Consider the following 54,816-nt stretch of genomic DNA (forward strand, 5'->3'; position numbering starts at 1 on the left):
TAAAAAGGAATCGCTATGAACCCATCAACAACCGGATTGCCAGATAATATGGCTAAATGTTTAGCCTATGTGTTTGGCTGGATTTCAGGTCTGGCGATTTTCTTTATCGAGAAACAGGATCACTCGGTGCGCTTCCATGGCGCCCAAGCCATTGTATTATTCGGTTCACTAACAATACTGAATATCTTTTTGCCCATTATCCCCGCGCTGGGTCCATTGATTATGATGGTGCTACCGCCGGTATCGTTGATTTTATGGCTGGTATTGATGGTGATGTCACTGGTGGGCAATGCACCCCGGCTACCGGTTATAGCCAATTTTGCTGACCAGTTATTAGCTAAAAGTCATCATAAGATTGATCAGCATGATCAAAACAATAATCAGTAAATAGGCGCTGTTAGATTGCTGACAGGCTAAAGTGAAATTGAATACTAGCGGGTGCCAAATACCACCATGGTTTTACCTTTGGCTTCTACCAGACCCTGTTCCTCAAGGGTGCGAAGTACGCGGCCGACCACTTCTCGCGAACAGCCCACGATTCGACCAATTTCTTGGCGGGTGATTTTAATCTGCATGCCATCGGGATGGGTCATGGCATCGGGTTGTTTGCTAAGGTCCAGAAGCGTGCGTGCAACACGGCCAGTCACATCTAAAAAAGCCAAATCACTGACTTTGCGCGTGGTGGCGCGCAAGTTTTTCGCCATTTGAGTGCTGACGGCAAAGAGAAATTCGGGGTTGGTTTTGCTTACCTCAAGAAATTTGGTATAGCTAATTTCGGCGATCTCGCAGGCGGTTTTGGCTTTAACTTGAGCGCTGCGTAACGGTTGATCATCAAACAGGCCCATTTCACCGAAGAAATCGCCCTTGTTTAAATAGGCGACAATAATTTCTTTGCCATCATCGTCTTCAATCACTACGGTGACCGAGCCCTCAATAATATAATACAGCGAGTCACTACTATCACCGGCATGGATAAGGGTGCTTTTTGCCGGGAAACGATGGTGATCACAATGCGTTAAAAACGCGTCTACATTTTCGATATGTGGACTTAAAGCGGGGCTAACCATCGAACTTTCCTCTTTATTAGGCGGTTATTTTTTATTCTGATCGATCAGAGGCGGTGTAGTGACTAATCAGTATGGCTTAAATATATCGTTTCGCTAGCTTTATGGGGGCAGGCTTAGCTATTTGGCAGGCACTGGGGATATGCTAAGCTTGCTGCCCTTGTCGATGATATGTGGCAATGATTAATAAATAGAACAAGTGAAATAATCAATGAAAGCAACTGTTGAATGGGCAGATGGCGTCAGTTTTGTCGCCAAATCAGAAACTGGTCACCGTGTGGTGATGGATGGTCCGCCGGATTTGGGTGGCCATAATCTGGGCCCACGTCCTATGGAAATGTTATTAATGGGTATGGGTGGCTGTGCGTCTTTTGACGTGCTCAGTATGCTAAAAAAATCCCGTCAGGATGTCGAAAGCTGTGTTGCTGAACTCAGTGCAGAGCGGGCTGATGCAGTGCCGGCCGTGTTTACCAAGATTCATTTAAAATTTATTGTTAGCGGTCGAAACCTTAAAGAGGCTCATGTAAAACGTGCGGTCAGTTTATCCGCTGAGAAGTACTGTTCGGCTTCTATTATGATGGAAGCTGCCGGGGTAGAAGTGACTCATAGTTATGAGTTGGTGGCATTAACGGCTTGATCCGGTTATAACGTGTTTACTAAAGGATATTGTTATGACAATTGATGAAAGTAATCGCCCGGCGCCCACGGCAGGTCTGCGGCATATTGCATTGTTTGTGGAAAGCTTTGAAGAAACGGTGATGTTTTATACCAAGCTGTTAGGTATGAAGATTGAGTGGGAGCCCGATGCCGATAATGTTTATCTGACTTCAGGCAATGACAATGTTGCGCTACATCGTTTTACCGGTGCCGAGCGCCCGCCTGCTCAGCAGCGTCTGGATCATATCGGTTTTATAATTGATAAAATAGATCAGGTTGATCAGTGGTATGAGTTTTTAAAGTCTCACGGTGTGCGGATAAAAAGTGAGCCGCGCACTCATCGCGATGGTGCCCGGAGTTTTTATTGTTTAGATCCTGATGGCACTGTTGTGCAGATGATCTTTCATCCACCGATCAGTGCCGGTTCAGCCGATAGCACGGCATAAACCAAGCCGGTTTAGGTCGCCGGCTTCCAGTCTATGATGTTTAATCACTAGAGCGCGGCAAGAACCGCATCAGCTGCACTGGCTTCAATCCCTTTAGCATCAACACCAAGATAAGTGATTTCGCCGTTATCGACGATCATGGCATAACGCTGGCTGCGTTCGCCCATGCCAAAGTTGCTGGCGTCTAATACCAGACCTAAGGCTTTGGTGTAATCGCCACTACCATCAGCGGCCATAATCAGCGCTTCAGCATTTTGTGCTTTGCCCCAAGCACTCATTACAAAGGCATCATTAACCGACAGGCAAATAATGCTATCAACCCCGTTGGCTTTGATTTTGTCAGCATTGACCACAAAACCGGGAAGGTGAGTCATGGAGCAGCCAGGCGTGAATGCACCGGGTACCGCAAACATAACGACTTTTTTGCCGTCGAATAATTCGCTAATGGTAGCCTGTTGAGGGCCCTCTGCGCCCATCACATTTAAGCTGCCTGCAGGAAGTTTGTCGCCCACTTGTACCGTCATTGTTACTCTCCTTAGAAGTTAGGAAGGGATAAAAAACAAGTGGGTGAATTTTATCAGACTCAGTCGTAAAGACACAGGCCGTCTGACCTTAAGACCGCCAACTCTATTTGTTGATTATTGCCGGGCAAAAAAAAGGGACCGCATTTAAACAGCGGTCCCTTTTTACCATTGCGGTCTGGTCTATCAGGCTTTAGGGCCTGCATTAACAATATCTTCAGACACCTCAAACTTTTTAATATTATCCTGAAACAGCTTGGCCAGTTTAGTGGCTTGCTCGTCATAGCCGGCGTCATTGCCCCAAGCTTTGCGTGGGTTGATATATTTTTCATCAACACCGGGGATGGCGACAGGAATATCCAGATTCAATGCATCGAGGTGCTCGGTTTCAGTATTCAATAGAGAACCGTTTTGAGCAGCTGATACTACAGCCCGTGTCACAGGGATTGGGAAGCGTGAGCCGCTGCCGCCTTCACCGCCAGAGCCGCCGGTCCAGCCGGTATTGATCAGGTAAACTTGTGAATCAAAATCTTCAATACGCTTCATCAATAACTCAGCGTAGTCACCAGCAGGGCGTGGCATAAATGGCGCGCCGAAGCAGGTTGAGAAAGTTGGGTGGATGCCGGCTTCTGCGCCAACTTCGGTAGAACCGACACGAGCGGTGTAACCGGAGAGAAAGTGAAAGGCCGCGGCTTCTTTAGACAAGATAGAGACTGGAGGTAATACCCCTGAAACATCACAAGTCAGGAAGATAACCGTTTTAGGCTCGCCAGCTGCATTTTCAATAACGCGCTTTTCAACATGTTCCAAAGGATAGGAGCAGCGACCGTTTTCACTCAATGTCAGATCGTCATAATCAGCGGTGCGCTGTTCATTCAGTACGACGTTTTCAACGATAGCGCCAAAACGTATTGCATCCCAAATAATGGGTTCGTTTTTCTGGCTAAGGTTGATGGTTTTTGCATAGCAACCACCTTCGATATTAAATACAGCGCCTTTTGCCCAGCCGTGTTCATCATCACCAATCAGGTAGCAAGCTGGGTCGGCCGATAAGGTGGTTTTGCCGGTGCCAGACAAGCCGAAGAATAAAGTGGTGTTGCCTTGTTCATCAACGTTGGCTGAACAGTGCATTGGCATCACGTCTTTTTCTGGCAACAGGAAGTTCTGTACCGAGAACATCGCTTTTTTCATTTCACCGGCATAGCGCATACCTGCCAGTAATACTTTGCGTTGAGCAAAGTTAACTAAAACCACGCCGTCAGAATTTGTGCCGTCACGCTCGGGGTCACACTCGAAGCTGGCTACATTAAGAATGGTCCACTCTTCTTTGGATTTGGGGTTGTACTTGCCGGCTTCAGGGCGAACAAACATATTGTAACCAAACAGACCTTGCCATGCGGTCTCGGTATTAACTACAACCGGGATATAGTGCTCGTCGTGAGCGGCAACATGCAGGGTAGAAACAAAGCGATCTTTCTGCGCCAGATAGTCTTCAACACGATTCCACAGCGCATCAAATTTATCCGCATCGAAAGGGCGGTTAACCGAACCCCAATCAATCGCATCCGCAGTCGACGGTTCTTGCACTACGAAGCGATCTGCCGGAGAGCGGCCGGTGCGCTTGCCGGTGGTGATATAAAGCGCGCCGGTATCAGTCAGTTGACCTTCGCCGCGGAGCAGTGCCTGTTCGATTAACTCGGAGGCAGATAAATTTGTATGTGTGGTCATGCTAATTCTCTTTTCCTGTCTGTTGGCCTTGTGTCCGGGCTGGTTTGGTTCCAGTAATTTGTTGTCAGGGTGCAACATAAGATAGCTGCCTACCGGTACCTGCCTTTTGAGGCGCGCCATTATGGCAAAAAACTTTGGCTGACGCTAACCCCTGAGGCGGGTTTTTATGGCTCTTTTTGAGTAATAAAACTACAGAGATGGTCGCGGCTAGGGCCAGAAAAATGGGGATTTATTTCCGCCAGCGGCGGGGGGTGTTGGCCAACTTATAAAATCCGTTGATTTTGATCTTTGTTGGCACGTAGTAAAACTACAAAAATGCCGCTTAGTGAATAATGTAAAAATTACCGGAGAAAAATTTTAGTGCAGGGTGGTGTCAAATAAATCTGAGATAGCGGCACGATCAAAGCGGTAATGCTGATGGCAGAACTCACAATTGATATCAATGGTGCCCGTTTCTGCAAGAATACGGTCCAATTCTTCTTTGCCCAGCGTGCGCAGTGCGTTTAGTGTGCGGGTCTCGGAGCAGCTACATTGAAAGGCCATTATGTCCGGCTCAAACAGCCGCACTTGCTCCTGGTGGTATAGCCGGTACAGCAGTTGATCAAAAGGCAGTGATAATAATTCTTCCGCGGTCAGGGTCTCCGCCAGTTTGGTGATATGCTGCCAATGCTGTTGCCGTTGTTCGGCGGTGATCGCTTCGCTGGCCGGCAGTTCCTGTAGCATCATCCCCACCGCTTGTTGGCCATTGCTGGCCAGCCAAACCCGGGTGGATAGCTGTTCACTTTGCAGAAAATAAGCTTCCAGACATTCGGATAGATTGTTGCCTTCAAGAGCGACGATACCCTGATAGCGCTGTCCCTGTTTGGGGTCAATGGTGATAATCAGCTGGCCGTTGGCGAGTAATTGGGTGAAATCATGGCTGCTGGCAGCGTCCGCTTCGCGAGCAATCGCCCGAAGCTTATGATCAGAACTGGCCTCGGCCATGATTAGAGGAATTTCACCTTCGCTGCGTGCTTGCAGGGTTAAGGTGCCGTCAAATTTTAGCGTGGCACTAAGCAGGGTAGCTGCAGCTAGGAACTCTCCAAGTAAGTGAGTAACCACTTCGGGGTAATTATGATGGCTAATAGTCTCCTGATAGCTGTTTTCTAGGCGCGTAATTTCACCGCGGATATCAGTATTATCGAAGATAAAGCGTTGTAATTGATCAGTCATGGGCGGGGATTATAGAGGTAGCAGCTTCCCGACACGAGCAGCTTTTTGGTTAGATGGCTATCAATCATGCTGTATTTGTTTAAACCGATGGATTTGGCGACGTTGTTTTTTATTAGGGCGCTGTTGGCTATTTAAACCCAAACCCTTAAAGGCTTTACGTTGGTCGGCCTCAGCGGCCCTGCGTGTTGTGCTGGCTTCGGTTTCGGTATAGAGCAATGCGGCCTCGGTGGCACCCCGGCGCTGTTCAGAGAGTGCGATTACTTCAACTTCTTTTTCATCCCAGCCGGTGCGGATGGTCAGTTTGGCACCGATATCGACATCTTTGCTGACTTTGCTGCGAGCGCCATTGTAGTGAACCTTGCCGCCCTCTATCGCCTGTTTGGCCAAGCTGCGGGTTTTAAAGAAGCGGGCTGCCCATAGCCATTTATCCAACCTGACCTTGGTGGCTGGAAAGGGGTGTTGTGGGTTTTTATCGTCAGTCATGATCCGGTGTTGTTAATGGGCATAATTTCGTCGAAATGCAAAATGGCTGGAAACTCGGTGTGCTCACGTTTGCGCTGCTGACTATCTGGCTGTAGCAGCGTTAACAGGTGTTGAATGCCATAGTCTTGCGCCGATCGCAGCACACTAAGCGTATCATCAATTAATAGGGTGGTTGCCGGATTATAAGGGTGGCGTATTTTTAGTCGCTGCCAAAATTCGCGCTGTTCTTTTGGTCGCTTGAAGTCATGGGAAACCACCAATTTATCGAATAATGGTCTCAGGCCGGTTTTATCCATCTTAATATCCAGACTGTGCTGATGGGCATTGGTCACTAGCATTACCTGCATGGAGCTTTGCTGCAGTTGCTGCAAAAAGCTGAGCACATGCGGCCGAATAGTAATCATATGTTCGACTTCACGCTTGAGGGCCGGAATATCCACTTGCAACTGCTCTGACCAGTAGTCCAGACAATACCAATTTAAGTTGCCGCGCTGTTGTTCAAACCGAGCGGTGAGGTCTATTCGGCATTGCTGTTCATCCTGTTGGTGGATATCGGCAAAGCGCTTGGGCAAATACTGCAGCCAGAAAAAATTGTCGAAATGCAGGTCCAGCAAGGTGCCGTCCATATCGAGCATGACTGTTTCTATTGATTGCCAGTTAATCATTGTGCTTCCTGTCTGTGGACGGCGAATTATGAAGGGGAGCAAGGATTTTGTTAAGTGTAATATCTTGCGGCATACGGTTATAGTGAAGCCAATAAAATAGCAGCAGGGTTAATCCATTGAATTTCGGGCAGAGCGACAAACAGCAAATGGCAGAGCGGTTGCTTGAATTGTGCCAACAGGCAGGGCAGGCGATAGTCGATATCTATCAATCGGCAGAGCCGGTACTTGTCGAGCAAAAACAAGATGGCTCGCCGCTTACTCGAGCGGATAAGACATCTCACGATATTATTAGCCAGGGTTTGGCGAGCCTGACACCGCAATGGCCGGTTTTATCGGAAGAGCAGGCGCTGCCGGATTTTGCCGAGCGCAGTCAGTGGTCACCTTACTGGTTGTTGGACCCGCTCGATGGTACCCGTGAATTTATCGCGCGCAGCGGCGAGTTTACAATCAATATTGCCTTGATTGAGCATCATCGTCCGGTGTTGGGTATGGTTTATATTCCGTTGCAACAGATGGCATACCTTGGCTTGGTTGAAGAAAAAAAAGCGCTGCGGATTGATAACACTGGGCGCAATAATATTGCCTGCAGTGATAAAACATCTGGTGATGTTATCAGGGTGTTAAGTAGTAGTCGCCATGCAGGGCCTGAACTTGAATCTTGTATCGATAAATTGTCCCGGCATTTTCAATCTGTTGACAGGGCCACGGCAGGAAGCGCACTTAAGTTTTGTCGTTTGGCAGAAGGTGCAGCGGATATTTATCCGCGCTTTGCTCCTTGCTGTGAGTGGGACACGGCAGCAGGGCAGGCGGTGCTGGAAGCGGCGGGAGGTTGTCTGGTTGATATGGATTTTAAACCGCTGCAGTACAATCGCAGGGCATCGATCATTAATCCGCATTTCTATGCGCTTGGCGGTGCGCGAAAATCATGGGCTGAAATTTTAAAGGAATAAACCAATCTGCCTAACTTTATAGTCTTAAAACATAAGCCTACTATGTCTTAAGGTTTTAAAAATATTTTCTCTTTCGGTATTATCGATTTTTTTATCAATACTACTTGTTTTTTTTCGTTATAAGGAGGATGTTGGTCGGCCTGAGGCGGTTGCTAAAAATAAAGAGTAATGCGTGGCAAGCCCTCGGCAAGCAAGCCAAAAGCTAACCATGGAATCATGATCCATTAATAATAGTGGACAGACTTGGAGGTGATGATAATGAAAAAGGTAGTTGACTATTTGGAGTTGGAGCTGAATCGCCCGGAAATACGCCACGGTATCCTCGGTAGTGTGGCTCTGCAAAATACAAAATCCGTCAAAGAAAAACTACTACAAGAACTGGTTGAATTGGAAAAACAGATGGAAGTGGTAGAAGCTAAAATAACCACTATTGATTTTTCAATATTGCAAACCTATAAAGAAATGATCCATAGTCGCCGTGTCTTTTTTAATGAGTTAAATCACTGACGGGTATCGGGTTGTAAAAAAATCATTATCACCACGATATCTCGCTGCCATCAAAACTATAAAATTTTCCTGTATCCGATGGCGTGGTGTTTTCTATCAATTGAATTAATTGATCGGCAACATACTCGGGTTTAAAGAGTTTATTTTCAGGCACGTTTTTTTGGTAGGGTTTGGAAAAGTTGGTGTCAGTTGTGCCTGGGTGAAATGCCAAAGCACAGCAGTTAGGATTTTTAAATTGCCATTCCAAACTGATGGTCTTGATCGCCATATTTAGCGCGGCCTTGGAGCAGCGATAGCTAATCCATCCACCGATTTTATTATCTTCGATACTGCCGACTCGTGCAGATAAAGCAACAAAGTGGCTTATACTACTCGATTTCAAAGGCCGGCAAAAATATTTGGCCAATAGTATGGATGCTGTGGTGTTAATCGAAATATTTTTTTGAAAAAAATCAGGGTCGAAATTATTGATGGTTTTTTCCGGATGGTTGCACTCATCGTGCAGTATTCCTATGGCGTTAATCAAAACATCAAGCTGCGGAATATTATCAGCTAAATCACGAATATCTTTTTCAGAAGTTATATCGACTTGATGCCACTTCACCTTGGGTGATTGAGTAATTTTTTGGCCGGTTAGGTAAGTCGCATAGATCGTGTTGGTTAATCTATGTGATAAAAATCGATCAACTAATGCAGCGCCAATACCACCCGAGCCACCAACGATAAGTATATTCAAAGATCTTCCTGTAAAATCCTGCAGTGACTAGCAATGACTCTGATAAAAACTTGGTCTAAAGGATTAAGCAAAATATAGATAATGCTTAAAGACTATTGCATTACAAATTAAGCAATGCTGATTATTGATATAAGTCCGGTTATCTTTACCGCAAGTTCTCATTTGTGAATTGATGTACTTACAAAACCTACGGCGAGCTTTTATATTTGGATTGGTGCTGCCGAATATTACCGTGTCTATTGTGGAAATGATTAGCGGTAGAAATTTTCAAACTATTTGAAAATATGGCGGTATAAAGCGCCTCTCAGGCGGATTGGCTATCGATTCAAGACGGTTATTGCGCTGAACCCCATTAATCAGCTTGGCTTTACATTTGGATTGATTGATGGCAGGATGGCTGTACAAAAAATAAACAACATAATAACAATTAAAAAGAGTATTCCCTCATGCTCAAGAAAACGCTGGCTCTGACGGCCTTAATCCTACCTTTAAATGCCACTGCTGCCATTGTCCCGATAAACTGGATTGGAGTAGTAAACAGTACCACCATTGCTGGAACGGTTGATATAGGCGATACCATAACGGGCCATTTTTCCTATGACGATTCATCATCGTATGGCTCCTATTCTGATGCAGTAACCCAACAGTATGATACTAATCATGACTCAAGCTTTAGTGTGAATGGCTTGAGTGGAACCATTGGTGGAAACGACATATGGGTTTACAACAACCATTCTTCTGTTGGCGACCAATTTGATTCAAGAGGCTTTAACGGCGGTTACACTGGCGATCTGTTGGCAGGGCAATCAGTGAGTCAAATCTTTGTGCGATTTAACGATTCAACGGCTAGCGTCTTTGCCGACACTTCTCTGTTGTCAGAGCTGGATAGTGCACAGTTCAACTTTTCCCATAACTCTCGATTGGATTTGGATAGTGGCAGCGTTGGCTTTTACGTCACTAGCTTTAGTTCCGTCACTGAAGTCCCAGTACCCGCCGCTGGTTGGTTATTTGGTTCGGCCGTTATCGGTTTGTTGCATACCCAAATCGCAAGGCGAGAAAGAGTCGGATCAGCCAAGCATTAAATTAGCGCGAGAAAAATTTCGCCAATCTTTATGTTGCTTATGTTGCATAGGGGCTATAGGGGCTATAGGGGCTATATTAACTTCTGGATATCACTGAAGAAAAAATGGTGCCCGGTCGCGGAATCGAACCACGGACACGGGGATTTTCAATCCCCTGCTCTACCGACTGAGCTAACCGGGCAAATCTGATACGTGAGTTGACCTCTATCTAAACAAATAGGCCAAGTCACAGAAGGCGCGTATTAAACTAGGAAGCAGCGCTTGAGTCAAGGGCGACTAATACCGTTATTTATCCTGCTCCGGCACATAGCCATCGGCTTTGGCATAGTCTTCTCCAGCCATAAATTTATCCATTTGTAGCTGGAGAAACTGGCGATCCTTGGCATCGATCATATTAAGCTGGCGCTCATTGATCAGCATGGTTTGGTGGGCCAGCCATTCTTGCCAGGCTTTTTTAGAGATGGTGGCAAAGATCTCTTGTCCTTTAGCGCCCGGGTAGGGTGGAGTATCTAAGCCCTCAAGCTGTTGTTGATACTTTTTGCAAAAAACCGTGCGTGACATGGCAATTCCGTTAGTTAGATAAATCGTTAGGCAATCTGGCGATCAGCTGTTTAATCGGTGCTGCAAGGCCAATAGTTGCGGGTTGATGCGGGTTATACCAGAGTTGCCGGTCGGCTTCCATGACTAACGACGGTGTGGATGCCAAGGTGATCACTGTAGGACTAATATCCAAATGATAATGGCTAAAGGTGTGGCGGTAGTTATCCCAGCGCTCTAGCCGTTTGGGTGTTTGGCCCAATATAGCCTGACAGTATTCACTGGCATCGTCGTGCTGGTTAATTTGGGGAAATATCCATAGCCCTCCCCAAATCCCGCTAGGCGGTCTTTTTTCCAGCAACAGTTCTCCTTCAGTATTTTTGATAATCAGCATTTGTGTGGTTTTGACCGGCAAGATTTTCTTCGGTTTTTTGCCGGGATACTGCGCCTGACTAGCTTGCTGATTGGCAATACAGTCTTGCTTGAGCGGGCATCGCGGGCAATCAGGTTTGGAGCGGGTGCAAAGCGTTGCCCCCAAATCCATCATCGCCTGACTATAGTCGGCAACACGTTGCTTGGGGGAGTGGGCTTCGGCAAGGTGCCAGAGGTTTTTCAATACCGCTGTTTGTCCGGGCCAGCCCTCAATGGCGTGGTAACGCGCCAGCACCCGTTTAACATTGCCATCAAGGATGGCGGCTGGTAATTGAAAGGCAATAGAGACAATAGCTCCAGCGGTGGAGCGGCCAATACCCGGCAGCTGGCAAAGTTGTTCCACCGTATTTGGAAATTTCCCCTGATATTCATCACAAATCAAAGCGGCTGTCTTGTGAAGATTGCGCGCCCGTGAGTAATAACCCAGCCCTGTCCACAGATGCAAAACCTGATCATCACTGGCCCTCGCCAAATCCTCTACCGTCGGTAGCTGCTGCATAAATTCAATAAAATAAGGGATAACGGTGCTGACTTGGGTCTGTTGCAGCATAATCTCCGACACCCAGACTCGATAGGGGTTGATATCGTGTTGCCAGGGTAGATTTTTACGGCCGGAGTGATCGAACCAGTGCAGTACTCGCTGACTGATATTGATCGAATCTCTGGATTTATTCATGGATGGCGGCCTGTGGACCTGATCTAACGACGATTTTGCGAAGTTCTGGCATGACTTATCGGTTTTATAGGCTATTTTTTACTTTATGGGAGCCACAATAGATGTAATGCTGGCATGCTTTTTTTATAATACTCAATTACTCGCAGAAAATCTGCGGCTCGCAAATACCTTTTGGAGACTCTTTCATGGCTGAGCGTAAAGCCACCGTTAGCCGGGACACCCTGGAAACCCAAATCACCGTATCGATCAATTTAGACGGTAGCGGTGAAGCTCGATTCGAAACTGGCCTGCCTTTTCTCGATCATATGATGGATCAGATTGCCCGCCATGGTTTGATTGATCTGGATATTCAGGCCAAAGGCGATTTACATATTGATGCTCATCACACGGTGGAAGATATCGGTATCACGCTGGGTCAGGCTTTCAACAAGGCCGTGGGCGATAAAAAGGGTATTGTCCGTTATGGCCACGCCTATGTGCCATTAGATGAAGCGCTGTCGCGGGTGGTGATCGATTTTTCTGGTCGCGCCGGTCTGGAATGGCATGTGCCCTTTACCCGTGGCTCGGTCGGTGGTTTTGATGTTGACCTGTTTATTGAGTTTTTTCAGGGCTTTATCAACCATGCCAAAGTGACGCTGCACGTTGATAATTTGCGGGGCAAAAATACCCACCATCAGGCGGAGACAATCTTTAAAGCGTTTGGTCGCGCTTTGCGCATGGCGCTGGCTGCCGATGAGCGTATGGCAGGTATTATGCCGTCCACCAAAGGCAGCTTATAAAAACTGATTGCCGCAACCGGCTGTTTTATCACTCTATACTCGTAAAAAATCAGGATTAGCACTATGGCTAAAAGTACCGTTGCTGTAATCGATTACGGCATGGGTAATTTGCATTCTGTTGCCAGTGCGTTGGCGCATGTGGCTGACAATGTAAAGGTGGTTGTTACTGCTGATGCCGAAACCATTATGCGTGCAGATCGGGTAATTTTCCCCGGCGTTGGTGCTATTCGCGATTGCATGGCCGAGATTGGTCGGCTCGGTGTTGATCAGGTGGTTGCCGAAGTGGCTGCCAGTAAACCGATGTTGGCCATCTGTGTGGGTATGCAGGCGTTAATGCATAGCAGTGAAGAAAATAATGGTGTCGCTTGCTTAGGTTTGTTGCCCGGTGAGGTCAAGTTTTTCGGTGATCCTTTAACGGGGGATAACGGCGAAAAATTAAAAGTACCGCATATGGGTTGGAATCAATTGCATCAAACGGTTGATCATCCTTTGTGGGCCGGTATCGAGCAAGATAGCCGATTTTATTTTGTGCACAGTTATTATGTGCAGACGACCGACTTATCCTTGATCGCGGCAACCGCTGATTACGGTGTCAATATTCATGCCGCACTTTACCGCGACAATGTGTTCGCGGCGCAATGTCATCCAGAAAAAAGCAGTACAGCAGGCTTACAATTGCTGGGCAATTTTTTGCGTTGGGATGGTCAAAGTTAATTTTATTGATTCGATGGTTTTTGAAGTATGTTAATTATTCCTGCAATTGATTTAAAAGATGGTGCCTGTGTTCGTTTGCGTCAGGGTCTAATGGACGATTCTACGGTTTATGGTGATGACCCTGTGCAGATGGCAAGTCGCTGGGTAGAGGCAGGTTGTCGTCGTTTGCATTTAGTCGATTTAAACGGTGCTTTTGATGGCAAGCCCATTAATGGTGAGGCGGTGACGTCAATCGCCCGAGCCTATCCTGATCTACCGATTCAGATTGGCGGCGGTATTCGCAATCTTGAAACCATCGAGCATTATCTTAATGCCGGAGTTAATTATTTAATTATTGGTACCAAGGCCGTTAAGGAGCCCGAGTTTGTGACGGCAGCCTGTAAAGCCTTTCCCGGTCATATTATTGTTGGCCTTGATGCCAAAGACGGTTTGGTCGCCACCGATGGTTGGGCCGAGGTTTCTGATATTAAAGCCACTGAATTAGCCAAGCGGTTTGAGCAAGACGGTGTTGAATCTATTGTTTATACCGATATCAGTCGCGATGGTATGATGCAAGGCGTTAATGTTGAGCAAACCGTGGCCATGGCACAGGCTTCCAGTATTAAAGTCATTGCCTCTGGTGGCGTGACCAATATGGACGATATTAAAGCACTGCAAAAAGTAGCCGGCGAAGGAATTTTGGGTGCCATTACCGGTCGTGCTATTTACGAAGGGACGCTGGATGTTGCTGCGGCACAAACTTATTGTGATCAGACTGAAGGCTTAGCTTAGTTCGGAAATATTATGGCTTTAGCAAAAAGAATTATTCCCTGTCTCGATGTTGATAATGGCCGCGTGGTCAAAGGCGTTAATTTTGTTGATATTCGCGATGCCGGCGATCCGGTAGAAATTGCCAGACGTTATAACGAGCAGGGCGCCGATGAAATTACCTTTTTGGATATTACCGCCACCCATGAAGGGCGTGATACCACTGTGCATACGGTTGAAAAAATTGCCGCGGAAGTGTTTATTCCTTTAACGGTTGGCGGTGGTATTCGCACGGTTGACGATATTCGCATGATGCTTAATGCCGGCGCTGATAAAGTCGGTATCAATTCAGCCGCGATTCACAATCCTGATTTTGTTAAACAGGCCGCTGAGCGTTTTGGTTCGCAGTGTATTGTTGTCGCTATCGATGCCAAGCAAGTCAGTGCAGTGGGTGAACCTTTGCGCTGGGAAATTTTCACTCATGGTGGTCGTAAACCTACCGGTATTGATGCCGTTGAGTGGGCGGTAAACATGGTTGCCAACGGCGCCGGTGAAATTTTGCTAACCAGTATGGATAGAGATGGCACCAAAAACGGATTTGATTTGCCACTTAATAAAGCCGTTAGTGATGCGGTATCGGTGCCGGTTATTGCCTCCGGCGGCGTAGGTGAGCTTCAGCATTTGGTTGATGGAGTAAAGCAGGGTGGTGCCGATGCGGTATTGGCGGCCAGTATCTTTCACTTTGCAGAACACACTGTGCCGGAAGCAAAGCGGTTTATGCAAGCACAGGGCATCGAAGTGAGGCTCTAAGCCTATAGAGCCTTTTGCTGCTGTTCTGCTTTGGTTATCTGTTCGTTAAGGCCAAGAATATGCAGCCCCTTAAGCAGGTTTAACGCTTCATAGAGCTGGTTGTCGTTATTAAATAAATAGTCTTGGCTTTTGTTCTCGCTTTTGTTCTGACGTTTTTTGGCGTTGTTTTCATCGCCATCGGCGCTACTTAGATGTCCCTGTAAATCCGCCTCTGTTACCCGCTCGCGGGTTTTGATGGTTTCAATTTTGGCTCGCTCTACTACGATATCCGGGATAATGCCCTGTGCTTGAATCGAGCGACCATTGGGTGTGAAGTAGCGTGCGGTGGTTAATTTTATCGCGTGTTTTTTCGATAAGGGCACTACCGCTTGCACTGAGCCTTTGCCAAAACTGTCGGTACCCATAATAACTGCGCGGTGATGGTCTTGCAGCGCTCCGGCGACAATTTCCGAGGCTGAGGCCGAGCCACCATTGATCAGTACTACAACCGGAGCACCGTGGGTTAAGTCGCCAGAAGTGGCCGAGTATTCGGAGTGGGAATCACTGAGCCGTCCTTCGGTATAAACAATCAGGCCGTTTTCCAATAGGCTATCGACGACTTCAACGGAGGCTTGCAAGATGCCGCCGGGGTTGTTGCGCAGATCAAGCACCAGACCCTTCATCGGTTTTTCATTTTCTTGTAGTGATTCAATCGCGGTGCGAAATTCGCTACCGGTTTTGCTTTGGAACTGGGCAATACGCACATAGCTAAACCCATCGTCCAATGTTTTGCTACGAACGCTAACCACTTTAATAATGTCGCGGGTAATGGTGACATCAAACGGTTGGCGGATACCTTCGCGAACGATGGTCAGTTCAATATCGCTGCCCTTTTCCCCGCGCATCAGTTTAACGGCTTCACTCAGTGAGATGCCTTTAACCGGTTTGTTATCCAGCTGGATAATCAGATCGCCACTTTCAATGCCGGCTTTTTCGGCAGGGGTATCATCAATCGGTGAAATCACTTTTAGGTAGCCATTTTCCATGCCCACTTCCAGACCCAGGCCGCCAAATTCGCCTGAGGTACTTGCCTGTAGGTCGTCAAAGGATTCGGCATCCAAGTAGCTAGAATGTGGGTCAAGGCCAGAAAGCATGCCACGAATAGCGTTTTCTAATAGCGTTTTATCGTCGATCTCTTCAACATAGCTAAACCGAATATGATTAAACACATCGGCAAAGGTTCTTAATTCATCCAGCGGTAGTTTGCCTTCGTTCTTGGCAGCAGTTTGTTGCGATGCTGGTGCTGGCTCAGTGGTATCGACGTCAGCAGACTCGGCATTAACGCTAAGCGAGCTACCAAGCAATAGGCTGGCTAGTAAGCTAACAGCGGCGTAATGGATAAAAGATGGCTTCATAATCATGCTCATTAAATAGCGTTACTGGTTCTCTACTCATTCTCTGATATTGATTCGATTGTACCTTGCTTTCAAGGGGGTGTGTTAGGCATTACCTGCGGTGATTATACCTGTTTACACCATTTGCGTGGATCTGTTGGCTTGCCGTGGTGGCGGATCTCGAAATACAGCCCCGCCCGTTGTTGGCCACCACTATTGCCCACCGTGGCAATGATATCACCGGGGTTTACCCAATCGCCCATCGCTTTTAGCAGACTTTGGTTATGCGCATATAAGCTCATATAGCCATCGCCGTGGTCAATAATAATTAGCAAACCGGAGCCACGTAACCAATCAGCAAAGACAACGCGACCAGAATGAATAGCCTGCACTTTGCTACCTTCAGCAACGGGAATGGCTAAGCCCTGCCAGTGCAATCCGGAGTTGTTACGCTTCACACCAAAACGATTGCTAGGTTTGCCAGCTACTGGCCAAGATAGTTTGCCTTTTAATTCACCAAAGGGACTGTAGTCACCGGGAATGGTGAGATTGGCGAGGCTTTGTTCAACCGCCGCTAAAATGCGTTCTAATTCGGCGCGATCTTTGGCAGCCTGCTTGAGTTGTTGATCATTATTTTTAATCGCCGAATTGATTTTGGCGAGGTTTTGTTGACGCGACAATTGGCTGGCAAGCAAACTCTGTCGGGCTTTATCGAGTTTTTGTCTGGCGGTGGTGAGTGTTTCTGTCTTTTTAACAATGCGTGACTCTAGCGTATTGAGCTCGCTGATAATATTGAGGTATTGGTTGATTTGCTCGCTGCGGGCCTGATTAAAATAATCATAGTAAGTCAGGGCGCGATGAATTTTATCCGGCTGTTGTTGATTAAGTAGCACTTTGATTTTTTTTTGTTGGCCAAGTTGATAAGCCGCGAGCACTTGTTGCTCAATCAATTTTTTCTGATTTTGTCGAGCGCTATCAAGCTGTTGACGTTTTCCTTGCAGTGATTGCAGTTCAGCTTGCTGCTGCTTTAATTGTTGCTGGGTACTGCGAATTTTCTTTTGTACCGCACCGATCGCTACTTCAGATTTTTGCAAAGCATTCTGCAAGTCTGAACGCTGTGCTTTAAACTCAGCTAGCAGCTTGCGCAGCGATGCCATTTCTTTATTCAGCTGCTGGATTTGTTGTCGGGCTTTAGCTTCATCGTCGGCACTGGTGGTTTGTAGCGGCAGCAACAGTGTCAGCACAACGACGAGAAAAAAGCGCGATAGTGCCGGCTTTTTTCTAAAGGTAAAACGCTGGCCCATTAAGGTTTATCCTGTTGCTAACTATCGGTCGGGATGACTATATCGCAAGTGTAGACTAATTGACGGTGAGCAGTGATTTTCCGGTCATTTCAGCGGGTTGTTCCAAGTTCATTAATGTCAACAAAGTCGGGGCAACATCGGCTAACTTACCACCTTGCTGTTGCATACTAACGGCTTTATTGCCGACATAAATAAACGGCACTAATTCGGTGGTGTGCTGGGTGTGGGCTTGGCCAGAATCATAGTCGAGCATTTGCTCGCAGTTACCGTGGTCAGCGGTGATAAGGCAGTCGCCATCTACGCTGAGTATCGCTTCACTTACTCTGCGGACACTTTCATCAATCGCTTCGGCGGCTTTTAGCGCTGCCTCGTAGCTACCGGTATGACCGACCATATCGCCATTGGCGTAGTTACAGATAATGGTGTCGTACTCGCCGCTGGTAATAGCCGCCACCAGTTTATCGGTCACTTCCGGTGCGCTCATCTCCGGTTGCAGATCATAGGTCGCCACATCGGGGGAGGGGACTAATATTCTATCTTCACCTTTATAAAGCGCTTCTCTGCCACCACTAAAGAAAAAAGTTACGTGGGCATATTTTTCAGTTTCCGCAATCCGCAGTTGTTTTTTGTGATGGATTTCCATTAGCTCGCCAAAACTATTGTTGATATGGGTTGGCGGAAAGGCAATGGCTGCGTCGATATCAGCGGCGTATTCGGTAGTGGTAACAAAGCTGGCCAGTGCAGGTGTTTGGTTGCGGCTAAAACCAGCAAAATCTGTTTCCACAAAGGCGCGGGTAATTTCTCTGGCTCGGTCGGCGCGAAAATTCATAAAGATAACCGAGTCGCCATCATTAATGGTGGCGCTTGGCTGATCATCTGATTGAATCAGGGTGGCGCTGACAAATTCATCGTTTTCGTCGCGCTGGTAAGCGGCGTTTAATCCATCGGTGACATTGTCGAAACGGTAATCGGCTTTGGCTTCGGTTAACATCTCATAGGCTTGCTGAACCCGATCCCAACGGTTATCTCTGTCCATTGCGTAATAGCGACCAATTAAAGAGGCGACACGGCCACAATCATATTCGGCAAATTTATGGCTTATCTGTTGCAGCGATGCCGCTGCGCTTCGGGGTGGGGTATCTCGGCCATCAAGAAAAGCATGCAAATAGACTTTGCGGGCGCCGCGTTTGGCCGCCATATCAATGATCGCCAAAATATGATTTTCATGGCTGTGTACGCCGCCCGGCGATGTCAGGCCAAACAAGTGTATAGCTTTGTCGTTGCTAATCGCCTTATCAATAGCATCTATATAGGTGCGGTTATCGAAAAAGTCGCCATCGGCAATGGCTTTGTCGATACGGCTTATATTCTGGTAAACAATCCGTCCTGCACCCAGGCTCATATGGCCGACTTCGGAGTTGCCCATTTGGCCATCGGGCAGGCCTACACTCATACCTGAGCTGGAAATCAGGGTTTTGGGCTGCTCATTCCACAATCTGTCCCAAGTAGGGGTGTTAGCATTATGGATGGCGTTATCTTCCGGTGCTTCTCGGTGGCCCCAGCCATCCAGAATTAATAAAACAACGGGCTTTTTGCCAGTAGGGTTTGCCATAGCTTTTTCTGTCTTGTTGTACAAATGTTTTAACGGGTGTTAATTCTACCGATTCCGGCGGCAGATCGCTATTGTGGTGCTCGTTACCGGCGATATTCGCACTGTCAACACGGCTAACCGATGTGTATACTTGCGGCCTTAATTGAGTAACTCGGTGCCAAGGGCGCTGGCAAAATTAGTGAGGTAAAGCAGGGCGATGGCTCTATTTTTTGAATTTTTGGCTGAGCAGTGGATAGTCGCTACAGCATTAATGGTCTGCATTGGTCTATTAATCCGCCATGAGTCAGCCAGGGGTGGACCAACCTTAACCCCGCAGCAGCTGATTACCGATGTTAACCAAAAGCAGGCATTGGTTGTTGATTTGCGCGATAGTAAAGAATTTGATCAGGGGCATATTGTCGATGCGATCAATATTCCCCATGCCAAGCTAGCTACCCGAAAGACCGAGCTTAAGTCTTCTAAAGACAAGCCCATTATTCTGGTTTGTAAAATGGGACAGCATTCAGGGGCTGCCGGCAAAACGTTAGTTGCTGACGGTTTTACTCAGGTGTCCCGTCTTAGCGGTGGTATGATGGAGTGGCAAAATATGCAGTTGCCACTAGTCACTAAGTAAGCCAGCCTTCTTATAGAGACCGATCAACAGTAGAAATTATGAGTTCTATATCAGATATTTATCTTTATACCACCCGTCTTTGCCCTTTTTGTTTACAGGCAAAGCAGCTATTAGATGCCAAAGGTTTGGTCTATAGTGAGATTTCAGTTGATGGCAATTCTGAATTGCGTATGGAAATGATAAATCTCAGTGGCCGTCGTACCGTGCCGCAAATTTGGGTCGGTGAAACTCATGTAGGTGGTTGTGATGATTTATGGGCGCTTGAGCGTTCCGGCCAATTAGACAGCCTGATAAAAGCAGAAGGCCTGAATCAGACTGGGTTGAAGCACTAAACCACAAGAATTTTTAAGTAGATATAACGTTGAGGAAAAATCATGGCTGAGAATGAAGCCGCACAACAGCGGTTTGGCATACAGAAAATTTACCTTAAAGATGCGTCTTTAGAAGCTCCGCTAGGTGCGGCCGCCTTTGCCAAAGATTGGCAGCCCAAAATTAATGTTGATATCAATACCAAAAATTCGAAGGTGAGCGATGACAACTTTGAGGTGGTTTTGACGATGACAGTCACTGCCACTCTGGGTGAGCAGACGGCTTTATTGATAGAGGTGCAGCAAGCAGGGCTATTTTTGGCTCAGGGTATAACCGGCGAAGCTTTAAGTCAGACCTTGGGTATTATGGCACCGAATTTATTGTTCCCTTATATTCGCGAAACTATTGATAGTCTGGCGATTAAGGGCGGTTTCCCTACCATTAACTTGCAGCCAATTAACTTTGAGGCGCTATATCGTCAAGCCGCGCAACAGGCGACTCAGCAAGCGGTTAATAAAATGAGTAAAGAAGCTCACTAGCGAGTACTTAATTTAAGCTGCAAAAAACCGCAACGGTTCGGCTGCTGCGGTTTTTTATTGTCCGCCTTTAAAGCCTAGCTGCCGCCAGGCCTCATAAACAAAAATAGCGACACTGTTAGAAAGGTTTAAGCTGCGACTCTGTGCTTGCATTGGCAGGCGCAATAATTGCTCCGCTGACATCTGATTTAAAATCTTATCGGGGATGCCACGGGTTTCCGGTCCAAATACCAACGCGTCACCTTCGACAAAATCGACTTGGGTATGATTTTTTGAGCCCTTGGTGGTACAGGCATAAACCTGCTTTGGTTGAACGGTTTCTATGAACTCGGACAGTGAGGAGTGACTTTTCACCGCCGCCCATTCGGAGTAATCCAGCCCTGCTCTGCGCAGTTTTTTATCATCCATATCAAAGCCTAGTGGCTCGATAAGATGCAGTTGAAAGCCGGTGTTGGCGCACAGGCGAATAATGTTGCCAGTGTTGGGTGGGATTTCGGGTTGGTAGAGCACAATATGTAGCATGGATGGTTAATTTTCCATTGATGGTAGAGCCTATTTTAATATGAAAAATAGACTGGCGCTCTATTTAAATTTAATCGTCTTCGCTGCTGCCATTCATTCTTAGTTCATTCATTTTTCTGGTCAAAGTGTTTCTCCCCCAGCCCAATAGACCGGCTGCATCGCGCTTTCTGCCATGAGTATGTTTTAGCGCTGTTTCAATCATAAGTTTTTCAAAAATAGGCACAGCCGTGTCGAGAATTTTTTTCTTACCCAGACTCAGTTCTTGATCAGCCCAGAGCTGCAAATTATCTTGCCAATTGACACTGTTGCCGATGGTTTCGCCACTACTGGGTATTTGGTTAAGGAGTTCTGGAGGTAAGTCTTCTAAATGAATCTCACGGCCGGCGGCCATAACGGTAATCCAGCGGCAGGTATTTTCCAGTTGTCTGACATTGCCGGCCCAATCGAGTTGGCATAAATAGTCTTCACTGTCTTTGGTGAGAACTTTACATTCACTATCCAATTCTTCAGCTGCTTTATTAAAAAAGAATTGTATTAACCGTGGTATATCTTCCCTGCGATCACGCAGGCTGGGGATATTAATGCGAATAACATTTAAACGGTGAAATAAATCTTCACGGAAGCGGCCATCCTTTACCAGCGTTTCTAGGTTTTGATGGGTTGCCGCAATAATACGCACATCCACTTTAATCGGAATACGTCCACCCACGCGATAAAATTCACCATCTGCCAGTACGCGTAATAAGCGGGTTTGTGTGTCCGATGGCATATCGCCAATTTCATCCAGAAACAAAGTGCCGCCGTTAGCTTGTTCAAAACGACCCTCACGCAGAGCGGTTGCGCCGGTAAAGGCGCCTTTTTCATGACCGAATAATTCTGACTCCATTAATTCTTTTGGAATGGCCGCCATATTCAGCGCAATAAATCTTTCTTTCGATCTGGGGCTATGTTTGTGTAAGGCCTGTGCTACCAGTTCTTTACCGGTGCCGGATTCACCATTAATTAATACGGTAATATTGGAATGCGATAACCGACCAATGGCTCGAAAAACTTCCTGCATGGCAGGTGCTTCGCCGATAATTTCAGTGGAACCGACTTCATCGAATGGCGGTGCTGTGATCACAGCTTCCGCTTTGGCTTTTATTTCGCCGGCATGAGTTAGCGCACGCTCCGTCATGGCGACGGCATCATCGATATCAAAGGGTTTGGGGAGATATTCAAAGGCACCGCCTTGATAAGAGGCCACGGCGCTTTCTAGATCAGAGTGTGCGGTAGTGATAATCACCGGCATATCCGGATGCGACCGATTAATTTTTTCTAGCAATTCCAGGCCGTCCATGCCAGTCATACGGATATCGCTGATAATAGCGTCAGGGTTTTCTGTGGCAAGTTTGCGTAGCAGGCTCTCACTGTTATCAAAGGTTTTTGTTTCGATACCGGATTGATTAAGGGCCTTTTCTAATACCCATCGAATTGAACGGTCATCATCAACAACCCAAACACTATTGTTTGTATTCATTATTTGTTCTCCAGAGCGTTATCCGGCCTGTCCGTACCGATTAAATATTTCATTAAAGTCATTGAGCCGGCAGCGGAATAAAAATAGAAAAAGTGGTATTGCCGGGTTCACTGCTGCACTGAATCAAACCGTGATGGTGATTAATAATTGATTGCGCAATAGACAGTCCAAGGCCAGTGCCGTCTGCGCGGCCACTCACCATCGGCAAGAAAATAGTTTCACGAATTTCTTTGGCAATGCCCGGGCCATTATCTGTAATATCAATACGACAAACCAAACGGTGGCGGTCAGTGCCGATAGTAAATTGTCTAAAGGTACGTGTTGTTAAGGTGATCACTGCATCGGGGCCTAGCTGATCCATCAGTGCCTGCATTGCATTGCGAACAATATTCAGTATCGCTTGAATCAGTCTCTCCTTGTCACCTTCAAGCTCGGGAATACTGGGGTCGTAATCACGAGCGATGCGAATTTGGCCGGCGGTTTCTGCATCCACCAGACTTTTAACCCGCTCAAGTACTTCGTGAATATTGAGCATTTGCAAGTCGAGCAATTTATTCGAGCCCAGCATACTGTCAACCAGATTACCAAGCCGGTCTGCTTCCTCAATAATAATATTGGTGTAATCTTTCAGGTCTTCACTGGGTAGCTCTTTCGCTAACAGTTGTGCTGCGCCGCGCAATCCGCCCAGAGGGTTTTTAATCTCGTGAGCCAGGCCTCTAATTAGCGCCTGTGAGTTTTGTTGTGATGACAGCAAGCCTTCCTCACGACTGATACGCAATAAACGGTCGAGGGGATAAATCTCAATAATCAATGAGGTGGTTACATCGTGTTCGATAACCGGACTTACCGCGCAATCGACGGTGATGGTTTGGCCGTTAGAGAGTAATAAATGTGCCTCGCGTTTGGTAAAGGCGCTGATATTATCGATGGCATCTAGCAAGTTGGCTTGATCATTATTGACTTCGGTAAACAGTTGGCTAATAGGCAGTCCGAGAACTCGGCTACCGCTGACGTCTAACAATGCTTGAGCTGCGGTATTGATATAACTCACAGACAGACTGGTATCGATCTGCAAAATCGCCGTTTGGAGGTTATCCAGTATTTCGGTATGTAGCTTGTCTGGGGCCATGGAAACTCAATAGGCATCGGTTATCGGCGCAAGATAGGGCACCGTAGATTAGAGACAAAAGGCTAAATGCAAAAACCAAACCATATCTTGTGTTATCAGCTGATTACTGCCAAAAGCGCCTGATTATTGGCCGCACGCGCTATTTGTGGGCGTGTTCGGCTAGTTATTGATCGATGATTATAAAGGAAAAAGCACCAAAAAGGTGCACTTAGGTGGGCGATTTGTGTGCGGTATTCAATGTTGGTGCTTTGAGTGGTCCAGATCACAGCAACCACCTGTTCAAGCCAGGGTAGAGCTGAATGCTGGTTAAAGGGCTGATGACAGGCTTCCAGAGGTCGGTCGAGCTATTGCTATGATTGGCCTGATCGCTATTCAACTGTCGTTGGTGCACGCAATAAAAAAGCCCGCATAAAGCGGGCTTTTTAAACTGAAAACTACTGCTGGCTAGTTGTGGTGCAACCTAGCAGGAGTAGTACATATCAAACTCAACAGGGTGAGTGGTCATATTCAGTTTCTCTACTTCTTCAGATTTCAGCGCGATATAAGCATCGATCATGTCGTCATCCATAACACCACCGGCAGTCAAAAACTCACGGTCGGCATCAAGTGCAGCCAGCGCTTGTTCCAAGCTAGAAGCAACCGTTGGGATTGCAGCGGCTTCTTCAGCAGGTAGATCGTACAAATCCTTATCGGCAGCATCGCCAGGGTGGATTTTGTTCTTAATACCGTCAAGACCAGCCATCAACATACAAGCAAACATCAGGTATGGGTTAGCCGTTGGATCGCCGAAACGCACTTCGATACGACGTGCTTTAGGGTTCGGTACGAAAGGAATACGGATAGAGGCAGAGCGGTTGCGTGCTGAGTAAGCCAGCATAACCGGTGCTTCAAAACCAGGAACCAGACGCTTATATGAGTTAGTCGATGCGTTAGCAAAAGCGTTGATGGCGCGAGCGTGCTTGATGATGCCGCCAATGTAGAACAGGGCCGTTTCAGAAAGACCGCCGTAAACATCGCCAGCCATGATGTTTTCGCCATTCAGGCTCAAAGACTGGTGAACGTGCATACCGGAGCCATTGTCGCCCACTAGAGGCTTAGGCATAAATGTTGCTGTTTTGCCGTAGGCATGAGCAACATTGTGAACACAGTATTTGAAGATTTGGATCTCATCGGCTTTTTGTACCGCTGAGTTGGGGCCAACACCAATTTCACACTGTCCGGCAGTACCCACTTCGTGGTGATGTACTTCAACATCAAGACCCATCGCTTCCATGGCATTACACATGGCGCCACGAAGATCATGTAGCGAGTCGACCGGAGGAACGGGGAAGTAACCACCCTTAACACGGGGACGATGGCCGGTGTTGCCATCGGCAAAAGATTTGTTAGAAGACCATGCCGCTTCTTCAGAATTGATTTCGTAGCCGGCACCGCTCATTTCGGCATGCCATTTAACATCGTCAAATACGAAGAATTCTGGCTCTGGGCCAAACATGCAGCTATCGGCAATGCCGGTAGATTTCATGTAGGCTTCAGCGCGCTCGGCAATAGAGCGTGGATCACGGTTGTAGCCTTGCATAGTAGAAGGCTCAACGATATCGCAACGCAGGTTTAATGTGTTGTCGTCAGCAAAGGGGTCGATAACGGCAGTAGCGTCGTCAGGCATTAAAATCATGTCTGATTCGTTGATGCCTTTCCAGCCAGAGATAGACGAGCCGTCAAACATTTTGCCTTCTTCAAAGAAACCGTCATCGATTTCAGTGGCAGGAATAGTGACGTGCTGCTCTTTACCTTTAGTATCGGTGAAACGTAAATCTACCCATTTCACATCGTTTTCTTTGATCATACCCAGAGTATTCTCTGACATTCTCGACTCCTCAATAGTGAATTACTTGTTAAATTTAAAACTACAAAACTGTTTCCTGGCTTTTGTCTTCTTATGAGCAAACGCCATCTATCGTGTGGCTTATAGAAAAGCAATATATATGCCAGCTACACAGGGTGGCTAAGTTATTGAAATAGCAACGTTTTGGTGCAGGCAAGCGACAAGGTGTTGTCGAATATGCACCATTTTGGATCTTATTAATAATTGTGTTCTATTTTGGTGCAACCAGCACAAGAAAGCGACACAGTTTAAACCATAATGGGGCTTCAAGAAACTCCCTATCAATGTTTTCTCCGATAGCTGTCTGAACAGACACAGATGCGTATAATGCCGGCCAAGTAAACCTAGGGACCAGATCCATCCATGCAATTTATTGTTAAATTTTTTCCTGAGATCACTATCAAGAGCCGGCCTGTGCGTAAGCAGTTTGTTAAAACGCTGCGCAACAATCTGCGTACTCTGCTCAAGCCACTCGATCCTGCGGTGTCGGTGCAGAGTGATTGGGACAAAATTCTTGTCAGCTCGCAAAGTAACGATGAAAGCCTGCGCTTGCAAATGGTTGAGGTGCTGTCCTGCACCCCTGGCATCGCGCATTTTCTGGATGTAAAAGAGTTTCCCTATGTTGATATGCACGATGCGTTTGTAAAAACCCAACAACTATGGGGCGATCGTTTGGCAGGGCAAAGTTTTGTCGTGCGTTGTAAGCGGACGGGTAAACATGATTTTAATTCGCATCAGCTGGAACAATATATTGGCGGTGGACTTAACCAGTATTGTGAAACCGGTGGCGTAGATTTGCATAACCCCGATATTACTGTCCGCTTGGAGTTGCGTGACGACAAGTTGTTTATCGTCAATCAGCGTCATAAGGGTTTGGGTGGTTACCCTCTGGGTAGTCTGGATTCTGTTATTAGCTTAATCTCCGGTGGTTTTGATTCTACAGTTTCAACCTACCTCACCATGAAGCGCGGTATGCGCACGCACTTTTGTTTTTTCAATCTCGGCGGTCGAGATCATGAGATTGGTGTCAAAGAAGTCGCTGTTTATTTGTGGATGAAATACGGCGCATCATCCAGAGTAAAATTTATTTCCGTACCGTTTGAAGCTGTTGTAGCAGAAATATTAAAAAATGTGAATGACTCGCAGATGGGCGTCATTCTAAAACGAATGATGTTGCGGGCCGGTGCGCAGGTTGCTGAAAAATTAAGTGTTAAAGCTTTAGTGACGGGGGAGGCGGTGGCGCAGGTTTCAAGCCAAACGCTGACCAATTTAACCGTGATTGATGCCGCCACTGATATGCTGGTATTAAGACCGCTAATCACTATGGATAAAGAAGATATCATTCGCACCTCTCGGCAAATAGGCACCGAAGCCTTTGCTGCGGCTATGCCAGAATATTGTGGTGTCATTTCAGTCAAGCCAACCACGCGGGCTAAACCGTTTAAGATAGAACATGAAGAAAGCAAATTTGATTTTGCGGTATTAGATAAAGCATTAGAGGACGCTGCTTATATCAATATTAATGATATCGCTGAACAAGCCTTAGAGGTGCAGGATGTTGAAGTGCTCAACGTTCCGATTCAAGATGGTGTGATTATCGACCTGCGTCATCCATCCGAAGAAGAGCGAAAGCCTTTAACCATTGCCAACGTCACTGTTCAAAAAATTCCCTTCTATGATTTGCATAGCCGTTTTGCGGAATTGGATAAATCAAAAAGCTATCTGTTGTACTGTGATAAAGGTGTTATGAGTAAACTGCATGCCTCGCATTTGGTGGAGCAGGGTTATAACAATGTCAAAGTCTATCGGCCCTAACGCGATTACTGTGTGACAGGGTTAATCGATAAGTTATAAATTTTATAATGGCCGTTCTCGTTGACCAGCGTTATATTGATATGCCCCTCGGTCAGTTCAAATTTGGCATTGGTTTGATAGTTGATCTTACTGTCCCCCAGCAAAGAAAATACACTGGCTAGTCGCGAAAATTGCAGAGGCTCAAAAGACTGCAGCGCGCCAAACTGTTGATATCTTATTAATAATTGTTCGATCTGTTGGTCAGACGTTGTTTTTCTAGCGGCTGAAGATAAATGCTCTAATAGAGGCTGTTTTTGCCACTGCCCGATATCCATCAATATATCATTGATGGCAGGTCTGGCTTGGTGGTCATAGTACGCTTGCTGCTTGGCGGTATAAAAATAAAGTACGATACACAGTGTTAAAAAAAATAATGTGATAATGCGAAGCTGATGATTGCCCATGCGGTGATGCCTGTTGGTTATTAAAAAAGGATGTGGTCATAACTTTTATATTGTAATAAAACTGCTAGTATTAAGCCCACTATAATTTTAAGGGAGTAAGGAATATGTCTGCATCAAGAGAGCAGTTTGGGTCGCGGTTGGGGTTTATTTTAGCGGCTGCTGGTTCAGCGGTAGGGATTGGTAATCTGGTTGGATTTCCCGTAGCGGCCGCTAAATATGGCGGCGGCGCTTTTCTTTTTATCTATGCGATATTTATCGTGCTGGTTTGTCTGCCGGTGATGATGGCCGAGCTTTCTGTGGGTCGAAGCTCGCAAAAAGATCCATTGGGTAGCTATCACAAGCTTTCTGAAGGCTCTGGGTTGTGGTCTATAGCCGGCTGGCTAGTATTGATTACCCCTTACATGATTGCTGTGTTTTATACCGTGATAACTATCTGGTTATTTGGCTATTTATTTGAGGCGGCAACGGGCAATTTGGCACAGTTAGCAGACCCTGATAATTTTGGTACCTTCATTAACAGTAATAAAGTGTTTATCTATTTTCTTGCCGTTGCCGCGCTGGTTAATTTGATTCTGGTTGGTGGTGTCAAAGACGGCATTGAACGTAGCGCCAAAATTATGATGCCGGCCTTGTTTGTTATGTTGATTGGCCTAGTGATTTTTGTGCTGACACTGGATAACGCTTTTGCAGGCCTTAGCTATTACCTGATTCCCGATTTCAGTAAAATTAATGCCGGCGTTGTTAACAGCGCCTTGTCGCAGGCGTTCTTTTCCCTGTCGCTGGGTATGGGCATTATGATTACCTATGGCTCCTATATGAGCCGTGGAGAAACCATTGCCGGCTCGGCCAAATTTATCGCCTTAACCGATACCGTGGTAGCCTTTTTCGCCGGCTTGCTGATTCTGCCAGCCATCTTTTCGTTTAACCCTAATATCAATACCGCCGAGCTTAGTGATTCCTCGGTGAGTTTGATATTTACTTTCTTGCCCAAAATCTTTCTGGCTTTGCAGGGGTCTATTGGTTACGTCGGGGCGAGTGCCGTTGCCTCGGTATTTTTTATGTTGGTGTTCTTTGCCGCCATAACTTCGTTGGTATCGATTACAGAAGTACCTGTCTCCAGCCTTGTCGGTGAAAAAGGGTATTCTCGTCCTAAAGCGTTGCTGGTATTAACGGTGACCATGGGTCTTATATCCATCGCTTGTATTCTTTCCTTTGGTCGTGTTGAGTGGCTTAGCGGTTTTGTTAGTTATGCCGGCGAGTCAAAGTCGCTGTTTGATGTGATTATCGATGTGTTTTATGAAACGGTATTGCCGCTTAACGGATTGTTACTTTGTTTGTTTGTGAGTTACCGCTGGAAAAAGCATAACTTCCATAAAGAAATGGAAATCTCGGATGCCACTTATCAGGGAAGCTTGCTTGGGCGTTATGTGGATTTCTCGCTTAGCACGTTTATCCCCGTCATTTTATTGTTAATCTTCGTTAATACGGTTGCGCTAAAGTATTTTGGCGTTAGTTTTATCGGCTGATAACATCCACTTCAGGGTAGCGTAATGCTCAGGCTCGAGTGGGCCAGCTCGATAAAAAGCTTGAGCATTGCAGCTAAAAACAAGTGGTCAGGCATGACCGGATCGGCATTTGCCGATATTTCCCCGTTAATACACCGCAAGCTTCTATTATTTCCGCCACCATTACCTCGATTGATGTATAATCCCGCACCTTTTTTGCCCTAGCTACTTTGCTCTAGCTACAATTTATTGACATTCAGGTGCCCAGCAGTGATCGAAAAACTTCGTAATATCGCCATAATTGCCCACGTAGACCATGGTAAAACCACCTTGGTAGATAAACTGCTTGAACAATCAGGCACTCTAGAGCGCAAGGACCAAGGCGCCGAGCGGGTCATGGACTCCAATGATCAGGAAAAAGAGCGGGGCATTACCATTCTGGCCAAAAATACCGCCATCGAATGGAATGGATACCATATCAATATCGTCGATACCCCGGGGCACGCCGATTTTGGTGGTGAAGTAGAGCGGGTATTGTCGATGGTTGATTGTGTCTTGCTATTAGTCGACGCCGTCGATGGCCCTATGCCGCAAACCCGCTTTGTTACCTCCAAGGCGTTTGAGCAGGGCTTGAATCCTATCGTGGTAGTCAACAAAGTTGATCGCCCCGGTGCCCGTCCTGATTGGGTGATGGATCAGGTATTTGATCTTTTTGATCGTCTGGGCGCGACTGACGAGCAGTTGGATTTCCCCATTATCTACGCCTCAGCCCTAAATGGTATTGCCGGTCCGGAAGCTGATGAGCTGGCTGAAGATATGACGCCGTTGTTTGAAATGATTGTCGACAAAGTTAACCCGCCGGCAGTTGATATTGACAGCCCTTTCCAAATGCAAGTGTCGGCCTTGGATTATTCCAGCTATGTCGGGGTTATTGGTGTTGGTCGTATTACTCGCGGTTCTTTAAAGCCCAACCAGCCGGTGATTGTTGCCAGCGCTGATGGCAAAGAGAAAAAAGGCAAGGTGCTAAAAGTGATGGGGCATCTGGGTCTTGAGCGTGTTGAAGTTGAACAAGCTCGAGCCGGTGATATTGTTTGTATTACCGGAATCGACGGCTTGAGTATTTCCGATACCTTGTGTGATCCGGCAGCGGTTGAATCATTGCCGGCGCTGACGGTTGATGAGCCCACTGTCAGCATGACTTTCCAAGTTAATGATTCTCCGTTTGCGGGCAAAGAAGGTAAGTTTGTTACCTCGCGTAATATTATGGAGCGTTTGGAGCAGGAATTAATTCACAATGTTGCATTGCGGGTTGAGCCCGGTGACAGCCCGGATAAATTTAAAGTCTCAGGCCGTGGTGAATTGCATTTATCAGTATTAATCGAAACCATGCGTCGTGAAGGTTTTGAGTTAGGAGTATCGCGTCCGGAAGTTATTCAGCGCGAAGTCGATGGCGAAATCCAAGAGCCTTACGAACAAGTGGTGATTGATGTTGAAGAACAGCATCAGGGTTCCATTATGGAAGAGCTAGGCCTTCGTAAAGCAGAAATGACCAATATGGAGCCCGATGGAAAAGGCCGAGTAAAATTGGAATTTATAATACCTTCGCGTGGTTTGATCGGTTTCCGTTCACAGTTTTTAACCATGACCTCTGGCTCCGGCATTATGACCAGTATTTTTGATCACTATGGCCCGGTTAAAGTAGGCGAGGTGGTTAGTCGCCAAAATGGCGTATTGGTTTCCATGGTCACGGGTAAAACCTTAAGTTACTCGCTGTTTAACTTGCAGGAGCGCGGTCGTTTATTTCTGGGCCATGCGGTTGATATTTACGAAGGTCAAATCGTGGGTCTGCATTCTCGTAGCAATGATCTGGCGGTTAACCCGACTAAAGGCAAACAGCTAACCAATGTGCGAGCCTCGGGCACCGATGAAGCCTTGATATTAACGCCGCCGGTAAAACATACGCTGGAACAGGCTTTGGAATTTATCGAAGATGATGAATTGGTAGAAGTAACGCCAGAAAGCATTCGTTTACGCAAAAAATTACTAACCGAAAATGCGCGTAAGCGGGCTGGCAATGGCAAATAAGAGCTGATTATTTTATTGATATTCAGACAGCTTACAGCTAAATAAAATGAACAGTTGCTGCAACGTTGTTTGCAGCACAGCATCATAATGTAAAAATTGTCTTGCCGTTTTCTCTGCGATATCACAATCGTCATCAGGCAGGACGCGCAATGCGTCGGCAAATATTTTAGCGTGATGATCAAGCCGGACGCCACCAAAAAGGTATAGCATGCTATACCAACATCATCCGCAATCTCACACTAGCATGCTTAAATTTCGGCGTCGCTGTTCAGCATCCAAATAACGCTGTAGCCCATAGCGGATGGCGCCTAAAGAATTTCCTGCAAATCATAATAACTGCACTGACACTTTCACTATGTTTTTTGTTCCTCTCTGTAGTGCATGGATGATTGTGTTGTTACTGGGTGCATACTATGATTGCAACGCTGTCTGCCTGATATAATTAATATTTATGTCGTTAAAGTCCAGTATTTCAAAATGGCCATTAACGGGTGAGAGTAGTTAATCAGTAGCAGCATTAAGGATAAAAGGACTAACTTGATGAGGGACAAATCATGAAACCAATAAAATGGGCTAAAGCCCTATTACCTACCACTATAGGATTTATTTATCTAACCGGTAATTTAGCGAACGCGGCACTTGAGGAAGTCGTGGTTACCGCAACCAAGCGCTCAGAATCATTACAGGAAGTACCCTTAAGTGTTTCAGCAACCACGGGTGAAAAACTTGAAGCCACCGGTATTCAGGATTTTGACGATATTGCTGCCACCGTGCCGTCGCTGTCGATGAAATCTTCCGGACCTGGCCGTACCAAATTAAATATACGCGGTGTGTCTGCCGCTACCGGCTTTGCGCCAACCGTGAGTTACTATATTGATGAAATGCCTATTTCGACAATAACATCCGGTTCTTCTACCTCTTTTGCGCAAGCCGTTGTCAGTCCTAAGCTATTTGATTTGGAGCGAGTGGAAGTATTGCGTGGTCCGCAGGGCACGCTATATGGCTCCAGTTCTATGGGCGGGACAGTGCGTCTTATCACGGCCAAGCCTAATCTCGATGGCGACGAAGGCAAGTTGGCGACTGAAGTATCGTCGACTAAAGGTGGCGGTTTAAACCATACTATCAATGGTATGTTAAATCTGGCCTTAACTGATGACGTTGCCGTTCGTATTGTGGGTTCAACCACTGATAACGATGGCTTTATTGATCGTGTTTATGACGATGGTGAGGGGCATAGCGGCAAGGTTGAAGATGTTAATACCGAAGAGACCAACTCTATTCGTGCCACCTTACGATATCAGTTAAACGAAGATACTTATATTCAGCCAGCTTATTTTACTCAATCTATGGCGATGGATGGTAAGCCAAATTATGACGGTCCTTCTCTGGATGTACAGTCTCGAAAATTTGACGCTGCAGAACCTTTTAAAGATGATTTTACCTTGACCAGTCTAACTATCGGTAGTGATCTTGAGGATTATTCTGTGTTGGTGAATTTTTCCAAGATGAAGCGTGACTTCGTTAATATCGAAGACATTACAGACCCTATTATCGGTTGGAAAGATCAATTTCACATAACTTATACGGTTGCGGAAGTTAAACAAGCAGTATTTGTTGATGAAAATGTTTCTCTTGAGGATGAAACTTTTGAAGCGCGGATTTCCTCCAATAGTGATTCTGATATGCAGTGGTTGCTGGGTATTTACAATAAAGATGCCCAAGTTAATGCAGATTATATTATGCAGCGAGGTTTTGAGGATATAAATGTGCATGGCATTGCCAATACTAATGATCAGACCAACTACAAAGAAAAGGCTATATTTGGTGAAGTTGAGTATGCCTTTATGAATGATTTTAGTTTGACCACAGGTCTTCGTTATCTGGACTATGACTATCGACAGCATAAGGAAGACTGGGGTCTGGCTTATGGTGCAGAACAGCTAGAAGAAGAAAATGCAGGGTTGCTAAAAGTTAATTCTTCCGATCAGGAGGTTAATTACCGCGTTACATTATCGTGGAGTTTTGCGGAGACATCCCAAGCCTATATTACTTCGTCAGATGCGACCCGACCTGGTGGCGGCAATAGAACCATTCCCCGCAGTACTAATTCTGACTGTGATGACCAGTTAAATGCATTAGGTATTTCAGGGAATCCATCTACTTATAAAGGTGACTCTGTCGACAATCTGGAGTTGGGTTTAAAAATGGAGCCCAGTGATAGATTGAGAGTAAATGCTTCGGTATATCGTCTTAAGTGGAGTGATATTCAGCAGTCGGTTGCGCTCAAGGATGATTGCAAAGCCTTTAAATTTGTTGGCAATTTGGGTGAGGCAGAGTCTCTCGGTTTTGAGGCTGAAGTTAATGCTGTACTAACCGACAGTCTGACAATGAATGCTGGTATGGGTTATACCAAAGCTGAGTTTACTGAAACGGTGCAGGGGATCGTGAAGAGTGGTGATTTATTGGCGGATGTACCTGAAATAACCGCTACGGTATCGCTAGACTGGATTATGCCTTATGCCAATGGTGAAATCTTTGTTTACGGTAGTGTCAGCTATGTTGATGAAACTTTGGAGGTCGTAGGAGCTGCTAAAACCGATGTGACAGGACAAGGCATAGACTCAAGAAATGTGAAACCAGATTATACTTTGGTTGATTTGCGTATTGGTTATCAGAGTAGTGAAGACTGGAAAGCTTCATTGTTTATAGATAATGTAACCGATGAAGAAGCTATTTACACATATAATGATGCTATCGTGTATAACGTAGAAGGCTATGACCGTACAGTAAGAAACCGCCCACGCACTATTGGTGTTTCTGCCCAATACAATTTCTAACTTCAATAATTGTTAGAGACTTTAACAAGGCTGTGGTTTTCCACAGCCTTTTTTATTTACATAATGTATTTGCCTGCTAGCCTAATACCAGTCACTATTCGATAAATAAAGCGCAACTAATTAAAAAAAGTAATAAAGACAGTTATGGCCTCCAGAGAACAATTTTCATCCAAGACCGGTTTTGTTATGGCTGCTGCCGGCTCAGCCGTTGGCCTTGGTAATATCTGGGGTTTTCCTACCCAAACTGCCAACAATGGCGGTGCAGCATTTGTCTTGACCTATCTTGTGCTGGCTTTTTGTTTGGCATACCCGGCGTTAATGGCCGAACTGATTATTGGCCGCCATGCCCGCGCTAATATGGTGACGGCTTTGCGAGGTCTTGCTAGCGGGCCGGTCACTTATAGATTGGGCTCCTTGGTCGGTTATTACGGTGTGATCGTTGCCGGTTTGATTTTAAGTTTTTACGCCATTATTGCCGGTTGGATGTTGGCTTATTTATTAGAGTCAGTGACTATGATGTTTGGCTGGGCCGAAGCCGGTATCTGGCTGACCGAATTTGGCTTTGAGCGTAATCTGATAACCATGACGGTATTTATTGTATTAACCATGGCGATTAACGTTAAAGGGGTAACCGCAGGTATTGAAAAATGGTCGACCCGTTTAATGCCGTTGTTATTGGTGCTAATGCTGGCATTGATTATCTATGTGTTAATGCAGGACGGTGCCACTGAAGGCTTGAAACTCTATTTGCTGCCGGATATCGCTCAGGTTAATCCTTCGTTAATTGTTAGCGCTATGGGGCAGGCTTTTTTCTCGATGTCTCTGGGGGTGGGCACCATGCTGGTTTATGGCTCTTACCTCGCGGAAAAAGACAGCTTGCCAAAGCTGGGCGCTACAGTCACGCTGGTTGATGCTGGTATTGCCTTTATGGCCGGCCTGCTGATCATTCCTGCTATTTATGTCGCCGGACAATACGGCGCCGATATTTTTACTGAAGCTGGCGATTTAATAGCTGGCCCGGATTTAATTTTTCAAGTATTGCCGGTGCTCTTTGACTCTATGGGTAGCGTCGGCTTGTGGGCGGCTTTTGCTTTTTTTCTATTGATGTCGATTGCCTCGTTAACTTCATCGATCTCTATGCTAGAAGTCCCCGTATCTTTGGTGGCCGAAAAAACCACTGCGAGCAGAACGCAGGCAACACTGATTATTGGTTTGGCGATTTTTAGTGTTGCTACGTTAATCCTACTTAACTTTGATCGGCTGTTTGGGTTGGTAATTGATTTAACAACGGTTTACAGCCAGCCATTACTGGGTATGATGATATGTCTATTTGTTGGCTGGATTTGGCACCGCAATCAGTTATTGCAGGCGATTCAAAAAGGCCATGCAGATATTGAAAAAACTTGGTTTTGGAAAATCTGGCCGGCCTATGTCAAATTTTTCTGCCCAGTTTTAATCTTAACAGCGTTTATCCAAAGCCTTGGTTAATCCCAAGTTTTTAAAAGGGTAACAGCCGCATTATCAATGCTTGGATAGACTAAAAATATACAGCCAAATGTTATAGATCCGATGGGCAACTCTGATTAAATAGCAAGAGAGATAATTTTGAAGGCATTAATCCAGCGGGTAACCGAAGCCAGCGTTACCGTAGATCATCAAATTATTGGGGAAATTAATCAGGGTTTATTAGTCCTGTTGGGCGTGGAAAAACATGACGATGAAGCCACCGTGGATAAAATGGTGGATCGTTTGCTGGCCTATCGTGTGTTCTCCGATGCCGCTGGAAAAATTAATTTAAGCGTTACCGATATTGATGGCAGCTTATTAGTCGTTTCCCAATTTACGCTGGCTGCCGATACTAAAAAAGGCTTGCGCCCTGGTTTTTCTTTGGCAGCAAAGCCGGATATTGCCGAAAAACTGTATCAGCTTTTGGTAGAAAAAATTCGGCAAAAGTCGATAACCGTAGCTACTGGGAAATTTGGCGGTGATATGAAAGTGGCGTTGGTAAATGATGGACCGATGACTTTCCTGCTGGAAACCTGATGCGGTTATTACAATCGCCGTTATTTAAGCAGAAGAGATTTATTAAATATCACTAAACGCGGTTCCTCTTTAGCCAAATCGTAAATAACAATATAGACAGCCTGATTTTCCGTTTCGGGGATAGTAAATTCCCAGTGACGATTATCCACCGTAAAGTTTATATTGCCGCTATAAACCGTTAACTCCATATGGTATTGCTGATGCCCCAAATAAATCAGCGTATTTTCTTCGCTATAAAGGCCATCTTCCGTGCTGCCGTTAATCGTGATCTTTTTGTCTTCAGCTTGGTCATCATCGGCGCTACCGCGGCTAAATAGCGCTAGCAGACGCAATAATTCATTCTCAGCAATCTTTTGTTTCTGTACCAAAGAAACCGATTGGCTATTATGGCTGAGCTCGGTAGCAAACCCTGTTTGTTGCTTTAGAAGAATCTTAAGCCGGGCAATATCCTTGTGCGCGGCTTCATTATTTGACAGGTTTTTAAGTAGTTCCGGTAAATTACTCTTAAGGACTTTGTTAAGGGCAATATCCAGAGCGGAAGGAGGCACACCTTTTTCCAGCGTGGCCAACAACAGTCGTTGGCGAGCGACTAGTTCAGAGGCATTCTCGATCAATAGGTTGGCAATATCTATGGAGTCTTTGAGATCGAGAATTTCCGCATCAATAGTATCGGTCTCGGTGCTGAGCGCCCGTCTGGCCTCTGCCTTTTGCAGTGCTTGCGTATAGGTTCTCTTTTCTTTGCGCAACATAATCAAATTGCGCTGATTTTCAAATAATTGTTTGCGGGTCTCGGCTTCCGAAGCGGCATAGGCCGCGCTACCGGCTAAGGTCGCCATCATCAGAGTGATCAACAGGGTTGTTCTGTAGTAGCGGGTGGCAGTCATATTCAATAGGATAAAAAAATGATAGTGCATTATGTCATAGAAACCGCAGTTTGACCCTAATGGTTGCAGCCGCTGATGCTACTGCTTTTGCTAGCATTGAACAACTTAAAGCGTTTTGGGCTGGCATTATGATTGTGCCAATGCTGCGCTAGTATTTATTGATAGTAGTTTGAGCGGGGTGGCGGTGGTTGTTTATGCTGATCATTGGCTTTTTATCTGGTAACAGACTGATTTATCAGTGATAATCCCGCTGGCTATCGCTATAAAAAAATCGGGAAAACACTATGTCCGACCAGTTCAATATCGCTGATGATGGCGTTGAACAGATCTCACTCAAAAGTTATACCGAGAAGGCTTATCTGGATTATTCCATGTACGTTATTCTCGACCGTGCGCTACCAAATATTGCCGACGGTCTAAAGCCGGTACAGCGACGGATCGTCTATGCCATGAGTGAGCTAGGTTTAAAAGCCGCCGCCAAGTATAAGAAATCAGCCCGTACCGTGGGGGATGTTATTGGTAAGTTTCACCCGCATGGTGATAGCTCGGTATATGAGGCTATGGTGTTGATGGCGCAGGATTTTTCCTATCGCTACCCGCTGGTCGATGGCCAGGGCAACTGGGGTTCCAGTGATGACCCTAAATCCTTTGCGGCGATGCGTTATACCGAGTCTAAATTATCGCCTTTCTCCGAGTTATTGCTGTCGGAATTGGGGCAGGGTACGGTGGCGTGGCAACCCAATTTTGATGGCACTCTTGATGAGCCTCAGGTTATGCCTTCAAAAGTGCCGACGGTATTGCTGAACGGCACCACGGGTATTGCGGTGGGTATGGCCACCGATATTCCGCCTCATAATATGCGTGAAGTGGTTAATGCCTGCATTCATTTATTGGAGCAACCCAAGGCGACCCTTGACGATTTAAGCGAGCATATCAAAGGTCCGGATTATCCGACCGAAGCAGAAATTATTACCCCCCTTGACGATATTCAAACGCTTTATAAAACCGGCAAGGGCAGCATTCGCATGCGAGCAGTATGGCACAAAGAGGGTACTGATGTGGTGGTAACGGCGCTACCGCATCAGGTTTCCGGTTCAAAGATATTGGAACAGATTGCGCAACAGGTTCATGCGAAAAAATTGCCGATGGTGGCTGACTTGCGTGATGAGTCTGATCACGAGAATCCAACTCGGCTGGTAATTATCCCACGTTCCAATCGGGTTGATATTGAACCGATGATGAACCATTTATTTGCCTCAACCGACCTTGAACGTACCTATCGTGTTAATTTAAATATGATTGGTATTGATGGCCGGCCTGAAGTAAAGCCTCTCGATAAAATCTTGAAGGAATGGCTGCAGTTCCGTACCGAGACTACCAAGCGCCGCTTGCAACACCGTTTGGAAAAGGTGGAAGAGCGTTTAATGCGTTTGGCCGCCTTAATGATTGTTTATCTTAATGTGGATGAAGTCATTCGTATTATCCGCGAAGAAGAACAGCCCAAGCCGGTGTTAATCGAGCGTTTTGATTTAGTTGAAATGCAGGCCGAATATATTATGGAAACCAAGTTGCGGCAGTTGGCCCGCTTGGAAGAAATGAAAATTCGTACTGAAGAAGAAACGCTGGAAAAAGAAAAGGAAGAGCTGGAAAAAATTATTGGCTCGACTCGCCGCTTAAAAACACTGGTGCGTAAAGAGTTAGCAGAAGCAGCAGAACAGTTTGGTGATGATCGACGTTCGCCAATCGTAACGCGTGATGACGCCAAAGCCTTTAGTGAAGAAGAATTAATGACCACCGAGCCGCTGACGGTTGTGTTGTCAGTCAAGGGTTGGATTCGTGCTGCCAAGGGCCATGAGATGGACCCCGCCAGTTTAAATTATAAATCCGGTGATGGTTTTCATCTGGCCGCCAAAGGTAAGTCGAATCAATCGGCCGTGATATTGGATTCCGGCGGTAAGGCTTATACCGTTGCTGCCCATAGTTTGCCCTCGGCCCGTGGTCAGGGTGAGCCATTAACAGGTCGAATTAATTCGCCTTCAGGTGCCAGTTTCGAAGGTTTGATGATGGGGGCTGCGGATGATTTATATTTACTAGCCTCCGATGCCGGCTACGGTTTTGTCGTAAAAGCGGCTGACCTACAAACTAAAAACAAAGCGGGTAAAGCGGCATTAACCGTTCCTAAAGGTGGCAGGGTGATACAGCCGGCTAGAGTTGGCAGTACCAGTACTGAAGAAGCGTTTGTAGTTGCGGTTAGCAATGAAGGTCGTATGCTGTTATTCCCGCTGACCGATCTGCCGATTATGGCGCGCGGTAAAGGCAATAAAATTATTGGTATTCCCACATCGAGATTACAGGCGCGTGAAGAATTTATGGTGTCGGTGAATGTTATTCGCAACAAAGATGCTCTGCGAGTTTATGCGGGCAAGCGTCACCTGAATATGAAGTTTAGCGAACTGGATCATTATATTGGTGAGCGTGGACGACGTGGCCATAAGTTGCCGCGGGGCTTCCAAAAAGTTGATAGCGTAGAAGTTATCCCATGTGAATAAAGCTATCAGGGGTAGACAGTGTGATGGATGCTTGGCGTGATCTTGCGCCGCCGTTACAATAAGTCCCCCTAAATAATCGCGTTGTAGTGTTGTATAGGGTGAATAAGGTTTAAACCTGTGAAAGAAGTTATTCTTATTAATGTAGCCGGTGATGATAAGCCAGGGCTGACCTCCTTAATCACCGAAATACTGGCGGATTATGACGTCGATATTCTGGATATTGGTCAATCGGTTATTCACGATACCCTGTCGTTAGGTATTCTGGTAGCGGTGCCTGCCGCGGCCGACTCCTCTCTGATACTCAAAGATATTTTATTTCGTACTCATGAATTGAATCTGACGGTGCGCTTTTCACCCATTGATGAAGCCAGTTACGGACACTGGGTTGCCGGTCAGGGCAAGCCTCGCCATATTGTGACCTTGTTGGCGCGCATTATTACCGCCGAACATTTATCCGCAGTCACCGCGGTTGTCGCCGCTAATAAGCTTAATATTGATCGTATCGATCGTTTATCCGGCCGTATCCCGTTGGATAATGTGCAGCAGCAGACCAAGGCCTGTGTTGAGTTTTCTCTGCGCGGTGAAGTTGAAGATAGCCCAGCTTTTCGCAGTCAGCTAATGGAATTGACCAGCCAATTTGATATTGATATTGCCTTTCAGGAAGACAATATGTTCCGTCGCAATCGCCGCTTGGTGGTGTTTGATATGGATTCAACTTTGATTGAAGCTGAGGTGATTGATGAATTGGCCAAGGCCGCCGGTGTTGGTGAGCAGGTGGCAGCAATTACCGAGCGGGCTATGGCTGGTGAGCTGGACTTTACTGAAAGCTTTTCTGCGCGGGTTGCTTTACTCAAAGGTTTGGATGAATCGGTACTTGCCGATATTGCTCAGACATTGCCAGTCACAGAAGGCGCAGAAAAATTGGTTGCCAATCTAAAGCGTCTTGGCTACAAGACAGCCATACTTAGCGGCGGCTTTAATTACTTTGGTGAATACTTGCAGCGCCAGTTGGGTATTGATTATGTTTACGCCAATGAGTTGGAAGTGGTTGATGGTCAAGTCACCGGCAATGTAACCGGTCAAGTGGTTGATGGTGCGCGCAAAGCTGAACTGCTTCGTAGTATTGCGCAACAGGAAAATATTTCACTGGAGCAGTCAATTGCGGTAGGCGATGGTGCCAATGATTTGCCGATGTTAAGTATTGCCGGCTTGGGTATTGCCTTTAGAGCAAAACCAATCGTCAAAGAGTCTGCCAAGCAGTCTATTTCTACATTGGGCTTGGATGGTATTTTATATTTATTGGGCATCGGCGATAGACATTCCGCCTGATTTATTCGTGGTATATCGATGCCGATGGGATAGGAATTTTTGAGCTGGCTCCGGCCACTTCTTTCACTAATTTGGGTACCAGATAACCGGGCAGGTGAGCCAGTAGCTCATTAATCAGCTGCTGACCCTGGCGTTCAGAAACTTGAAAATGCGCCGCACCCTTAACTGTATCCAGTATATGCAGATAATAAGGTAAGGCGCCGGCTTCAAATAAAGCCTCACTGAGACTGATCAGGCTTTTCGTATCATCATTGACACCGGCTAAGAGCACTGCCTGATTAAGTACAGTAATACCGGCCAGTTTCAGTTGGTCAAGACTCTTTCGAACAGGCTGATTGATTTCATTGGCGTGATTGCAATGCACGACCATCACCACCTTTAAGCGAGTCCCGGTTAACCACTGTAGGCAGGATGGGTTAATTCGCTGCGGAATAACAATCGGCATTCGGCTATGTACCCTCAGCGTGGTGATATGGGGTATGGTGGCAATATCATTGACCAGCTCGGCCAGTAACTGATCACTGGCTGCCAACGGGTCACCACCACTTAAAATAACTTCAGTAATGGTCGGATCATTGCGTAGATAGTCGAGCATCTGCTGCCGTTCTGATCTTGAAGGGTTGTTGTCGCTATAAGGAAAATGGCGGCGAAAACAATAGCGGCAGTTAATGGCGCAGCCACCGCTGACAATCAGCAAGACGCGGCCATGGTATTTATGAATAAGCCCGGGGATTGGGTTGCTATCACTCTCGCCAAGCGGGTCTTCGGTAAAGCCGGGTTGATAGTCAAGCTCGGCACCTAACGGCAACACTTGTTGAAGCAACGGGTCATCGATGCAGCCGGTTTTCATTCTGGCCACAAAACAGCGCGGCACTCGTAGCGGAAAATCCTGCGTAGCAGCAAGCGCTGCGGGAAGCGCGCTTTTATCCAGTTGTAATAGCGTCAACAACTCTTCAGGTTGGCGAATCACATCGGCCAGCGCCTGTTGCCAGCTTTCAGTGGTTTGCAGTTCGGCCTGTGGAATTACCGGCGTTAGGGTTGTCATTGCTGCCCTTAAAAATGATGAGGTATAAACCAAAACGGGCACCATTCTATCAACAAAATCTCGCTGTAGGGCGTCTATTGTTACCCAGTACCAAAAGCTTCATGTGTGCAGGCTTGCGCTTATGTTCAATACCTCGCTCATGTATAATCGCCAGCAATGAGTTGAATGATGCCCATGAGGTATTCTCTAAATTCTTAAAAATCAATCAGTTGTCGGTAGGCAACAGCAATAATAAGCAGGCAATAATATGGCAACGTACTCTACCAACGAATTCAAAAATGGTCTTAAATTAATGGTTGAAGGCGACCCGTGTACCATTTTGGAAAATGAATTCGTTCGTCCCGGTAAGGGGCAGGCCTTTAGTCGGGTTAAATTTCGCAACCTGAAAACCGGTCGTATTTGGGAGCGCTCTTTAAAATCCGGAGAAACTCTGGAAGGTGCCGATGTGATGGAGATGGAAATGGAGTATCTCTATAACGACGGTGAATTCTGGTATTTTATGGAGCCAGAAACCTTTGAGCAGCATCAGGCCGATGCTACTGCGGTAGGTGAAGAGGCCAAATGGCTAAAAGAGCAGGATCGCTGTGTGGTGACTTTATATAACGGCTCGCCACTGACAATTGCCGTCCCTAACTTTGTAGAACTGGAAGTAACCGAAACCGATCCGGGCCTTAAGGGCGATACAGCGCAGGGCGGCAGCAAGCCAGCCACCTTGCAAACCGGTGCCGTAGTCCGAGTACCGCTGTTTGTTAATATCGGCGAAGTGCTGCGTATTGATACTCGCACCGGCGAATACGTTAGCCGCGCCAAAGGCTAATGACCGAGTCAGTCTGGCAGCCATCGGCCGCGTTAACCACCTTAAAAGCGCGAGCCGATTTGCTGGCTACTATCCGACAGTTTTTTTCCGCACGCAATATTCTCGAAGTAGATACGCCCTTACTCGCTAAATACTCGGTGACCGACCCTTATATGCAGGCGTTAACGGCCGATAATCCTATAGGCGCAACAGAACGATATTTTTTACAAACCTCCCCCGAGTATGCGATGAAGCGATTATTAGCATCGGGTTCGGGGCCTATTTATCAATTGTGTAAAGCGTTTCGCAAAGGGGAGGCGGGTGGTTATCACAATCCGGAGTTTACGATGTTGGAATGGTATCGCCCGGACTTTAACCATTATCAGTTGATGGACGAAGTTGAGCAGTTGGTATCACAGGTGTTAAACAGCGATAAGCCTTTTAATAGAATAAGTTATCGGGATGTTTTTTTAGATGCGTTTTCTATTGATCCACATTCTTGTGATTGTGAAACCGTTAGAACGATTGCTCAACAGCATCTCGATATACAGATGGACAGCGACAAAAAAGATGATTGGTTAAATCTTTTATTAGCGGAGATTATTGAGCCGGAGCTAGGCGTTGATACGCCGGTCTTTATTACTGATTATCCGGCTTCACAATCTGCACTGGCCAAAGTGAGCATGGATAGTAGCGGGATAAAAGTTGCGCAACGGTTTGAGCTTTACAGTCAGGGTATTGAGTTGGCCAATGGCTATTTTGAATTAACCGATGCCGAAGAACAAAGACAACGATTCCAACAAGATCAGCAATTGCGACAAGTATTATCTGCGCCCACTATCGAAGCGGATCCATTTTTATTGGCAGCCATGGCGCAGGGCTTGCCTAGTTGTGCCGGAGTAGCGTTGGGAGTGGATCGCTTATTAATGGTAAGTCAGCAGTTGGCAACGATTGCCGAAACCATCAGTTTTTCTATTGATAGAGCTTAAATGCGATAAGTGGTTTGTGTCATCACTTTAGACATAGCGGTCATCAGTTTTTTCGCGGTCGCTGAAAATTGATGTCCGCCAGCAGCTAGTGCCTTACTGCCATGTTCAGCTTCATCTTCCAGTATCTGCTCGAGAATAGCGCGGCTTTTTTTGTCGCTCTCAGGCAGCTGTTCCAAATGATCGGTTAAATGCTTGCAGACTTGGTCTTCAGTGGCGGCGACAAAGCCTAAACTCCATTTATCACCGACTAAGCCAGCGGCGGCGCCAATAGAAAAAGAGGCGGCATAGAAAATAGGGTTTAATAAACTGGTACGGCCGCCTAATTGCTTAAGACGCTCTTCACACCAGACTAAATGATCAATTTCTTCCTGCGCTGCCTGTTGCATTTCTTCGCGGACTTCAGGCAGTTTGGCGGTTAATGCCTGCCCTTGATAGAGCGCTTGGGCACAGACTTCACCAGTATGATTAATACGCATTAAGCCGGTAATATGTTTTTGTTCTTGCGCAGAAAGTTCAGTATGATCTTTTTTTGCGGCGGGACTTGGGGCTATGGAGTTTGCAGCACTGGGAACCAGCGTGCGCAGCGCCTGATCAGCATTGCTTATCAGTTTGTCGACAAAGGATAGATGGCGCTGCATAGTGACCTCGTTAGGTTTAGCCTTAATTCTGTTCCCGCTCAATCGCGCGGTAGCCAATATCATCTCGATAATAGACCTTGTCCCAGCTGATCGCGTTAACCTGTTGGTAAGCCTGCTGCTGAGCCTCAGTAACGCTGTTGCCCAAGGCAGTTGCACACAGTACGCGACCACCACTGGTAACAACATTGCCATTATCTAAGGCAGTACCAGCGTGAAAGACTTTACTATCGCTGATTTTAGCAGCGGCATCAAGACCGGAAATAACAGCGCCTTTAGCATAGCTGGCCGGATAACCGCCTGCGGCTAGCACCACGCCAACAGCACTGCGTGAATCCCATTCGGCTGACATGGTATCCAGCTTACCATCCAAGGCAGCGTTACACATGGTTACTAAGTCACCTTGCAGGCGCATCATAATAGGCTGTGTTTCAGGGTCACCAAAACGGCAATTATATTCAATGACCTTTGGCGCACCATCGGTAGTAATCATCAAGCCTGCATAGAGAAAACCAGTGTAATCATTGCCCTCGGCCGCCATGCCGGCCACCGTAGGTTCAATCACTTCTTGCATAATGCGTTGATAAACTTTATCGGTTACCACAGGCGCCGGAGAGTATGCACCCATACCGCCGGTGTTGGGGCCTTGATCGCCATTTTCTGCCCGTTTGTGATCCTGGCTGGTGGCCATCGGTAAAATGTTTTTACCATCGACCATGACAATAAAGCTAGCTTCTTCGCCCTCAAGAAAATCCTCAATAACAACACGATGGCCGGCTTCACCAAACGCATTGCCCGCTAACATATCGCGAACAGCTGCTTCAGCTTCAGTTTCAGTCATGGCAACAATAACGCCTTTACCTGCCGCCAAACCATCCGCCTTAACAACAATGGGCGCGCCTTGCTGTTTGATATAGGCTAGGGCTGGATCAATTTCAGTAAAGGTTTGATAGGCCGCGCTGGGAATATGGTGACGCGCTAAAAAATCTTTGGTAAAAGATTTAGACCCTTCGAGTTGTGAAGCGCCTTTATCAGGACCAAAACAGCGCAGGTTTTTTTCTGTAAAAAAATCAACCACGCCTTCAACCAATGGTGCTTCCGGGCCAACAATAGTTAGGCCTACAGCATTATCGGCGGCGAAGGCTGCCAGCGCTTCAAACTCCATCGGATCAATCGCAATATTGGTGCAGTTCGGCTCTATAGCTGTGCCGGCATTGCCGGGCGCAACAAAAACAGTTTCAACAGCGGCTGACTGAGCCGCCTTCCAGGCCAGAGCGTGTTCGCGACCGCCAGAACCAATAATCAGTACATTCATTGTTTTGCTCTCTTTCTTTTTAGTGGCGGAAGTGACGCATACCGGTAAAGACCATGGCCATATTGGCATTATCCGCCGCGGCAATCACTTCATCGTCACGGATAGAGCCGCCGGGCTGAATAACGCAGCTAATACCTGCGGCAGCAGCATTTTCAATACCATCACTGAATGGGAAGAAAGCATCACTGGCCATCACCGAACCTTTAACTTCCAAGCCGGCATGTTCAGCTTTAATACCTGCGATCCGTGCGGAATTAACTCGGCTCATTTGGCCGGCGCCGACACCAATGGTGCGACCGTCACGGCCATAGATAATAGCGTTTGATTTAACAAACTTGGCCACTTTCCAAGTAAATAATAAATCGCGAATTTCAGTGTCTGTGGGCTGACGTTTGGTAACAATTTTTAAATCGGCTTCAGTGATAACACCCAAATCGCGGTCCTGAATTAACAAGCCGCCATTAACGCGCTTGAAATCAAAGTCGGCAACGGCGTCGCCCCATTGACCACATTCTAAGAGGCGAACATTTTTCTTAGCGGTAACGACATCGACAGCCGCTTTTGCAACGGTCGGTGCAATAATCACTTCAACAAATTGACGTTGGCAAATTGCTTCTGCGGTGGCCGCATCCAGTTCGCGGTTAAACGCGATAATGCCACCAAAGGCCGATTCAGTATCGGTTTCAAACGCCAGATCGTAGGCGGTTTTAATATCCGCTGCGATCGCAACACCACAGGGGTTGGCATGTTTTACAATCACGCAGGCAGGTTCAGAAAATTGCTTAACACATTCCAGCGCCGCATCAGTATCGGCAATATTGTTATAGGATAATGCCTTGCCCTGTAATTGTGTTGCGGTAGAAATCGAACCCGCTGGCGGATTTTTTTCAATATAAAACGCTGAGTTTTGATGCGAGTTTTCACCGTAACGCATATCTTGGGTTTTAGTAAATTGGCTATTAAAGGTGCGCGGAAAATTATCGTTACCACCGGGCACTTTATGGCCAAAGTAATTGGCAATGGCACCATCATAAGCCGAGGTATGCTCATAGGCTTTAATCGCTAAATCAAAACGGGTGGCTTGTGAAGTGGCGCCATTATTGTGTTGCATTTCTTCTATAATGGCGGGGTAATCTGTAGCATTGACTACAATGTTGACGAAAGCATTATTTTTAGCGGCTGCACGTACCATGGTTGGACCGCCAATATCAATATTTTCAATCGCGTCTTCCAGTGAGCAATCAGGGTTGGCAACGGTTTGTTCAAAGGGGTAAAGGTTAACCACCACCATATCAATAGCGTTAATACCATGTTCTGCCATGACGGCATCATCCTGACCGCGGCGGGCAAGAATGCCGCCATGCACTTTTGGGTGCAGGGTTTTTACTCGACCATCCATCATTTCTGGGAAGCCGGTGTACTCCGACACTTCTATAGCGGCAATATTGTTATCGCACAGTAATTTATAAGTGCCGCCGGTAGAAAGAATTTCTACGTTTTGTGCTTGTAAGGCTTGGGCAAATTCAACAATGCCGGTTTTGTCGGACACGCTGATTAATGCACGCTTGATAGGCCGAAGGTTTTGATCGTTGCTCATAGTGTTGTGGCTACTGTAATTAAAAGGTGAACGTTTAAAAATAATGTAAAAACATAAAACGGAAAAAGGGGTGAACTAATCACCCCTTTACCTTGTAATAGATGGGCTTATAACAAACCGTACTGCTTTAGTTTTTTGCGCAGTGTGCCGCGGTTTAAGCCGAGCAAGATAGACGCTTTAGTCTGATTATTACGGGTGTACTTCATTACTTCTTCAAGTAATGGTGCTTCTACTTCTGATAACACCATCTCGTAAACGTCTGTGACGTCTTGACCTTCGAGATGGGCAAAATAATTGTTTAAAGCAATCGATACACTGTCGCGTAAAGTCTGTGCCTGAGCGACAGGGGCATTGGTCAGATGTTGCTTTTGTGCATCCTGTTCCGTTTGCTCAAAGTCTGACACCATTTCAGCGACGGGTGTTGGTGCGCTGCTTGGGAGAGTGTCATTGTTTTTCATGCCGCTATTACCTCTTTATTTTTAATGGTTGCCGGCAGGTCTTTGCGGATACTGCCTTGCTGATTGATAGTTGGTTGTTGATTCAATGTCGGTTGAAAATAGTTTTCAATCGCTTCAAGTTGTGATGCTGCTGATTCCAGCTGGTTAAAGTGACTGCGAAATTCAGTGCTATGTTTTTTAGCGTTGGCCAAGGCTTGTTGGCTTGTTGTCTGTAAATACCAGCCCACATGTTTACGTGCGATTTTGACCCCCATAAACTCGCCATAAAAGGCGTGTAGGGCATTCAGGTGTTGCAGCAAAATACCTTTAATCTCATGATTATCTGGCGGCGCTATAATTTCACCAGTCGTTAGATAGTGATCTATTTCTCGGCATAGCCAGGGTCTACCCTGAGCTGCACGTCCGATCATTACCGCATCAGCGTTGGTGTATTGCATCACCTGCAAAGCTTTCTGCGGTGAATCGATATCGCCATTGGCGATGACGGGTATATCCACTGCTGATTTGATTTGGGCAATGGTGTCATATTCGGCTGTGCCGTTAAATCGGCAAGCTCGGGTTCGGCCATGTACGGCCAGTGCCGCGATACCATTATCTTCTGCAATACGCGCTATATCTAAACCATTGCGTTGTTCCGGTGACCAGCCGGTGCGTATCTTTAAGGTTACCGGTACATCGACGGCATTAACCACGGCCTGCAATATCTCTGTTACCAGTGCTTGGTCTTTTAGCAAGGCTGAGCCGGCGGCTTTTTTACAGACTTTCTTTGCCGGGCAGCCCATATTGATATCAACAATTTGCGCACCGCGTTCGACACTGAGTTCCGCCGCTGTGGCCATTGTCTGCGCATCGCCACCGGCTATTTGCACGGATCGAGGTTCGGCTTCGCCAATATGGTTTAAGCGGTGCTGCGATTTGCGGGTATGCCACAATCGAGTATCGCTGGTAACCATCTCGGATACCACCAAGCCTGCCCCAAACCGACGACATAACTGCCGAAACGGGAGGTCGGTAACGCCAGCCATAGGTGCAAGCACAACACGACTGGCCAATGCATAAGGGCCAATTTGAAACACGGTACATTCCGGATAGTGAATGACTGATAGTACGCTAATAACAGACGATATTGATCTGTTGGAGCCTGGCTGGGAGATTTGTGGCTATAGATTTATGGCTATATTGTGCGACTGTTTTCACAGTTCGCAGCGGTGCACTCAATATCTGCCAGACCCTGCTCAAAAAAGAGGCGCTATCATAATGGTAAGTGAGTCCGAGATAAAGTTTTATCGCACAACTTTTGTACAATTTTTTTGTTGACTTTGAGAGGGGCTGATAGTTTCTGGCTTGTATCGTTTTGGCGGGGTGGTGGCCTTAACTACCGTGTTCACTGCTGTTATCTCCATGGTATTTGTTGATGGTAAATGGTGCGTGATAAAACCAGCGCTTATCTTATTCCCGTTTCAATAGCCATGATTGGTTTTAAGCCTTCTTCCTGCCGCAGAGTCGCACCCATTGATGGTGTAATGCCGGCGCTTCCATCTCAAACCATGGTTTATAAACGGTTAACAGCTTGGCGGCTTGGCTATTGATAATCCCTGATAGCACTAGTTGGCCACTGGCCACAGTGAGTTGGCTAAGTAAGGGGGCCAACTCTGCCAATGGGCCGGCAAGGATATTGGCCAGCATAATATCGGCCTGATAATCAGTGGGGGCGTCATCAGGCAGATAGACATTGAGTTTACTGCTGTCAATATGATTGCGCTTGGCGTTGTCCTGAGTAGCAATTAATGCCTGCGGGTCGTTGTCGATCGCCATTACTTCTTTAGCGCCCAGTAGCAGTGCGGCAATGCCGAGAATACCCGAGCCACAGCCATAATCGATCACGGTTTTATCTTTTAGAGTGCAGCTATCCAGCCATTCCAGACACAGCGCCGTGGTTGGATGTGTGCCTGTGCCAAACGCCAAGCCAGGGTCCAGCATTAAGTTAACGGCATCGGCCTGCGGTGGTGTTTTCCAGCTAGGACAAATCCATAGGCGCTGACCAAAGCGCATCGGATGGAAGTTTTGCATCCATTCCCGTTCCCAGTCTTTGTCCTCTAAAATTTCCCAGCGATAAGGGGGCAGGCTCTGGCCAAAACTTGCCGTGGCGATAACCGTTGCTTGAGTGGTTTCTGTGTCGGCACTGAATAAACCGGTGACACGAGTTTGCTTCCATAGCGGTGTTTCGCCCACCGCCGGTTCGAGTATCGGTTGGTCGGCGCTATCTTCCATGGTCACCGACACAGCACCGGCTGCCAGCAAAGCATCTTCAATCGCCTCGGTGGTTTCGCGGCAGGTATCGACTCTAAGTTGTAACCATGACATAGGAGATTGCGCTATCGATTAACAGCTAAAAAATTAGGCGCCGATGAAGCGCCTGAAGCTAGACTTAGAGCCCGAGTTTCTTTTCAAGATAGTGGATATTGGTTCCACCTTCGCGAAATGGCCCGTCTCTCACCAGATCTTGCTGCAGCGGGATATTGGTACGGATACCGTCAATCACCATTTCATCCAGTGCACTGCGCATACGATCCAATGCGGTGGTGCGATCTTCTGCCCAAGTAATAACCTTGGCGATCATGGAATCGTAATTTGGCGGCACGGCATAGCCGCTATATAAATGCGAATCAACCCGAACTCCCAAGCCGCCTGGCGGGTGATAAATTTTTACCATGCCGGGACAGGGCATAAAGGTTTTTGGGTCTTCGGCATTAATACGACACTCAAAGGCGTGGCCGCTGAGTTTAATATCGGATTGCGTAACGGATAATTTTTCGCCTGAGCAAACACGAATCTGTTCTTTGATCAGGTCAAAGTTGGTCACCATTTCAGTAACCGGGTGTTCGACCTGAATACGGGTATTCATTTCAATAAAATAGAAGCGGTTATCTTCATATAGAAATTCAAAAGTGCCGGCACCGCGATAGCCAATTTCGATACAGGCATTGACGCAGGCTGCATAAACTTCTTCACGAACATCGTCGGGGATGCCGGGCGCAGGCGCTTCTTCCAAGACTTTTTGGTGGCGCCGTTGTAACGAGCAATCACGATCATAAAAGTGCACCGCATTGCCTTGGCCATCGCCCATGACCTGAATTTCAACATGGCGCGGGTTTTCCAGAAATTTTTCCATGTAGACGGTGCCGTCATCAAACGCGGCAGCGGCTTCAGCTCGGGTCACATGAATGGAGTTCAGTAGTGCGGCCTCGCTTTGTACCGTGCGCATACCGCGTCCACCACCACCGGCGGCGGCTTTAATAATGACAGGGTAGCCAATTTCCCGAGCAATCTCTAAACAGCGTTCTTTATCGTCGACAGGTAGCGGCCCGTTAGAGCCTGGCACTGTAGGTACGCCAGCTGTGCGCATCGCGTCAATGGCCGAAACCTTATCGCCCATCAGGCGGATGGTGTCAGCCGAGGGACCAATAAACGTAAAGCCACTTTTTTGTACCTGCTCGGCAAAATCGGCATTTTCGGCAAGAAAACCATAACCGGGGTGAATGCCTACCGCGTCGGTGACTTCCGCTGCGCTAATAATGGCAGGAATATTTAGATAACTCAGTGGTGATGGTGCGGGGCCAATACAGACCGACTCATCGGCAAGACGCACATGCATTAAATCTCGATCAGCCTGCGAGTGAACCGCGACAGTTTTGATGCCCAGTTCTTTACAGGCACGAAGAATGCGAAGTGCAATCTCGCCGCGGTTGGCAATAACTATTTTTTCCAACATGAAATTATTTCCAGCTTAAAACAAGACGGTAAATGCTTGTTGTTAGACGATGGTGATTAATGGCTGATCAAATTCAACCGGCTGACCGTCTTCGGCCAAAATAGCCTCAACAACACCGGCTTTATCCGCTTCAATTTGATTCATCATCTTCATGGCTTCAACGATACAAATAACATCGCCAACCTTAACGTGCTGACCTACTTCAACAAACGGCGGTGAGCCAGGCGATGCTGCCTGATAGTAAGTGCCCACCATCGGTGATTTGATGATATGACCTGTTAATGCCGAAGAGGCATCTGAAGCTGCTGGGGTCGCGGGTGCTTCTGCCGGTGCGGGTGCGGGTGTTGCAGGAGGGGCAACGGCTGTAGCTGTTGCCGGTGCGGCTGGTGCTGCATAAACCGGTGCGGCCGCCGCAGCCGAGTTGCGGCTGATACGCACAGACTCTTCGCCTTCTTTTATTTCAATCTCATCGATGTTCGATTCTTCGAGCAATTCGATCAGTTTTTTTACTTTGCGTATATCCATGGTAATTCTCTTAAGGTCGTCGTTTAAATGATCAGTAAATTAGCGTTCAACCTGACTGATAGCCGCTTGCAAGGCTAGCAAATAGCCCTGGCTACCCAGCCCGCAAATAACGCCTTCGGCAATATCAGATAGGTAAGAAAATTGTCTGAATTCTTCCCGTTGATAAACGTTAGAAATATGCACTTCAATAAAGGGGATATCGACGCCGAGCAGAGCGTCACGCAACGCAATGCTGGTATGAGTCAATGCGCCGGGATTAAAAATAATATAGTTAATGCCTTCCATGCGGGCGTCATGAATGCGTTCAATCAGTTCATATTCCGCATTGCTCTGCATCGTCAACAGATGGTGGCCAGCGGCTAGCGCGGCATCGGTAAGCGCGGTGTTAATGTCATCAAGCTTTTCTGAACCATAAATCTCTGGTTCGCGACTGCCTAGCAGGTTGAGGTTGGGGCCGTGTAGTACCAATATCGATGCCATGGTGGTATTCCGTCTTTGCGCTAGGTTGGCTGCTTTTATAATCAGTGTGGCGATTCTGCCTTAAAAAATTATTTTAGTCTATTTTTTGTTGTTTTCAATGAAGATAAGTGCAATATCGCAACATTTTCCCGCAAGATGTCTGCATAAAATATTTCAAATTTAGCAAGATGCAAACAAAATCGCTCAAGATGTTGGCATGTTAGGCGGAGTTTTGGCTAAAAGTGGACAAAAGAGTCGATATTGCGGCTATCTTCTGCAAAAAGTTGTCTTATTGGCGATCATCCGAAAAAATCCGTTTTCTGGACGGCTGAAAAGGGCTATTTTTACGAATTTTCGAGTTCGAAGCACTATCGGAGAACTTAGAGTGATAACTTAGCGAGTTCTGAGCTGATCGCCACTGACAGCGATCGCTTGCAAGGTATCAATCACAATATCTTGGCTGAGAATTTGCGGTAGCAATATAGCGGGTTTTTGCGGGTCGGCGGGGTAGGCTATATAAAGCGGAATACCGTTGCGACCATGTTTTTTAAGTAGTGCAGTAATCATGGCATTGCGATTGGTCCAGTCGCCTTTTAGATAAACCACCCCAGAGGTTTGGATAGCCTGTTTGACGGCATCGGTATTGAGGGTGAGATTTTCATTAGCCAAGCAGGTGATACACCAGTCAGCTGTGATATTCAGAAATACCGGCGTACCTCGAGCGCGAAGTTCGGCCAGTGTTTGCGGACTATAAGCCTGCCACTCACTATCATTCTGCGTTGCAGTGTCCATGGGCTTTATTGATGGGCTAGTGAGTATGGCGATGGCCAGCGCAGCGCAGCAGGCACTTATTAGACGTTGCCACAGGCGATCGCTCCATAACCATAGCGCCAAGGTAATCAGGACGCAGCCTAACAGTAGCAAGGCCATACCATTGACACCGACTTGCTTGCCCACCACCCAGCTTAACCAAACGGCTGTCGCATAAAGCGGAAAGGCCAATAGTTGCTTAAGGCGCTCCATCCACGGACCTGGCTTGGGGATTTTATTTAGCAGCTTGGGTGAGCCGCTTAAAATCACCACGGGTAAGGCCATGCCGACACCAAGCGCGGCAAAAACCAATAACGCAATAGCAGGCGGCTGAGTGATGGCATAGCCTAAAGCGGTTCCCATAAAGGGCGCAGTGCAGGGGCTGGCAACCACCGTGGCCAAAACACCAGTAAAAAAGCTACCGCTATAGCCGGATTTTTGCGCCAGATTGCCGCCAATATTCATTAGGCTACTGCCCAATTCAATAAAACCGGAAAGACTTAAGCCCATCACAAAAAACAAATAAACCAACGCCGCAACCAGCCACGGTGACTGTAAATGGAAGCCCCAGCCAATTGCTTCACCGGCATTTTGCAGTGATACCAATATCGCAGCCACGGCAACAAAACTGATCACGACACCTGCGGCGTAAACAACACCATGGATGATAGGGGTATGGTTGTTATTGTTAGCAAAGGCCAAGACTTTAAAGCTGAGTACCGGAAAAACACAGGGCATTAAATTTAAAATCGCACCACCCAGCATGGCCAGTAATAGCATATACAGCAAGCCACCGGATGGTTTTGCGGCGGCTATAGCCGCGTTATCTGCTGATGCCGCAACTGGCCGGTCTACTTTAATAACGCTAAGTTGCTGGCCGTCGAGCTGAAAATATTCAGAATGGGGTGGGTAGCAAAGACCTGCATCAGCGCAGCCCTGACTGGTGACGGTTAAAGCAAGATTGGCCGAGTTGGGGATACCTTTTAGGCTAAGGTCGGCGTAATTATAATAAACGTCAACTCGACCAAAATATTCGTCCTCTTTGGTCAAGCCTTTGGGGATAAGCAGATCGGTGGTAAGTGTTTCGCCATTGGCGCTGAGTTCTACTTTAAAGCCATGGCGATATAAATAGTAGCCATCTTCAATTTGCCAATAAAGGCGCAGCTCTCCGGCAGCATCAAATGCTGTGCTTAATCGATAAGCCTGTTCAACGGGAAGAAATTGATTGTCTGCACCTATGACATTGCTGGCGGTTAAGCTAAGGCTATCAGTATTGGCAAACAAGCTTGCCGACTGGGTCAGCGAAAGAGTACAAAGTAGAGCAAAAAATACTGCGCGCATGGGCTTCCTGTTTAAAATTAATGGCTTATGCTGTGC

General features: G+C 46.7%; 52 protein-coding genes and 1 tRNA gene. 23 read left to right on the top strand and 30 right to left on the bottom strand.

All coding sequences use genetic code 11. The annotated features are described in order from the left end of the window. Nucleotides 1–15 precede the first annotated feature (15 nt). The gene (locus AACP44_RS01130) at nucleotides 16–387 is read left to right on the top strand and encodes a hypothetical protein (RefSeq protein WP_339338165.1); all 372 of its coding nucleotides are present in this window, start codon (nucleotides 16–18) and stop codon (nucleotides 385–387) included. A gap of 44 nt (nucleotides 388–431) precedes the next feature. Here AACP44_RS01130 and crp read toward each other — a convergent pair whose 3' ends face one another. Continuing rightward, nucleotides 432–1,067, bottom strand: coding sequence for a cAMP-activated global transcriptional regulator CRP (crp, locus tag AACP44_RS01135; protein WP_339338167.1), 636 nt, complete (start codon nucleotides 1,065–1,067; stop codon nucleotides 432–434). Between the two features lie 208 nt (nucleotides 1,068–1,275). Here crp and AACP44_RS01140 point away from each other — a divergent pair, with 208 nt between their 5' ends. Continuing rightward, on the top strand, nucleotides 1,276–1,701 hold the full coding sequence (locus AACP44_RS01140) for an OsmC family protein (protein ID WP_339338169.1): 426 nt from the start codon (nucleotides 1,276–1,278) through the stop codon (nucleotides 1,699–1,701). Nucleotides 1,702–1,735: 34 nt separating this feature from the next. After that, nucleotides 1,736–2,167: a VOC family protein gene (locus AACP44_RS01145; RefSeq protein ID WP_339338171.1), complete on the top strand. Its 432-nt coding sequence runs from the start codon at nucleotides 1,736–1,738 to the stop codon at nucleotides 2,165–2,167. Between the two features lie 47 nt (nucleotides 2,168–2,214). Here the strand turns inward: AACP44_RS01145 and AACP44_RS01150 are convergent, their stop codons facing one another. The 5 genes from AACP44_RS01150 to yrfG form a co-directional block, all read right to left on the bottom strand. After that, on the bottom strand, nucleotides 2,215–2,691 hold the full coding sequence (locus AACP44_RS01150) for a peroxiredoxin (RefSeq protein ID WP_339338173.1): 477 nt from the start codon (nucleotides 2,689–2,691) through the stop codon (nucleotides 2,215–2,217). 183 nt (nucleotides 2,692–2,874) lie between these two features. Then, complete coding sequence (locus AACP44_RS01155; RefSeq protein ID WP_339338174.1) at nucleotides 2,875–4,416, bottom strand: phosphoenolpyruvate carboxykinase; 1,542 nt, start codon at nucleotides 4,414–4,416, stop codon at nucleotides 2,875–2,877. A gap of 357 nt (nucleotides 4,417–4,773) precedes the next feature. Further along, nucleotides 4,774–5,628 carry an Hsp33 family molecular chaperone HslO gene (gene hslO / locus AACP44_RS01160; RefSeq protein ID WP_339338176.1) on the bottom strand — a complete coding sequence of 285 codons (855 nt, stop codon included), beginning with the start codon at nucleotides 5,626–5,628 and terminating at the stop codon, nucleotides 4,774–4,776. Nucleotides 5,629–5,688: 60 nt separating this feature from the next. Continuing rightward, entirely contained in the window at nucleotides 5,689–6,111 is a 423-nt protein-coding gene (locus AACP44_RS01165) for a S4 domain-containing protein (protein WP_339338178.1), read from the bottom strand. Then, entirely contained in the window at nucleotides 6,108–6,776 is a 669-nt protein-coding gene (yrfG, locus tag AACP44_RS01170; RefSeq protein WP_339338180.1) for a GMP/IMP nucleotidase, read from the bottom strand. Before yrfG ends, AACP44_RS01165 begins: the two co-directional genes overlap by 4 nt. A 116-nt stretch (nucleotides 6,777–6,892) precedes the next feature. Here yrfG and cysQ point away from each other — a divergent pair, with 116 nt between their 5' ends. Further along, the gene (cysQ, locus tag AACP44_RS01175) at nucleotides 6,893–7,726 is read left to right on the top strand and encodes a 3'(2'),5'-bisphosphate nucleotidase CysQ (RefSeq protein WP_339338182.1); all 834 of its coding nucleotides are present in this window, start codon (nucleotides 6,893–6,895) and stop codon (nucleotides 7,724–7,726) included. Between the two features lie 258 nt (nucleotides 7,727–7,984). Next, the gene (locus tag AACP44_RS01180; protein WP_339338184.1) at nucleotides 7,985–8,233 is read left to right on the top strand and encodes a hypothetical protein; all 249 of its coding nucleotides are present in this window, start codon (nucleotides 7,985–7,987) and stop codon (nucleotides 8,231–8,233) included. A 28-nt stretch (nucleotides 8,234–8,261) separates the two neighbouring features. On the opposite strand, the gene AACP44_RS01185 is transcribed toward AACP44_RS01180, so the two are convergent. Next, on the bottom strand, nucleotides 8,262–8,969 hold the full coding sequence (locus AACP44_RS01185; RefSeq protein ID WP_339338186.1) for an SDR family NAD(P)-dependent oxidoreductase: 708 nt from the start codon (nucleotides 8,967–8,969) through the stop codon (nucleotides 8,262–8,264). Between the two features lie 446 nt (nucleotides 8,970–9,415). Between AACP44_RS01185 and AACP44_RS01190 the strand changes: the two genes are divergently transcribed. Next, nucleotides 9,416–10,051, top strand: a complete 636-nt coding sequence (locus AACP44_RS01190) for a hypothetical protein (protein WP_339338188.1) — start codon at nucleotides 9,416–9,418, stop codon at nucleotides 10,049–10,051. A gap of 105 nt (nucleotides 10,052–10,156) precedes the next feature. Here the strand turns inward: AACP44_RS01190 and AACP44_RS01195 are convergent. From AACP44_RS01195 to mutY, 3 genes are all read right to left on the bottom strand, one after another. Then, nucleotides 10,157–10,232: transfer RNA gene (locus tag AACP44_RS01195), tRNA-Phe, on the bottom strand. A gap of 104 nt (nucleotides 10,233–10,336) precedes the next feature. Then, nucleotides 10,337–10,612, bottom strand: a complete 276-nt coding sequence (locus AACP44_RS01200; RefSeq protein WP_339338190.1) for an oxidative damage protection protein — start codon at nucleotides 10,610–10,612, stop codon at nucleotides 10,337–10,339. A gap of 10 nt (nucleotides 10,613–10,622) precedes the next feature. Next, complete coding sequence (gene mutY, locus AACP44_RS01205) at nucleotides 10,623–11,696, bottom strand: A/G-specific adenine glycosylase (protein WP_339338191.1); 1,074 nt, start codon at nucleotides 11,694–11,696, stop codon at nucleotides 10,623–10,625. A gap of 185 nt (nucleotides 11,697–11,881) precedes the next feature. Here mutY and hisB point away from each other — a divergent pair, with 185 nt between their 5' ends. The 4 genes from hisB (at nucleotide 11,882) to hisF (ending at nucleotide 14,746) form a co-directional block, all read left to right on the top strand. Then, complete coding sequence (gene hisB, locus AACP44_RS01210) at nucleotides 11,882–12,475, top strand: imidazoleglycerol-phosphate dehydratase HisB (RefSeq protein ID WP_339338193.1); 594 nt, start codon at nucleotides 11,882–11,884, stop codon at nucleotides 12,473–12,475. A gap of 63 nt (nucleotides 12,476–12,538) precedes the next feature. Further along, nucleotides 12,539–13,189, top strand: a complete 651-nt coding sequence (gene hisH, locus AACP44_RS01215) for an imidazole glycerol phosphate synthase subunit HisH (RefSeq protein WP_339338195.1) — start codon at nucleotides 12,539–12,541, stop codon at nucleotides 13,187–13,189. 27 nt (nucleotides 13,190–13,216) lie between these two features. Continuing rightward, entirely contained in the window at nucleotides 13,217–13,960 is a 744-nt protein-coding gene (gene hisA, locus AACP44_RS01220; RefSeq protein ID WP_339338197.1) for a 1-(5-phosphoribosyl)-5-[(5-phosphoribosylamino)methylideneamino]imidazole-4-carboxamide isomerase, read from the top strand. Nucleotides 13,961–13,972: 12 nt separating this feature from the next. Next, nucleotides 13,973–14,746 carry an imidazole glycerol phosphate synthase subunit HisF gene (hisF, locus tag AACP44_RS01225; RefSeq protein WP_339338199.1) on the top strand — a complete coding sequence of 258 codons (774 nt, stop codon included), beginning with the start codon at nucleotides 13,973–13,975 and terminating at the stop codon, nucleotides 14,744–14,746. Nucleotides 14,747–14,748: 2 nt separating this feature from the next. Here the strand turns inward: hisF and AACP44_RS01230 are convergent, their stop codons facing one another. The 3 genes from AACP44_RS01230 to gpmI form a co-directional block, all read right to left on the bottom strand. Then, the gene (locus AACP44_RS01230) at nucleotides 14,749–16,140 is read right to left on the bottom strand and encodes a S41 family peptidase (RefSeq protein WP_339338201.1); all 1,392 of its coding nucleotides are present in this window, start codon (nucleotides 16,138–16,140) and stop codon (nucleotides 14,749–14,751) included. Nucleotides 16,141–16,244: 104 nt separating this feature from the next. Then, nucleotides 16,245–17,423, bottom strand: coding sequence for a peptidoglycan DD-metalloendopeptidase family protein (locus tag AACP44_RS01235; protein WP_339338203.1), 1,179 nt, complete (start codon nucleotides 17,421–17,423; stop codon nucleotides 16,245–16,247). Nucleotides 17,424–17,478: 55 nt separating this feature from the next. After that, entirely contained in the window at nucleotides 17,479–19,035 is a 1,557-nt protein-coding gene (gene gpmI, locus AACP44_RS01240) for a 2,3-bisphosphoglycerate-independent phosphoglycerate mutase (protein ID WP_339338205.1), read from the bottom strand. A 196-nt stretch (nucleotides 19,036–19,231) separates the two neighbouring features. Between gpmI and AACP44_RS01245 the strand changes: the two genes are divergently transcribed. From AACP44_RS01245 to secB, 3 genes are read left to right on the top strand one after another with little or no spacing between them, the layout of a single operon-like run. Beyond that, nucleotides 19,232–19,648 carry a rhodanese-like domain-containing protein gene (locus AACP44_RS01245; RefSeq protein ID WP_339338207.1) on the top strand — a complete coding sequence of 139 codons (417 nt, stop codon included), beginning with the start codon at nucleotides 19,232–19,234 and terminating at the stop codon, nucleotides 19,646–19,648. Nucleotides 19,649–19,695: 47 nt separating this feature from the next. After that, nucleotides 19,696–19,980 carry a glutaredoxin 3 gene (gene grxC / locus AACP44_RS01250; protein WP_339338262.1) on the top strand — a complete coding sequence of 95 codons (285 nt, stop codon included), beginning with the start codon at nucleotides 19,696–19,698 and terminating at the stop codon, nucleotides 19,978–19,980. Between the two features lie 42 nt (nucleotides 19,981–20,022). Continuing rightward, nucleotides 20,023–20,496: a protein-export chaperone SecB gene (secB, locus tag AACP44_RS01255; protein ID WP_339338209.1), complete on the top strand. Its 474-nt coding sequence runs from the start codon at nucleotides 20,023–20,025 to the stop codon at nucleotides 20,494–20,496. A gap of 54 nt (nucleotides 20,497–20,550) precedes the next feature. On the opposite strand, the gene trmL is transcribed toward secB, so the two are convergent. From trmL to glnA, 4 genes are all read right to left on the bottom strand, one after another. Further along, nucleotides 20,551–21,015: a tRNA (uridine(34)/cytosine(34)/5-carboxymethylaminomethyluridine(34)-2'-O)-methyltransferase TrmL gene (gene trmL, locus AACP44_RS01260; RefSeq protein WP_339338211.1), complete on the bottom strand. Its 465-nt coding sequence runs from the start codon at nucleotides 21,013–21,015 to the stop codon at nucleotides 20,551–20,553. A 70-nt stretch (nucleotides 21,016–21,085) separates the two neighbouring features. Continuing rightward, the gene (gene ntrC, locus AACP44_RS01265) at nucleotides 21,086–22,534 is read right to left on the bottom strand and encodes a nitrogen regulation protein NR(I) (RefSeq protein ID WP_339338213.1); all 1,449 of its coding nucleotides are present in this window, start codon (nucleotides 22,532–22,534) and stop codon (nucleotides 21,086–21,088) included. 58 nt (nucleotides 22,535–22,592) lie between these two features. After that, nucleotides 22,593–23,663 (bottom strand): nitrogen regulation protein NR(II), encoded by a 1,071-nt coding sequence (gene glnL / locus AACP44_RS01270; protein WP_339338215.1) that lies wholly within the window; start codon nucleotides 23,661–23,663, stop codon nucleotides 22,593–22,595. Nucleotides 23,664–24,123: 460 nt separating this feature from the next. After that, on the bottom strand, nucleotides 24,124–25,530 hold the full coding sequence (gene glnA, locus AACP44_RS01275; protein ID WP_339338217.1) for a glutamate--ammonia ligase: 1,407 nt from the start codon (nucleotides 25,528–25,530) through the stop codon (nucleotides 24,124–24,126). A 381-nt stretch (nucleotides 25,531–25,911) separates the two neighbouring features. Here glnA and thiI point away from each other — a divergent pair, with 381 nt between their 5' ends. Continuing rightward, nucleotides 25,912–27,363, top strand: a complete 1,452-nt coding sequence (thiI, locus tag AACP44_RS01280) for a tRNA uracil 4-sulfurtransferase ThiI (RefSeq protein WP_339338219.1) — start codon at nucleotides 25,912–25,914, stop codon at nucleotides 27,361–27,363. 5 nt (nucleotides 27,364–27,368) lie between these two features. Here the strand turns inward: thiI and AACP44_RS01285 are convergent, their stop codons facing one another. Continuing rightward, the gene (locus AACP44_RS01285; RefSeq protein WP_339338221.1) at nucleotides 27,369–27,806 is read right to left on the bottom strand and encodes a hypothetical protein; all 438 of its coding nucleotides are present in this window, start codon (nucleotides 27,804–27,806) and stop codon (nucleotides 27,369–27,371) included. A gap of 104 nt (nucleotides 27,807–27,910) precedes the next feature. Between AACP44_RS01285 and AACP44_RS01290 the strand changes: the two genes are divergently transcribed. The 5 genes from AACP44_RS01290 (at nucleotide 27,911) to dtd (ending at nucleotide 36,276) form a co-directional block, all read left to right on the top strand. Further along, nucleotides 27,911–29,332, top strand: coding sequence for a sodium-dependent transporter (locus AACP44_RS01290; protein WP_339338223.1), 1,422 nt, complete (start codon nucleotides 27,911–27,913; stop codon nucleotides 29,330–29,332). A 249-nt stretch (nucleotides 29,333–29,581) separates the two neighbouring features. Continuing rightward, nucleotides 29,582–31,396, top strand: a complete 1,815-nt coding sequence (gene typA / locus AACP44_RS01295; protein ID WP_339338225.1) for a translational GTPase TypA — start codon at nucleotides 29,582–29,584, stop codon at nucleotides 31,394–31,396. 554 nt (nucleotides 31,397–31,950) lie between these two features. Continuing rightward, entirely contained in the window at nucleotides 31,951–34,233 is a 2,283-nt protein-coding gene (locus tag AACP44_RS01300) for a TonB-dependent receptor (RefSeq protein WP_339338227.1), read from the top strand. Nucleotides 34,234–34,377: 144 nt separating this feature from the next. Next, nucleotides 34,378–35,721 carry a sodium-dependent transporter gene (locus AACP44_RS01305; RefSeq protein WP_339338229.1) on the top strand — a complete coding sequence of 448 codons (1,344 nt, stop codon included), beginning with the start codon at nucleotides 34,378–34,380 and terminating at the stop codon, nucleotides 35,719–35,721. 117 nt (nucleotides 35,722–35,838) lie between these two features. Then, entirely contained in the window at nucleotides 35,839–36,276 is a 438-nt protein-coding gene (gene dtd / locus AACP44_RS01310; protein ID WP_339338231.1) for a D-aminoacyl-tRNA deacylase, read from the top strand. A gap of 20 nt (nucleotides 36,277–36,296) precedes the next feature. On the opposite strand, the gene AACP44_RS01315 is transcribed toward dtd, so the two are convergent. Continuing rightward, nucleotides 36,297–37,127, bottom strand: a complete 831-nt coding sequence (locus AACP44_RS01315; RefSeq protein ID WP_339338233.1) for a hypothetical protein — start codon at nucleotides 37,125–37,127, stop codon at nucleotides 36,297–36,299. A 317-nt stretch (nucleotides 37,128–37,444) separates the two neighbouring features. On the opposite strand from AACP44_RS01315, the gene parC reads away from it, so the two are divergent. Continuing rightward, nucleotides 37,445–39,709 (top strand): DNA topoisomerase IV subunit A, encoded by a 2,265-nt coding sequence (gene parC, locus AACP44_RS01320; RefSeq protein ID WP_339338235.1) that lies wholly within the window; start codon nucleotides 37,445–37,447, stop codon nucleotides 39,707–39,709. Between the two features lie 117 nt (nucleotides 39,710–39,826). Then, the gene (gene serB, locus AACP44_RS01325) at nucleotides 39,827–41,038 is read left to right on the top strand and encodes a phosphoserine phosphatase SerB (RefSeq protein ID WP_339338237.1); all 1,212 of its coding nucleotides are present in this window, start codon (nucleotides 39,827–39,829) and stop codon (nucleotides 41,036–41,038) included. A gap of 1 nt (nucleotide 41,039) precedes the next feature. Here the strand turns inward: serB and epmB are convergent, their stop codons facing one another. Continuing rightward, nucleotides 41,040–42,083, bottom strand: a complete 1,044-nt coding sequence (gene epmB, locus AACP44_RS01330) for an EF-P beta-lysylation protein EpmB (RefSeq protein WP_339338239.1) — start codon at nucleotides 42,081–42,083, stop codon at nucleotides 41,040–41,042. Between the two features lie 247 nt (nucleotides 42,084–42,330). On the opposite strand from epmB, the gene efp reads away from it, so the two are divergent. Beyond that, nucleotides 42,331–42,900 carry an elongation factor P gene (gene efp, locus AACP44_RS01335; protein WP_339338241.1) on the top strand — a complete coding sequence of 190 codons (570 nt, stop codon included), beginning with the start codon at nucleotides 42,331–42,333 and terminating at the stop codon, nucleotides 42,898–42,900. Beyond that, complete coding sequence (epmA, locus tag AACP44_RS01340) at nucleotides 42,900–43,868, top strand: EF-P lysine aminoacylase EpmA (protein ID WP_339338243.1); 969 nt, start codon at nucleotides 42,900–42,902, stop codon at nucleotides 43,866–43,868. The genes efp and epmA overlap by 1 nt, the downstream gene beginning before the upstream one ends. Here epmA and coq7 read toward each other — a convergent pair. The 10 genes from coq7 to AACP44_RS01390 all read right to left on the bottom strand — a co-directional run. After that, nucleotides 43,865–44,506, bottom strand: a complete 642-nt coding sequence (coq7, locus tag AACP44_RS01345) for a 2-polyprenyl-3-methyl-6-methoxy-1,4-benzoquinone monooxygenase (RefSeq protein ID WP_339338245.1) — start codon at nucleotides 44,504–44,506, stop codon at nucleotides 43,865–43,867. The two genes, epmA and coq7, sit on opposite strands and share 4 nt — an antisense overlap. 22 nt (nucleotides 44,507–44,528) lie before the next feature. Beyond that, nucleotides 44,529–45,818, bottom strand: coding sequence for a phosphoribosylamine--glycine ligase (gene purD, locus AACP44_RS01350; RefSeq protein WP_339338247.1), 1,290 nt, complete (start codon nucleotides 45,816–45,818; stop codon nucleotides 44,529–44,531). Nucleotides 45,819–45,837: 19 nt separating this feature from the next. Beyond that, complete coding sequence (gene purH, locus AACP44_RS01355) at nucleotides 45,838–47,415, bottom strand: bifunctional phosphoribosylaminoimidazolecarboxamide formyltransferase/IMP cyclohydrolase (RefSeq protein ID WP_339338249.1); 1,578 nt, start codon at nucleotides 47,413–47,415, stop codon at nucleotides 45,838–45,840. A 107-nt stretch (nucleotides 47,416–47,522) separates the two neighbouring features. Beyond that, a complete protein-coding gene (gene fis / locus AACP44_RS01360; protein WP_339338264.1) occupies nucleotides 47,523–47,822 on the bottom strand; it encodes a DNA-binding transcriptional regulator Fis in 300 nt (99 codons plus the stop codon). A gap of 47 nt (nucleotides 47,823–47,869) precedes the next feature. Beyond that, entirely contained in the window at nucleotides 47,870–48,949 is a 1,080-nt protein-coding gene (gene dusB, locus AACP44_RS01365) for a tRNA dihydrouridine synthase DusB (RefSeq protein WP_339338251.1), read from the bottom strand. A gap of 403 nt (nucleotides 48,950–49,352) precedes the next feature. Further along, nucleotides 49,353–50,237, bottom strand: a complete 885-nt coding sequence (prmA, locus tag AACP44_RS01370; RefSeq protein WP_339338253.1) for a 50S ribosomal protein L11 methyltransferase — start codon at nucleotides 50,235–50,237, stop codon at nucleotides 49,353–49,355. Between the two features lie 64 nt (nucleotides 50,238–50,301). Beyond that, nucleotides 50,302–51,645, bottom strand: a complete 1,344-nt coding sequence (gene accC / locus AACP44_RS01375; protein WP_339338255.1) for an acetyl-CoA carboxylase biotin carboxylase subunit — start codon at nucleotides 51,643–51,645, stop codon at nucleotides 50,302–50,304. 42 nt (nucleotides 51,646–51,687) lie between these two features. Continuing rightward, complete coding sequence (gene accB / locus AACP44_RS01380; protein ID WP_339338257.1) at nucleotides 51,688–52,170, bottom strand: acetyl-CoA carboxylase biotin carboxyl carrier protein; 483 nt, start codon at nucleotides 52,168–52,170, stop codon at nucleotides 51,688–51,690. A 39-nt stretch (nucleotides 52,171–52,209) separates the two neighbouring features. Next, complete coding sequence (gene aroQ / locus AACP44_RS01385; RefSeq protein ID WP_339338259.1) at nucleotides 52,210–52,650, bottom strand: type II 3-dehydroquinate dehydratase; 441 nt, start codon at nucleotides 52,648–52,650, stop codon at nucleotides 52,210–52,212. A 372-nt stretch (nucleotides 52,651–53,022) separates the two neighbouring features. After that, on the bottom strand, nucleotides 53,023–54,816 hold a 1,794-nt coding region (locus AACP44_RS01390; RefSeq protein WP_339338260.1), incomplete at its 5' end, for a protein-disulfide reductase DsbD.

It is taken from the genome of uncultured Oceanicoccus sp. (genome assembly GCF_963968385.1).
GTDB lineage: Bacteria > Pseudomonadota > Gammaproteobacteria > Pseudomonadales > Dasaniaceae > Oceanicoccus.

Excerpts from the sequence above, each read along its gene's own strand:
- AACP44_RS01130 (WP_339338165.1), top strand. The coding sequence starts at position 16 with ATGAACCCATCAACAACCGGATTGCCAGATAATATGGCTAAATGTTTA.
- crp (WP_339338167.1), bottom strand. The coding sequence starts at position 1,067 with ATGGTTAGCCCCGCTTTAAGTCCACATATCGAAAATGTAGACGCGTTT.
- AACP44_RS01140 (WP_339338169.1), top strand. The coding sequence starts at position 1,276 with ATGAAAGCAACTGTTGAATGGGCAGATGGCGTCAGTTTTGTCGCCAAA.
- AACP44_RS01145 (WP_339338171.1), top strand. The coding sequence starts at position 1,736 with ATGACAATTGATGAAAGTAATCGCCCGGCGCCCACGGCAGGTCTGCGG.
- AACP44_RS01150 (WP_339338173.1), bottom strand. The coding sequence starts at position 2,691 with ATGACGGTACAAGTGGGCGACAAACTTCCTGCAGGCAGCTTAAATGTG.
- AACP44_RS01155 (WP_339338174.1), bottom strand. The coding sequence starts at position 4,416 with ATGACCACACATACAAATTTATCTGCCTCCGAGTTAATCGAACAGGCA.
- hslO (WP_339338176.1), bottom strand. The coding sequence starts at position 5,628 with ATGACTGATCAATTACAACGCTTTATCTTCGATAATACTGATATCCGC.
- AACP44_RS01165 (WP_339338178.1), bottom strand. The coding sequence starts at position 6,111 with ATGACTGACGATAAAAACCCACAACACCCCTTTCCAGCCACCAAGGTC.
- yrfG (WP_339338180.1), bottom strand. The coding sequence starts at position 6,776 with ATGATTAACTGGCAATCAATAGAAACAGTCATGCTCGATATGGACGGC.
- AACP44_RS01180 (WP_339338184.1), top strand. The coding sequence starts at position 7,985 with ATGAAAAAGGTAGTTGACTATTTGGAGTTGGAGCTGAATCGCCCGGAA.
- AACP44_RS01190 (WP_339338188.1), top strand. The coding sequence starts at position 9,416 with ATGCTCAAGAAAACGCTGGCTCTGACGGCCTTAATCCTACCTTTAAAT.
- AACP44_RS01200 (WP_339338190.1), bottom strand. The coding sequence starts at position 10,612 with ATGTCACGCACGGTTTTTTGCAAAAAGTATCAACAACAGCTTGAGGGC.
- mutY (WP_339338191.1), bottom strand. The coding sequence starts at position 11,696 with ATGAATAAATCCAGAGATTCGATCAATATCAGTCAGCGAGTACTGCAC.
- hisB (WP_339338193.1), top strand. The coding sequence starts at position 11,882 with ATGGCTGAGCGTAAAGCCACCGTTAGCCGGGACACCCTGGAAACCCAA.
- hisH (WP_339338195.1), top strand. The coding sequence starts at position 12,539 with ATGGCTAAAAGTACCGTTGCTGTAATCGATTACGGCATGGGTAATTTG.
- hisA (WP_339338197.1), top strand. The coding sequence starts at position 13,217 with ATGTTAATTATTCCTGCAATTGATTTAAAAGATGGTGCCTGTGTTCGT.
- hisF (WP_339338199.1), top strand. The coding sequence starts at position 13,973 with ATGGCTTTAGCAAAAAGAATTATTCCCTGTCTCGATGTTGATAATGGC.
- AACP44_RS01230 (WP_339338201.1), bottom strand. The coding sequence starts at position 16,140 with ATGAAGCCATCTTTTATCCATTACGCCGCTGTTAGCTTACTAGCCAGC.
- AACP44_RS01235 (WP_339338203.1), bottom strand. The coding sequence starts at position 17,423 with ATGGGCCAGCGTTTTACCTTTAGAAAAAAGCCGGCACTATCGCGCTTT.
- gpmI (WP_339338205.1), bottom strand. The coding sequence starts at position 19,035 with ATGGCAAACCCTACTGGCAAAAAGCCCGTTGTTTTATTAATTCTGGAT.
- AACP44_RS01245 (WP_339338207.1), top strand. The coding sequence starts at position 19,232 with ATGGCTCTATTTTTTGAATTTTTGGCTGAGCAGTGGATAGTCGCTACA.
- secB (WP_339338209.1), top strand. The coding sequence starts at position 20,023 with ATGGCTGAGAATGAAGCCGCACAACAGCGGTTTGGCATACAGAAAATT.
- trmL (WP_339338211.1), bottom strand. The coding sequence starts at position 21,015 with ATGCTACATATTGTGCTCTACCAACCCGAAATCCCACCCAACACTGGC.
- ntrC (WP_339338213.1), bottom strand. The coding sequence starts at position 22,534 with ATGAATACAAACAATAGTGTTTGGGTTGTTGATGATGACCGTTCAATT.
- glnL (WP_339338215.1), bottom strand. The coding sequence starts at position 23,663 with ATGGCCCCAGACAAGCTACATACCGAAATACTGGATAACCTCCAAACG.
- glnA (WP_339338217.1), bottom strand. The coding sequence starts at position 25,530 with ATGTCAGAGAATACTCTGGGTATGATCAAAGAAAACGATGTGAAATGG.
- thiI (WP_339338219.1), top strand. The coding sequence starts at position 25,912 with ATGCAATTTATTGTTAAATTTTTTCCTGAGATCACTATCAAGAGCCGG.
- AACP44_RS01285 (WP_339338221.1), bottom strand. The coding sequence starts at position 27,806 with ATGGGCAATCATCAGCTTCGCATTATCACATTATTTTTTTTAACACTG.
- AACP44_RS01290 (WP_339338223.1), top strand. The coding sequence starts at position 27,911 with ATGTCTGCATCAAGAGAGCAGTTTGGGTCGCGGTTGGGGTTTATTTTA.
- AACP44_RS01300 (WP_339338227.1), top strand. The coding sequence starts at position 31,951 with ATGAAACCAATAAAATGGGCTAAAGCCCTATTACCTACCACTATAGGA.
- AACP44_RS01305 (WP_339338229.1), top strand. The coding sequence starts at position 34,378 with ATGGCCTCCAGAGAACAATTTTCATCCAAGACCGGTTTTGTTATGGCT.
- parC (WP_339338235.1), top strand. The coding sequence starts at position 37,445 with ATGTCCGACCAGTTCAATATCGCTGATGATGGCGTTGAACAGATCTCA.
- epmB (WP_339338239.1), bottom strand. The coding sequence starts at position 42,083 with ATGACAACCCTAACGCCGGTAATTCCACAGGCCGAACTGCAAACCACT.
- efp (WP_339338241.1), top strand. The coding sequence starts at position 42,331 with ATGGCAACGTACTCTACCAACGAATTCAAAAATGGTCTTAAATTAATG.
- epmA (WP_339338243.1), top strand. The coding sequence starts at position 42,900 with ATGACCGAGTCAGTCTGGCAGCCATCGGCCGCGTTAACCACCTTAAAA.
- coq7 (WP_339338245.1), bottom strand. The coding sequence starts at position 44,506 with ATGCAGCGCCATCTATCCTTTGTCGACAAACTGATAAGCAATGCTGAT.
- purD (WP_339338247.1), bottom strand. The coding sequence starts at position 45,818 with ATGAATGTACTGATTATTGGTTCTGGCGGTCGCGAACACGCTCTGGCC.
- purH (WP_339338249.1), bottom strand. The coding sequence starts at position 47,415 with ATGAGCAACGATCAAAACCTTCGGCCTATCAAGCGTGCATTAATCAGC.
- fis (WP_339338264.1), bottom strand. The coding sequence starts at position 47,822 with ATGGTGTCAGACTTTGAGCAAACGGAACAGGATGCACAAAAGCAACAT.
- prmA (WP_339338253.1), bottom strand. The coding sequence starts at position 50,237 with ATGTCATGGTTACAACTTAGAGTCGATACCTGCCGCGAAACCACCGAG.
- accC (WP_339338255.1), bottom strand. The coding sequence starts at position 51,645 with ATGTTGGAAAAAATAGTTATTGCCAACCGCGGCGAGATTGCACTTCGC.
- accB (WP_339338257.1), bottom strand. The coding sequence starts at position 52,170 with ATGGATATACGCAAAGTAAAAAAACTGATCGAATTGCTCGAAGAATCG.
- aroQ (WP_339338259.1), bottom strand. The coding sequence starts at position 52,650 with ATGGCATCGATATTGGTACTACACGGCCCCAACCTCAACCTGCTAGGC.